The organism is Candidatus Kuenenia sp. (genome assembly GCF_027493735.1).
Lineage (GTDB): Bacteria > Planctomycetota > Brocadiia > Brocadiales > Brocadiaceae > Kuenenia > Kuenenia stuttgartiensis_A.
Window position 1 is genome coordinate 1 of the sequence record NZ_JAOSKF010000004.1, and the last position, 57,671, is coordinate 57,671.

The following is a 57,671-nucleotide window of genomic DNA, read 5'->3' on the forward strand; positions in this document are numbered from 1 at the left end:
GTACTGGAATAAATAATTTGTTATAAGAGAAGCGTTTTTGAAATTTTTAAGTTTTACCGCACTTCAAATAAAACGGAAAATATTATCAGAAGAAATTCGGGCAACGGACATAGTTAATATGTTGTTTGAACGGATTTTTAAGATCGATTCAAATATACAGTCATTTCTTACATTAGATGAAGAAAACGCATTTAAAAAGGCTAAGGAAATTGACAAGAAGGTTGCAAACCATGAGAGTGTAGGTTTGCTCGCGGGTATCCCCATTGCCGTTAAAGATAATATTTGTACAAAAGATTTAACTACTACGTGTGCCTCTAAGATTCTCAAAACTTTTATCCCACCGTACGATGCCTTTGTTGTTAAACGGTTAAAAGAAGAAGATTCCATTATAATTGGCAAAACCAATTTGGATGAATTCGCAATGGGTTCTTCAACCGAAAACTCCAGCTATAAAATTACTCGCAATCCTTATAATCAAAATTTTGTGCCAGGCGGATCAAGCGGTGGTTCCTCAGCAGCAGTGTCCGCAGATCTTGCATTTATGGCATTGGGTTCTGAAACTGGTGGTTCAATAAGACAGCCTGCGGCTTTGTGTGGAGTTGTTGGATTAAAACCAACTTACGGAAGGGTATCTCGATTTGGTTTAGTTGCATTTAGTTCTTCTCTTGATCAAATTGGCCCTATCACTAAGGATGTAAGTGATGCTGCATTGCTTTTGAGTGTAATTGCAGGTAAAGATAAGAATGATACTACGTGTGCTGATATAAATGTCCCTGATTATCTAAATGGAATTGGTGGTGGTGTAAAAGGCATTAAAATTGGCATTCCGCGTGAATATTTTGCAGAGGGTTTGGATGCTGATGTTCGTACGGCAGTAGATAACTCTTTAAAAATTTACGAAAGACTTGGGGCTAAGCTTGTAGAGGTATCTTTGCCCCATACTGAATATGCAGTTGCTGTTTATTATATAGTGGCAAATGCAGAGGCAAGCTCTAACTTATCGCGATTTGACGGTGTAAGGTATGGTTTTCGTGCAAACAATATAAAAGGCATTGATGAAATGTATTGCCGGTCCCGTTCGGAAGGATTTGGTAATGAAGTGAAACGGCGTGTTATGCTCGGCAACTATGCATTAAGTTCAGGTTATTATGAGGCTTATTATTTAAAAGCTTCAAAAGTGAGGAATTTAATAAAAAAAGATTTTGACACGGTCTTTGAAAAAGTTGATTGCATTGTTTGCCCCACCTCCCCTGTTCCTGCATTTAAGATCGCAGAACGTATTGACAATCCCTTAGAGATGTATCTTTCTGACATTTATACCATTCCCGCAAACTTGTCCGGCATTCCAAGCATTTCGATTCCTTGTGGATTTTCTAAAGAAGGTTTGCCGATTGGTTTGCAGATACTCACCAATTACTTCGAAGAAGCTAAAATGTTACAAATTGCATATTCTTTTGAAAGAGATACTGACTTTCATTTGATTGAACCCAAATTGTAATTTTACTGTATTAAAGGCAAAAATATTCAAATGGCTTACGAGGTTGTTATAGGACTAGAGACCCATGCTGAATTGTCTACAGTCACAAAATTGTTTTGTGGTTGTAATGCAAAGTTTGGCGCTGAGCCCAATACACAAATATGTCCAATTTGTTTAGGAATGCCTGGTGTTTTGCCGGTCGTAAACAAAAAAGCCTTTGAGTATGCATTAAAGGCTGCTATAGCACTGAATTGCACTATTAACCGATACACGAATTTTGATAGAAAGAGTTATTATTATCCGGACTTACCCAAAAACTATCAGATTTCACAAAATTATTATAATTTAGGTGTTGATGGATTTATCGTTATTGAAGTGAACAATGCCATTCAGAAAATCAGGGTACATAATGTTCATCTGGAAGAAGAAGCCGGTAAGCTTATACACCCTGAAGAAGCAGGTGCAGATTATAGCCTTATCGATTTTAACAGAGCTGGAGTTCCTTTGTTGGAAATTGTTTCATACCCGGACATGAGAAATATAGTTGAAGTAGAAAGCTATATGCAGACATTAAGAAAAATAATTTTTTATACAGGCATATCTGATTGTAAGATGCAGGAGGGATCACTTAGATTTGAGGCAAGCATTTCATTGAGAAAAAATGGTGAAAAAAAATTGGGTAATAGGGTGGAAATTAAAAACCTAAACTCAATGAAATCTGTATTAAAGGCGATTGAATATGAAACATCAAGGCAGCGCGAATTACTGAATCGTGGTGAAATGATAGAGCGGGAAACGCGATTATGGGACGAAATACGCGGGAGAAGCGTAAGAATGCGTTCAAAAGAAGAAGCGCAGGATTACCGCTATTTTCCCGAGCCGGATTTATTACCGTTTGTGATAGATGAAAAATGGATATGTTCGATAAAAGATACTATTCCGGAACTTCCTCTTGAAAGAAAACAGAGGTTTGTAGCGTCTTTTCAATTATCCAATTACGACGCTGATTTGTTGACTGAGGATAAAATGCTTTCAGATTTTTTCGAGGAATGTGTGAAGGTTGTAAATCTCCCTAAAGCATTATGTAATTGGATAATAAATGATTTGTTAAGGGAAGTAAAAGAGAAACGGTTGGATATTGCTTCGCTGAAAATGAAACCGGAGCAATTAGCATCTCTCGTGGGAATGATTGATGATGGCACAATAAGCAATACAATTGCCAAAGAAGTGTTTTCTGAAATGATTGACACGGGAAAAGAACCAAAAACAATTATCGAAGAAAAAAAACTGGCGCAAATTAGTGATGAGTGGCAGATAATTGAAATAGTAGATAAGGTTATTGTTTCTCATCCAAATGCGATAGAAGATTATAAAAAGGGTAAAAAGAATGCTATTGCCTTTATCATTGGACAAGTTATGAAAGAATCAAAGGGAATGGCAAACCCAAAAATAGTGAATGAAATCTTGAAGAATAAATTGAAAGGTTTGGACTAAACGACGCTGTCATTAACCTCAAATTTTGTCCGTTTTTAAAAACATTCATCATGTTACATCCGTGGAACCATAAGAAACTATGAAGCGCTACAATTATTTGAAGAAGTATTAATTAATTTTGAATTTTTGAGCCACTAAATTTGCAAAATAATAAATAGGCATAATTTTTATGTATGATTTGGCAAACCGATATAATATCGTAAAGATAAAAAGATTAAATCATAAAATAAGAGATTGTTAATGAAAATAGGTGAATTTTTAGTTAAGAATAATTATATTTCACAAGAAACATTAAATGAAGTGCTCAGTTTACAAAAGCATGATAACAATTTGCGTATAGGTGAATTACTGGTAAAAATGGAGGCTATTACAAAAAAGGATTTACTTCAGTATATTAATGAATATATAAAAGTTGCGACAAATATAGACATGGGAGAAGCAAAAGATTGGTTGAGCCAGGATCAGGTAGATAATATGTTTTCGAAATATTTTAATTCTCATAACTAATTCTTTCTTATCTATCTGTTTGGCTCCTTTCGATATCCTTTCTATATTTTTCCTCGCTACCGCTAAATATTTCTAGCACCTCTTTTCATTCCGCGTGTTGTTTGCTTATAGACGCATTGGTCCGAGATTTACTTCCATATTGACTCTGTTGATTAACTATCATTTCGACAACATGCCTGATTTGTAGTACTTTGCAATATAACTTTGATGTTGCCGTGGGTTTCCATATCCCACCTTAGATTGTTGATGTAGAGACGCATTGCATGTGTCTCTCTGTTGTTTCATTCAACATTTTCATTATGTGCAGCAGTTTCCGGACGCATGCAATGCGTCTCTACAAAAAAATTGAAATTCCTAAACGTTAAATTAGCGCAAGAACAATGATTGTAATATTTTTCGCTCTAAGCCGGGAAATTGTTTCTATAAAATCAAAAGTAAATATTTTGGGGAAAATACGTTTCGGACATATTACATTTTACCATGCCGAGCTGTATGGTTTTCCGGTAGCACTTATTCAGACGGGAATAGGGCAAAACGTTTCCTCTGTTCTCCAGCACTTATCTCAACAATTCAGAATACAGTTAGTAATTTCTTCTGGTTTTGCGGGGGCGCTGCGGCCGGAAATTGATGTGGGCGATTTGGTCATAGGGGAAAAAGTATTGTATGTAACAGATGAAACATTGGGAAAGAAAGCGCATAGCAGCCCGGTTATTTCCTGTGAATCTTCCATTTTGGATGTGGCGAGGGAATTGTCCGGCAGCCCTCGTTTTAAAGTACATTATGGAATAATTGCGACAACAAATAAAATAATCCACTTATCTTCATACAAAAAATTACTTGGAAATACTACTTATGCAATTGCCGTTGACATGGAATCTTTTCTGATTGCGGAACAGTCGCATAATCTAGGGATCCCATTTATTGTCGTGCGGGCAATTTCCGATAGGGCAGATGAAGATGTGGCTGTCTGTGAAAACCTTGTTAATGAAAAAGGGAACATAAATGTGCCTGCCGTATCATTGTACCTATTTAAGAAACCGTACAGCATTTTTACCTTAAAAAATCTCCGTAAACAGGCAAAGTTCGCATCACGCTCATTATCGGAGTTCCTGCCGGATTTTATTACACAAATATATAACACTCTGTTAAAATGATGGCGGCTGTTACCCCGGACGAAAAGCATTGTAGCACCTCACCCCCTTTAATTTTAGTTTGCGAAATGCAGAAATTCAAAATCCCAAATAGCATAACAATTAAGTTTATAGATGGTATGTATTATTACATAAGGAGATGGAAATGCCGTTACCAACCATAGAGTGGGAAGGGAATATAGAAGGCCGTGTTCGATTGATCGACCAGACCCTTTTGCCTGCTGAAATAAAGTATATATATTGTGAAGACTTAAAGAGTATTTGGCGCGCAATTAAAACACTCATGGTACGAGGAGCGCCGGCAATTGGCATCGCAGCGGTTACCGGCGTGTTATTAGGAATTAAAGATATTCGCACCGATGATACAGAGGCTTTTTTTAAAGAACTAAAGAATGTTACAAACTATCTTGGTTCCTCACGGCCTACGGCGGTAAATCTTTTCTGGGGGCTTTCCAGAATGGAACGTGTTGCATGGGAAAACCGTGATAAACCGGTCCATACAATCAAAGAAATCCTCTTGCGGGAAGCAATCAATGTTCAAAATGAAGACAAATCTATTTGCAGGCAAATAGGGGAAAACGGAGCGAAGTTTATTAAAGACGGTGATGGCGTTCTTACACATTGCAATGCGGGCGGACTTGCCACTGCGGATTACGGCACCGCGCTGGCAGTTATGTTTAAGGCAAAAGAAAACGGTAAAAAATTTAAGGTCTACGCCGACGAAACCCGTCCACTTTTGCAAGGCGCACGACTGACGACATGGGAACTCATGCATGCCGGCATAGACGTTACACTTATATGCGACAACATGGCGGCTCATGTAATGAAATTAGGCAAGATTCAGTGTGTTATTGTGGGCGCAGACAGGATTGCGGCAAATGGCGACGCCGCAAATAAGATTGGCACATATGGCGTATCAATCCTGGCAAAAGAACATGGCATTCCTTTCTATGTCGCAGCTCCGGTATCTACATTTGACCTGAATATCACATCTGGCGATGAAATTCCCATTGAAGAACGGTCATCAGAGGAAGTTACCTGCGGGTTTGGCAAAAGAACGGCACCGGAGGGAGTAAAGGTATTCAATCCCGCCTTTGATGTAACGCCGGCAAAAAATATTACTGCGATTATTACCGAGAAAGGCGTAATAGAAAAACCTTCCACGGAAAACGTGCAAAAAATTTTAGGTAAATAACATTTCATAGAGTGGTATAGCCGCCACCAAAAAGATTTTAACCACGAAGCACGAAATAAAAAATACGAAAGGTGCTCTTGTTTAAAATTTTAAATTATCTGTAACTATTGAGGGTAAACGATACATGGCTCGTTCCCAAACCTTGTACTGAACATAGTGAAGTATCTGTTTGGGAACGCAATTGCGCTCTGATCTCCGGTAGTTTAATAAATTACGCTGAATAGTCACAATCATTTTGTCATTAGAATTTGTTTCGTATTTCGCGTTGCGTATTTCGTATTTCACCATTAAATATTTTGCCAAAAGATGCGAAAAAATTACTGATAAGGTACTAAATATACTAGCCGCAAACCCTCCGTTTTAATATTTCATTAAAGGAATACTATGCATGAAACTACGAAATTATCTCTTACAGACAATACCAATCCTTGCTATTTTATTCGTTCTTCCAGGCTGCGGTGACGAAAGGGTATATATAAAATTTAAAACCTCAGAGCAATTTTTTATTGATGACTCGAAAACGGATGCGGATAAACTCAACCGTGAGCTTGAATATGACATAAGGCAGGCAGAAAAAAAACGGAAAGAAAAACAACAGAAAGAAGAAGCGGCTAAAGCCGAAGCCGAAGCCGAAGCCGAAGCAGAAGCAGAAAGATTACCTGCCGAATAAGGCTGGTTAATGGATGCTGGCATTAAGGCTTTGCATCAATGCAAACTTGAACCTCCATTTTATATTGTTCTTGCCTGCCGGTAGGGGGGGATTTCGCCATTAAACACCTGGTGTCGTCTTTGGCCGCAACCAAATTCGAAAATCCGAAGCGAATTCTAATATCAAGTGAAAAAAATTAAAAACGAGGTTTGGAATATTTGAATTTGTAGTTTTGAGTTTTGAGATTTTTTCGAATTTCGAATTTAGCGGTTTTTAATGAACAAAAACTTACAAAACGAGGATGGAGGAAATAAGTTGTACGTAAAGGCGTAATTAAGTTTCAATCATTTCCACATTTGTCCGGGGAACAACCGCAGATGTGCCATCTGCAAATGCTACTTCAAGCACGCGTACGGTGGCTTCTGTTTCGATGAGTTGTGGGGAAAAGGGCAGTGCCTTGATGTTTCCGATCCTGCCAAAATAGGGCGCACGAATGACCCTCACCGGATCTCCGATTTCCATACCTCTGTCTGCCATACCAGTATCTTTCTCTCCGGTTGTCTGAGTTGCAAGCGGTATTATAATTTCAGGACGCACCACCCCTGCACGTATCTGAGTCGCCCCGTTTATTGAAATCTTGGCGCCTGCGCGGGATTTGAGCAATTCGAACGTCCTTTGTGCCATTTGTATGCGCCCAAACCCTTCCGTAATGATAAGCGTTATGTCAATTTCTTCCGAACCGGTAATCGCCACGCCTAAATCATATCCCAGGAGTTTCTTAAGGTCATCATCATTAAAACCACCGACAATTATACCTTTAACGCCGATCTTTTTTGCCTTTTCAATGGTATCATATTCAACAAAAGCGCCGCCAACAATAATTTTGTCTTTGTATTCAGAATGAATTTTATCTGCGGTAATTATATCGTCAGGGCCGTCAACGGCGATTGCAAGTTCGCCAACCGTTTCCCCGCCAACGCCAAAAATCCCCTGTATGAAGGTGCCAACCGTTTCTACCACCACCCCCTCTTTTTCCATTACTTCTGTAACGATACCATCAACGTGGGAATATACCTCGATCGGCCTTGGAGGTTCGCGCAGAAGAATTTGTCCCGTTATCGTAGAGATTGTTTCAATAGTACCGGTAATGGGCGATAGCAAAACAGATTTCATCATCTTCAGCCATGGCCTTGTCTCCGCAATGGGTTCGTTTTTCTGTACGGAATCACCCTCTTTTTTCAACATGTAATCCTTAAGGTCTTTTGGTTGAATTCCCAGCCGGTTAACCGCATTAGTGACGTGCACTTTGCCGGGTAAATGGGTGACAGCTACAACATCCTCAGCCTTCAACGTAGCGCCTTTTTTAACAAGAACGTCACCCAGCAGGGGCAAGGATCTTCGGCTTGCGATTTTTGTTTTTTCAGATATGCGTAAACCAGGTGTATATGCGTGTGTCATGTTTTACAAAATCCTGTTTTTAATGTAGAGACGCATTGCATACGTCTGTAAACTGCTGTACGTAAAGAAAAATATTGACATAACAAAGAGACGCATGCAATGCGCCTTTAAAAAATATTGAAATTCCTAAGCTGGCATGGCCAGAACCAAACAAGCGCGAAAATAGTCCCCAATCTCCAGTCCTCGATCCTCAATCTGCAATTTGCCGATTGCTGATTGCTGATTGCTGATTGTAGATTGCCGACTACAGAAGTGGCCATTAAATATTTTCCAAAAAGCACGCACTGACGAATGGAAGTGTGCAAAGAAAGTAGTGATAAGTACTAAGCATAATTTAACGTCCTGGTAAAACTCCTATTGCGGATACGCATCAATGGCTTGCGTCCATTTCTTTAATTGCTCTACCCGCGAGGCTTTATCTTTCGCCAAAACAACAGGTCTTCCCCGGGTATCGATTACAACGCCGATAACCCCGCCATGTACATGTGCGGTGATAGCCTTTCCCCTTCCCTTGCCTACATCATAATTCTTCGACGGGGATATCTCCATTTCCGCAGTTTCATTAATATCAAGGGGTATCACGCGCAAATCTCCAAACGGCATTGATTCTTCCCTTGTTTTCCCACCGGGCAGGGTTATTTTATACGACAGACATGCCTCCCCTGCCTTGCCGGTGCGGCTTTTTGCAAGAGAAACGCAGGTTCCAAGATGAATCAGGCAATCTTTCATAAATACCTCCGTTGCCGCCTTTTCATTTATTGAGGAAAGGACTCCGAGATGCGGCATCATGAAAATACTGTCCACGGCAATCCTCGTTATCCCTTCCGGCTGAAAGGCGTCAATCATCATAAGCATTGATTGCACCCTTCGCGGCGCATGGGATAATACCCCTCCGCTGCCAACCAGAAGATCTAATTTTAGCATGTCAACAATCGTTTCTGCTGAAACATCCTGTTGTAACGCCTCGGAAATATCCCTCTCCCGCTGTACACCTCTTAACCCGACTGCCAATGATTTATGCTGATCAAAGGAAAGCCTGAGCGCTTCACGAGACAATGCCTGCTCTATTTTTAGTTCATCCAGAGTTTGCGGTATGGTCGTAGGGCGGATCATTTTATTCTTAATCCTGTTCCTTAAATCAGATTCCTCTATATCAAAAGGCATCCACCTCAAAATATTCGGAAGTCCCGCCTCTGCCAAAACATTTGACACGCTATAGCTCATTCCCAGATTTGCGCTAACCGTACGGTTGAAGACCTCTCCATAAACGGAAAAAACATCAGTTGTTGCACCACCAATATCAACCCCGACTACGTTAATATTGTCCCTCTTTGCTATCGTCTGCATAATGAGGCCGACTGCCGCCGGGGTAGGCATAATCGGGGCGCCTGTCCAGGTCATCAGTGTCTTGTAGCCTGGCGCTTGCGCCATGACATGTTCAAGAAAGAGTTTTTGAATCTCCTGGCGTGCAGGGAAAAGATTTTCCCGCTCCAGTGTGGGACGCAGGTTTTCAGTGATATGCAGCGAAGTTTTTTCCCCCAGTATTTCGGTGATTTTTTGACGAACGTCCTTGTTGCCTGCATACACAATGGGAAGTTGAAATGACATGCCGAGCCTTGGTCTTGGATTCGCTGCCGCGATATATTCTGCCAGTTCCACTACGTGGGTAACCGTCCCCCCGTCCGTACCTCCGGAAAGGAGTATCATATCGGGCCGCAGGTGTCTTATCCGGTCAATTTTTTCATGAGGGAGCCGTTTATCATTTGAGGCAATGACGTCCATGACGATTGCGCCTGCCCCCAATGCCGCTCTTTGGGCGCTTTCTGCTGTCATAGTCTTGACTGCCCCCGCAACCATCATTTGCAATCCCCCGCCTGCGCTGCTTGTGGAAACATAAATATCAACCCCCACATTGCCACTGGCAGGAGTTATAATTTTTTCTCCGTCTAAAATCTTCCTGCCTGAAAGCTCCTCCACCTCCGCAAATGCGTTGAGTACTCCACGGGTAACGTCTTCAAAAGGGGCTTCCACGGTTGTCGGTGATTCTCCCCTGAATGTTTGCCGGTAAACGCCGTCATTTTTCTCAATTAAAATAGCTTTTGTAGTGGTACTGCCACAATCTGTGGCAATGATAACATTCAAATCAGGATATTTTTGTTCCATAATCTATGTTCTATTTTAATGTGAATTATTGTAACATTTTAGTTTTTTGAAAAATTCCCGGGATTGAAAAAATACCATGTAGCCCCGTCAGGGGCGGTCTGTTTGTAGCGCAATAAAATTCAATAAGGTAAATAGCTCCGTAGGAGCGGCCTGTCCGTATTCAGGCAGACCTGTTTATATGGATTTACAAGAGACAGGTCGCCCCTAATTGCAGAGACAGGTTTCAAACCTGTCTCTACGATCTGTTATAATATCCTATTTTGCTGCAAACAGGCTGCTCCTACGGAGCTTATATGTAGTACACTTTTCAAAAAACTAAAGTGTTACGAATTATTACAATTTTTCTTCGTTTTTCTTTTTATCTTCTTGCTGATGTTGATGTGGCGCATTTTCTAATGCTTCAATTATCATCTTCATACCCTTTCTTCTTTCAAGAATGCCCTGAAGTATATCATATTCTTTGGGGGAAAAGAAAAAGGTTAAAAATGGCCTTAAGAATACCATTGCCTGACTTCCAATATAGTTAAGCGGCTGCATACACTCCAGAAACATTGTTGCCGGTATGGTAAGCCTTCTTTTGTGAATTATTGCCGCTAATCGGGCAGCGAGGGCATGTTCGTATTCTTTAAATACCTCGTATTCCTGCGCAGTGCCAACACTGAAGGCATGTTTCAGCCCACGTTTGAAAGTTTCTTTATCAAAATCTTTGAAGAATGGCAACATTATAAACACTTTCAAAATTTTTATGGTGGTCTGGCATTATACAATTTTGTCGATACAACGGCTTGTGAGAAGCTTATCAGAACAAGAGTGTTTTTGTCAAAACGAAAATAACCGTTCTGCGCGGGAAAGGCCTTTTTATTTTACTTGATAATCCAATGTATGTCTGCCTATAATGAGAAAAAATTTCACAGAAGTAATTGTAGAAAATATTTATTTTACGAGGGAAAAGGGAGAACGGCTTCATGCCATACAGAGCGTGGTTTCAATGCATTGCGGGCTGCGATGAAAAATACAAGCTAAACGAAATTATTTATCATTGCAAAAAATGCGGCAACCTTCTTGAGGTCGTGCATGACCTGGATCAATTGCGTAAGCACGACGCAAAATACTGGAAGGATTTGCTGGATGCACGCTATCTTCGCACGAAATGGCCATATGGCAGTTCTGTCTGGGGAAAGAAGGAATTTGTATGTCCGCAGGTGAAAAATGAAAATGTAGTCTCCTTGTATGAAGGCGGCAGTAACCTTTTCTGGGCTGAAAGGCTGGGAAAGGAACTCGGCATTGAAAATATCTGGATCAAGCAATGCGGAAATTCCCACACGGGATCTTTTAAAGATTTGGGAATGACCGTACTGGTTTCCATGGTAAAACAGATGATTTCAGAAGGGAAAAAAATTCCCGCGGTAGCCTGCGCCTCCACCGGGGATACATCTGCCGCCCTTGCCGCATATTGTGCAGCGGCCGGGATTCCTTCAATTGTATTTCTCCCAAAGGACAAGGTGTCCCTGGCACAGCTTATCCAGCCCATTGCAAACGGCGCCCTTACGCTCTCCATCGATACGGATTTTGACGGCTGCATGAAACTGGTCAGGGAGGTGTGTCTTAAAAACAATATCTATCTTGCCAATTCCATGAATTCTCTGCGCATCGAAGGACAGAAAACTATCAGCGTCGAAATTGTACAACAGTTTGACTGGGAAGTCCCCGATGTAATCGTCGTCCCCGGAGGGAATCTAGGTAACACTTCCGCCATAGGAAAGGGTTTTCTGATTATGGAAGCAATGGGTATTACAAACAAAAGGCCGCGCATTGTATGCGCTCAGGCAGCCAAGGCAAACCCTTTGTATCTTAGTTATTTGACAGGTTTTAAAGAATTTAAGCCAATAAAAGCACAAAAAACACTCGCCAGCGCCATTCAGATAGGGGATCCCGTAAGTTACCAAAAGGCGATCAATATATTGAAAAAGTTTGATGGGATTGTCGAACAGGCAACGGAAGACGAATTGGCAAATGCAGCGGCGCAAGCGGACAAAACGGGACTGTTTAGCTGTCCCCACACAGGCGTTGCGCTTGCCGTTCTGAAAAAATTGCTGGAAAAGAAAAAAATTAAAGCGCATGAAAAGGTCGTGGTTATTTCAACCGCACACGGGTTGAAGTTTACCGAGTTTAAGATAAATTATCACGAAAATAAACTGAAAGAAGTTACACCAAGGTTTGCAAATCTACCTGTATCAGTTCCGCCATCATACGAAGCAGTTAAAACCGCAATTTTAGAAAAATTTGAGGGTTTTTCTTTATAAATGAATTTCACTCTTTCCCGCCACATTACCATCGTACCGTTCGTGAACCACAAAACATACCAAAAGAGTTTTTTAGAAGCAAATACCATTTAACCCATACATGAAGATACGTTATGGATTGGATTATAATAGCAATAATGCTTTTGTTTAATAGTTTGTTTTCGTGTGTAGAAATGGCATTTGCATCCACCAACGTGCCGCTCATGCGCAGTATGGCGTCCAGGGGGAATAGCGCGGCAAAAATTTTCCTGCACTTAAAAAGCAGGCCGGAAAGGACATTCGCCGCTATTCAGGTAGGCATCACCCTTGTTGGCATACTATCTGCTGCTGTGGGTGGTGCGGAAGTCGAAAAAACGATACTCCCGTTTCTTCAAAAATTACTTAATGTTTCGGAAACAACCGCAAAAATTCTAGGCATTGCCCTCTTTGTTATTCCATTTACCTTTTTTTCCGTTGTTATTGGCGAATTGGTGCCAAAAGCAATTGCAATCCGTTACCCCGAAGAGGTGTCTTTAGTATCGGGACGTTTCCTGAGAATAATGATAAAGGTTGCCATGCCCGTTATTCATACCCTGGAAGAATCGACGATAAAACTCTTATCGCTGTTTGGTATTCGTACAACGGTTTCTGATAAAACCGTGACCCCCGAACTTTCCCTGGAATCATTGCCTCCGTTTCACAAAGACTACATTTTAAACCTATTTGCCTTGAGATTTAAAAAGGTTTCTGAAATAATGCTTCCATTTTCCAAAGCAGTAACCATACCCGTATCAATGAACAAAGAAGACATACTGAAGGTGGTAATTGCCTGCGGCCATACAAGGATTCCTGTTATTTCGGAAGAAGGAGAGTTAAAGGTTTTTGGCATTTTGCACACGAAAGAGTTCATTGCAATGATGGATACAAAAAGCCCTTTTTCATTGTCAAACCTGGTCCGTGAGCCTTATTTTGTAGAGGTAAATGACCCCATTTTGAAGATATTAAAAAATCTTCAGACATATCACCTCCAAATGGCAATAGTTTGTAAAAATTTAAAACCCGTTGGAATCGTAACCATGGAGGATATTCTGGAAGAGATTTTGGGTGAAATTTATGATGAAGACGATGACGGGATAGTAAAAAAAATATGGAGTCAACGTGTTGGCATGCGAAGGCACAAATAACGTAACAATTTAGTACCTTATTAGTAATTTCATTGCATTTTTGACAAAATATTAATTGTTGCTTCTGTGGTCGGCAATCGGCAGTCCTCAACCTGCGATTTTCCGACTGTAGACTACCGACTGCTGCAGCATAATAGAAAATTTCAAGTCCCTTAAATGTATTCATATCCTTTGAAAGGGTACAAATGATGGAAGTAATATTCCTGGGCACGGGAACATCGCACGGCGTACCGATGATTGCATGCAACTGCAAGGTGTGTACCTCCGATAATCCAAAGAATAAAAGGATGCGCACGTCAGTTCTTGTTTGTGAAAATGGCTGCGACATCCTTATCGACGCCACGCCGGAAATGAGGCTTCAATGTATAAAGAACAACGTTACCAGGCTGGATGCCGTCCTCATAACCCATATCCATGCAGACCATATTTTCGGGCTGGACGATCTCCGGCGGTTCAATATTGTACAGCGTAAAGACATCCCTATTTATGGCACACCAGATACCCTTGAGGGCATAAAAAGAATTTTCGCCTATGCGTTTGATATCCGGGCAAAAAACGATGGCTATGTACCCCGCTTTTCTCTTAACGCCATTGATGGCAATGTAAAAATAGGCGGTTTTTCCATTGTGCCGATTGACGCTATTCATGGGAATGGCCTCGTTACGGGCTATCGGTTCGAAAGATTCGCTTATATAACGGATGTGAGTGAAATACCCGATCACTCATTGGCAAAATTAATGAATCTCGACGTCCTTGTCCTGGGCGCACTCCGCTACACGCCTCACGCAAAGCATTTCAATATAGACCAGGCGCTGGATATTGTCTCTAAAGTCAGGCCCCAAAAGACCTATTTTACCCACATATGCCATGATATAGAGCATGAGTCAACAAATAGCAGGCTTCCTGAAAACGTGGAACTCGCTTATGATGGATTGCGTATAAAATTGTAATTACAATTCACGAGCTGCCTGTAATAATGCCCCCACCGTTTCCCCCTCCTGAACTTCAGACACTCATTTCCGCTCGATAAGGTGCGATAGTATGCCCCTTCAAATTCTATGCATCGCTTTGTCGTGTCATGGCAAATAAAGTAGCAAAATGCATTTTATTGTCTATAAATTAAGCATTAATCAAGGGGGGTACCTTATTTACTTCCCAGCCTAACTCCAAGTGGATTAAGGTTTGCAAACCATGAGTTTGTGTGGATAATGGAGCCATGTATTGCAATAAAATTCCAGTGCCCAAATCACAAAATTTGCAACATTTTAGTCTTTTGAAAAATTTCCGTGATAGAAAAAATACCATGCAGCCCTGTTAGGGGCGGTCTGTTTGTAGTAGCGCAATAAAATTCAATAGGGTAAATAGCTCCGTAGGAGCGGCCTGTCCGTATTCAGGTAGGCCTGTTTATATGGATTTACAAGAGACAGGTCGCTCCTAATTGTAGAGACAGGTTTCAAACCTGTCTCTAAGATCTGTTATAATATCCTATTTTGCGACAAACAGGCTGCTCCTACGGAGCTTATAGGTAGTACATTTTCCAAAAGACTAAAGTGTTACTTTGCTTTGGTCCAGGCTTTGTTGTGAGATCAACCGAACGGTTATAAACCTGCGAATGTAGTTTCCAGTGCCACTGCTGCCACTGCGTTACCAAACAGTCATCATGTTTCATTTGCAACACCCGGAAACGATGAAAATGGTTTTATAACCATATCGTGTTGTAGTATATGTACTCAAGCTGTTTTTTGTAGTCTTACTTTCGAGTCGGAAGCATCTGGCATTTCTGTTTCCGTACCGGTTCAAATGTATAGGGCCATCCAAAAGGTATCAGCTTGTCATTGCGAGGGTCTCTCCGCTTGTCATTGCGAGGGTTTTTTCCGAAGCAATCAGTATACTACGAGATATTTCGTGGCGTAAGAAACGCCATATCGCGGGAGAGGCAAATTAAGGGTGGCTCAAGGGCCAAAAAAATAGAATTAATTAATGAAATGAATGCAGGATGGAAGGATCTCTATGACGGTTTATGAGATTACTTCGGAAAAGACCCTCGCAATGACAGCTGACGCCCTCGCAATGACAAGCATGTGGTTTTGGTATGATGGATAGAGCATCGGATTTCTAATCCGCTTCCACTTGTAATGACAAAATAAGTTATCAGTCATCATGTTTCATTTGCAACACCCAAAAACGATGAAAATGGTTTAATAGCCATATTATATTGCGGTACCAGATTTATTATAAGGGGTAATAAAAAATGTCTAAAACCATCAATGCCATATTTGAAGATGGCGTATTTAAACCCTTAGAACCTGTTTCACTCAATGAGCATGAGCGGGTTAAACTTGATATTAATCTGGATGAACGTTTGTGTAATCAACTGAAAACACTAACTGAAACTATTTATAAAAGAACGGATAAACATTCATCGGAAGAAATAGAAATTGCTATTACAGAAGCTCATAGAGAAGTTGGGAAAATAAATGACTCAAAAAATAGTCCTCATTGATACCAATGTATGGGTTTCTGCTTTTATTAACAGAAAAGGCTATCCTGCCAAAATTATGGAAAAATTCCTCTGCCTGGAATTTGACATGGTCATATCAACACTATCTCCTCAAAGAATTGTAAGACGTTCTCAGACGTTCCAGGATAAAAAATCTCTCCAAAATAACCGATGACGAAATCGATATGTTTATTGAAATACTGGCAGGCGCAGGTCTCAGGGTATATTTGACAGATGATACAAATCTCTGCAGGGACAAAAAAGGACAATATGGTTCCGGAGGCTGCCATAACGAATAAAAGGCAGAATCGATTATCTTGTCACTCGCGACGATGATGTCAAAATAGATTTAGACTTAATAGACGAGATGAAAAAACATGGAATCATAATACTAACGGTCTCTAAATTTCTTAAAATAATTTCTCAATAGCATATTACAATATTATTTAAACAAATTCATTATCGTTTGCGGTGAAATATTGGCCTGGTCGTTTAATGACTTTAGAGCATTCAACGCTCCTATATTTGTATTAATTCTTGTCATTTAAACTTTACCTTTAAATTATTCAGTAATCATCCTGCTAAAAATTTCCACCATTATTCGAATCAATATTCATGCCAAATACGCCACAAAATATTCTTTATATTTCAAAGAAGTGTTAACCTTATATATATTATGAGGTTATAACTGGAATGATAATTGAAATGGCGGGGCATGGCAGGGAATTTATTGGTCTTTAACGGATGTTCACCCCAAGTCAAAAAACAAAAGTGCCGTAAAAGCCTTATATTTATTGACTTTTACGCCGAACAGCAAGCTTTTTTCTAGTGACTACCCGTATGTTCCGGCTTGGCAATACTTCTGGCAACTTTATCTGTAATGCCTCTAATAATTCATGTGATTGTTGCCGCGGACGCGGGATCTTCTGGCAACTAGCTTTTTGGCCTTTGATTGTTACTTCCATCGAACAAATGGTCGTCAATTGTGCGAGACCTTCCTCTACCGTCAAGTCAAAATTCTTCCACGCTCTGCGCAGCCTTCGAATTATCATGTACGCAAGCATTACCACAAACACATGTCCCCGTGTACTATCCTCCTTTCTTACATACACCGGACGAACCTCCAAATTCACCGTCTTACAGTCCCGAAACGCCTTCTCCACTTCCGTTAAATCCTTGTATCGTTCATGTACCAGATTGGTATCCGCCTCGTTCTCCTCAAGATCAGTCTTGATTGCGTAACAACCATCAAGGTATGATGCCTCCTTTAATGCTTCCTCATCTCTCTCTATCTTTAGCGTCCTATCCTCTTCTTTTATCTGCACCCACCCATCAAGTTTCAATCTCGTTAGCCTTTCCCTTGTTGTTTCCAGTGCCTTCGATACTGACGACTTAGGATGTTCCTTCAGATAACTGTTCTTCTTCACGATGTATTTCTCTATACTCTGTAATTTTGATACACGGGTCTTTGACATCTCTTCCGCCCTTACCGGATTGCGCCTCAGAATATATCGAACCTCATCATCCTTTATCTCGCAGAGCTTTTCTTCGAACAATCCTAATTGCAGTATCCCTTTATTTATCAACGACTCTATCTGCGGCTTGGTTATCGCCGTTATGTAATGAAACCCTTCCGGTAAACTTTCGATTTGCACCGTCTTGATCATCCCACGATCTCCTACAATCGTTACATCTTTGCATCCAAACCGCTCTAATACCTTCTTTACCTGAGATTCAAAGGTCTTCGGATCCTGGGTGTTGCCCCTAAATACTTCTGTTGATACCGGCTCCCCGGATTCATCACAAAGCATACCGATCACTATCTGTTTTTTCCTCTTTTTGCCGTCACGATTATACCCGTACTCACCAAAATGATTCGACTTCCCCTCTAAATAACTGCTCGTCACGTCATACAAAAACAACTTCGGCTTATTGCCTCCTCGTCTTAACTCAAACAGCTTTCGCTCTATCTTTGCCTGATTCTCTGACAACCATGACAAATTATCGTACAGATTGTTCTCGTCAAACCCACGCTTCATATCCAGGACGTCACCCGCAGCATGTATCTGCGCCAGCCTTACTGCAGACAGTCTTGACCCCTGGCCTATTACCCTTGCCATTACTTGCCAAAGCGCCAGCTTTCCTTCAAAGTCCTTTCCCAATGCCTCTTCTATCCCTAATTCCTTTGCCACTTGGTACACGCTCCACGCTGCTCCCACAGACAAACCCTCATGGAGTTTCACCGATTCTGACAATGCGCCCAATGCACAGAGATCGTCTTTATGTGCGAGTGCAAGTCTTATCGCTTCAATCTCCAGGGGAGTGCAATTCGACAGATTCGCAATGGTGCGTTTCTTGACCTTCCCATCCTCACGGTACGATTCCCGCAGAAGGGTAGATCGATAGATTTTTTTACCGGATTTTGACTTGTTCTCTACAATATGCATGTCCACCATTGTACAGATAACAACCATTATCCGTCAAGTATATTGTCGTATAATAACAATATATTAGTGACTACATATTTATTAAAAATACAGCCTTAACAAACTATGTATTAAGCACTTATGCGTTTTGGCAGGGGTGAACATCCGCTTTAAGTAAAAGAAATTTTCCTGTTGTGGGGAAATGTTTTCCCTGATTTTCTAAAGTGACCAAATCGTAAAAGTTTGTAACTCTTTGTAGCGCCTTAGTTTTTTGAAAAATCCGGGTGGACATAAAAAACAATGTGGCCCCGTTAGGGGTATGCTGTTTGTGGTACAATAAAATTCGATATCAAAAATGAAGATATAATATTTGGTGTGTTACGCTGAATAGATACTATTTATAGTCAAACAAAATTTATGCCGCTCATTTTTTGGCAAAATATTTAAGTGACACTTCTTCAGTCGGCAAATTGCAAATTGCCGACTGAGGACTGAGGATTGAGGATTGAGGATTGGGGACTGATGCATCTCTACATTTGTAAATGTTACCTGCATTTTGGTTGTGGCTTTGCTGCGTTAAGGATTTGCCGGATGTTTCTCACGCTGGTCTCCAGCCGCTATTTTCACTATTTTTCTCTTTTTGTAAATCAGCATGATGTTGCGTATGTAAATAATAAGCCCGGTGGATTGTCCCAGAATAAATACGGGGTCATGACGGTAGATAGCGTACATGAGCAACATAGCGCTTCCGCCCATACTCAGATACCAGAATATCTCGGGAATAATGCTCTCGCCGCGCTTTTCAGAAATAATCCACTGGACAAAGAACCTCGATCCAAAAAGAAGCTGGCCGGTAAAACCTATGACAACCCATGTATTTATGTGAGTTGTAAGGAGCGTCATTCTTCCACCTCATAATGAAGCGTCCGCTTTTTCATCCATCGTATAACTAACAGGTCAATAAATGCCCGAAAGGCCCTGTTTGATATCCCATATTTCGATTTCCCGAATTTCCTTGGGTAGTGTTTTACCACTACTTCTATGACGGTGAATCCTTCCATCTTAAACAGGGTAGGCAGAAACCGATGCATGCCGTTAAACAATTTGATGCGATTCAGACATTCCTTCCTGTATGCTTTAAGGGAACATCCTGTATCTTTAATATCTTCCCATGAAAGTTTGTTTCTGATGAAATTTGCCACCGTTGAGGAAATCCGCTTTATCCATGGATCATTTCTCTTTTGCCGCCACCCGCATACCATATCATATGTGTTTAACTTTTCAAGCAATGCAGGAATGTCCGCCGGATCATTTTGCAGGTCGGCATCCATTGAAACGACATATTCTCCCGCAGCAGATTTAAAGCCGGCATCCATGGCCGCCGTTTGGCCCGCATTTCTCCTGAAATGAATGGTGCGGAAGTTTGTATGTACCGCACACCATTCTTTTAGTTTTTTTGCACTACCGTCAGTGCTGCCATCGTTCACAAAGATCACCTCGTAGTTTTGTCCCTGCATGGCAAGGAGGATGGCATGTCCAAGAGGTTCAATATTATCCGCCTCGTTGTATAATGGAATAACAATGGAGATATCAGGTTTTTTCATCTATGATTCCCTTCTTCTTCGATGTCTTGCCATGCCGGGTGTGCTGCCGGGTTTGTCTGGCGCTCTCTTCTGAAAATAAGCGTTACCTTACGCTTTTTTGTACAAATATCCACGGTGTGTAACGTAGTATCCGCCAAATTGTTTTTTATGTCAAGAAAAGTATTTTTTTCAATAATGCAGACCGGCTGCAGGTGTTCTGACGTGTTTAAAAAGGTCTTTAACTCATCAGTATTTTTGATTAGGGAGATATTGGCGTTCAAACTTAGGTTTATAATAGTCCATAACGATTCACCTAATTTATACCCGCGTATATCACAGCCATTCAGGTCTCCCAGTTCTTTTTTTATTACATCGGTCAGTTTTGTACCAAAAGTTACTTCCTTCGAATGAACCGTAAGGCAATGAATGTATATTCCCCATCCTATGATTGCTGCAAACATACACATCGTAAAACTTGCATTGGCGAATCCGGTTTTTCGGCGGAGGGAGAGAAATACCCCTGATAAGACAAGGAGTGTGATAAGGGATGTGAATATTCCAATCCAGGAATACGTAACGAGATAGACAGGTACAGCAACAAGGAGAATTATTCCTGCTCCGGCCATTACAAAAATAATCCACCGCACCGATACCTGTAGCCACAAAAAGTTCATAACCGGCCTTTTCAATGTATTAGCAATGAGGCTTGCTATTATGATCGATAACGCAGGGTAGAGGGGGAGCATATATCTTGTATGCTTTGCCTTCGCTGTGCAGAGAAATACAAAAATGAGTATCGTCCAGCAGAAAGAAAAGGTAATGAAATCGTCTCCTTCCCGCCATTTTTTATAGGCAAAGATCACGGCAAACGGAATAAATAATGACCATGGCAGGAAATCCGTCCAAAGAGTAACTAAATAATAATAAAATGGTTCTCCGTGGTTTATAGGGCTATTTACCCGGGTTAAGAATTCCCTTTTTATTGTGGCGATAAATGGTTCAAATCCTACTTTTAGTATAAATGCAAAATATAATCCGGTCATTGTCAGAAGGAGGATTATACCCCATCGCCATTTCATTCCTTTCATAGCCCGTAAATTTCTTTGAAGGATGAGGAATACCGCAATAGTACCGAAGATAAAAATAATAGCCAGCGGACCTTTTGTTAAGATTGCAAGGAAGGTAAAAAAATGTAAGCCAATATAAAAAACCGGCTTTTGTTTGTATCCAAGATAGAAAGAATATAGGGCAAGCATGATAAAAGTAGTGAAGAGCATGTCGGGTAAGGAAGTTCGTCCATACCAGAAATATCTCTGGGTAGTGGCAAGGATTACACCAGCGATGAAAGCAGTGCGTTTGCTGGAAAATTTTCCGATAAAACAGAATGTTGCAAGAATGCTTGCAATGCCTGCAATAGCACTGGGCAAGCGGGCAGTAAGGGGAGTAACGTGGTGTCCGATAGAAGAAAAAAGAGCAATCAGCCACATGAACATGTGTGGCTTATTCATATAAATTTCGTCATGCTTGTAAAGTATAAGCCAGTTTCCACTTTGTAGCATCTCCAGTGCGATTTCCGCAAACCTACGGGTGTCCCTGACCTCAAAACTTCTACCGCCTAGTTCAAAGAAGAAAAGGAAAATAGTTATACCGGTAAGTATGCTAAACAGGTCGTGTTTTTTAATGAAGGCTCGCAACTGGATTATTCCCATGGGCGGTAGAGCAGAGATGCTGAAAGGGTTCTTTTTTTCTTCATAAATTGCCGGTCTCATCGGCGTTGCTTATCTTTCCCATTTCATAAGAAAGGGATATGTGGTTAACATTGCTTTCGTTGAGCAGGGAGGGCTACGTCTCAGTTTATTTGGTACAAAATATCACATTATTTGAATCTGGAATTTTTTGTTTGTTGTAAACATTACCCCGCCTTTAAAAGGGGGCATTTAATGTGAGAATATCAAATTCATCTATTGTGGGTCTTAGCACAGGGCATGTCAAGATAAATTATATGGCGTCCTACCGGCGCCGAAATTCCGGCAGACGGCGCTCCTGCCCTGCATGGCCAGGAACCCCCGGCTTTTAAGTAACTGTTTAAAATAGATAGCAATAGGAATGCCATGTGCTTTTAGAAATGCAAGAGGAAGATTATATATGCTTTATGTGTTTAATTATGTGTTGTTACAACTTAAAAAACCTTTTGCGCATATATCGCAAGGCTGGGTCCCTGGATACAAAACCGCGTAATATTTACATAGATATTGGTAATTTTTACAAAAATACCGGAGTGTCTGCCCCGGCTTTCGTAATTCGCCCCTACTTTTTAAAAACTAAATTACTGCTAAATTTCTAAACCTGGATTTGTTTGACTATCACAATCAATTTGTAATGTTAACAAGTTAGAACTATGGTTTGAGAATTTTGTATGCCAATATTTATGACAATTATTCATTGACTAATGCTATACTATATCGTACTCCGCATACATTTCAAACCGGCGGAATTGTTACTATGATTGCAACACACATACCCGACCGGAGCCGGGATTTACATTATTCGTTATACCTTTAACCGTTTAGGAGGAATTCGCATGAAACCGATACCACTAAAAGAAGGAATTTATTGGGTTGGAGAAGTTGACTGGGATTTAAGAAATTTCCATGGTTATTCAACCAACCGGGGGTCTACATACAATTCCTATTTGGTAATTGATGAAAAAATAACATTAATTGATGGCGTCAGGCCGTATCTCTTCGACAAAATGATGCAGCGCCTTTCCTCTCTTATTGATCCCGCAAGTATTCAGTATGTTATTGCAAACCACGTCGAAATGGACCATTCCGGCAGTTTACCGCTTATTATGGATATTGCAAAAAATGCCACTATTGTAACCTCCCTTAACGGACAGAAAGGGCTGCTGGCGCATTATAAGGGGAACGACTGGAATATGAAGGTGGTGCAAACGGATGAGGAAGTCAATATTGGCAAAAGGACCTTCAGGTTTTTTCTGACCCCAATGGTTCATTGGCCGGATAACATGGCAAGTTATCTGGTTGAGGATAAAATCCTTTTCTCGAATGACGCCTTTGGACAGCATATCGCTTCTCATGAAAGATTTGATGATGAACTTTACCTTGGAGCCGTTATTGAAGAGGCGAAAAAATACTATGCGAATATCGTCCTGCCCTATTCCATGCTAGTGAAAAAAACCATTGAAAAACTTTCTCATATCCCGATTGACATGATTGCTCCAGGTCATGGAATTGTATGGCGCTCACATATAAAAAATATTATAGATGAGTACAATAAATGGGCGGCCAACCAGACAAAGAATAAATGCCTTATTATTTATGATACCATGTGGAAATCCACGGAAAAAATTGCACATGCTTTACAAAACGCCTTCAATCACGGCGGTATTAGTACAAAGATGATTAATCTCCGTTATAATCACCTGTCGGATGTTGTTACGGACGTATTAGACGCAAGATTTATTTGTGTGGGATCTCCTACATTAAACAGTAATTTGCTTCCTACCGTGTCGGCATTTCTCACTTATTTAAAAGGGCTTTCGCCGAAAGACAGGATTGGCCTGGCATTTGGTTCTTATGGATGGGGAGGGCAGTCTGTTAGCCACGTGGAAGACGCACTTAAGGAGTGTGGTTTTGATTTGCTGGAAAGCATAAAAATCCAATACATTCCCGACGAAACGCAACTTCAGGAAATCTATGAAAAAACAAAACAGGAAATTGCAAAGAGAGGATAAATCAGGCCGGGTTTTAAAAGACAAATGCCCCAACGACTTTTTACCCATCCCCGCATGGTAAACCCAGACAGGGTTCCGAACCCTGTCTGGGTTGTGCATCGAATTTTACCATTAAATATTTCGCCAGAAAGCACGCGCTGACGAATGGAAGTGTGCAAAATAAATTACGGATAAGGTACTAATACATGAAAATATATTCGTTACAGGACTTTCTTAAATACTTAGAAAAAAACGGTGAACTGATACGGATCAAAACTGAGGTAGATGCAAAACTTGAAGCCGCCGAAATCTCTATTCGTGCCCTGCAGCAAGGGCTTCCCGCCTTACTCTTTGAAAACATAAAAGATTCCCGGTTTCCCCTTGCAATGAACGTACTTGCAAGCGATAAACGGATAGAACTGGCATTGGGAAAACATCCCGATCAACTGGGTGAAGAACTCATCACATTCATGGAAGACGCAATGCCGCCTAAACCGAAAGTGTTTTTTAAGCATCCTGGAATTACAAAACGTCTCATCAGCACCCTTCCCAAAACAACGTTTTGGACAACATCGCAGGAGGTAATTCAGGGAACGGACCTCAATGGACTTCCCGTAATCACCTGTTGGCCGGAGGATGGAGGCCCGTTTATCACGCTACCACAGGTTTTCACCTACGACCCCCGCAACGGAAAACGGAATGTCGGTATGTATCGCATGCAGGTTTTCGATGGGAAAACAACGGGCATGCACTGGCAGATACAAAAAGGCGGTGGCTTTCATTATTTCCAATCCCAAAAATCAGGGAAACCATTTGAAATCGCCGTAGCATTGGGAACTGACCCCGCCCTCCTGCTGGCAACGGTTGCAGCCCTGCCGGAGGGAATTGACGAGGTAATGTTCAGCGGTTTTTTACGCGGAAGAAGAACACGAATGGCAAAGGGAAAGACTATTTCAATACCTGTTCCCGCTGATGCCGAGTTTATTCTGGAAGGTACTGTCCATCTCACTGAATTGAGGATGGAAGGCCCCTTTGGTGACCATTTCGGGCATTATTCAAACGCTTCTGAATTTCCTGTTTTTCATATTAGCGCCATTACACACCGCAAAAACCCTGTTTATCCCGCAACCGTTGTCGGCAGGCCGCCAATGGAAGATAAATATCTGGGGAACGCAACGCAGCAAGTGCTTGGTCCCCTCATTCGCCTCATCCATCCTGAAATCAAAAACCTCTGGGCATATTACGAAGCGGGATTTCATAATCTGCTGGTAGTGTCCGTTGAAGAACGCTACAGGAAAGAGGCAATGAAAACAGCGCTCTCTATAATGGGCGAGGGACAACTCTCTCTGACGAAGTGTGTTGTAACTGTATCAGAAGAAGTTAACCCGCGTGATTTTCATGCAGTCCTCAGGGCAATCCACGAACATTTTGACCCTGCGTATGATTTTATCATGATTCCAAAGGTTCCGCTGGATACCCTTGATTTCACCAGTTACAAAATGAACCTTGGCAGTAAAATGATTATCGATGCGACAAGGGATGACACTGCAAAAAAACAGGTAGACCGAAAAACATCCCAAAATTTCGAAACGCTGCTAAAAGATATTGACAACAGGATAATCCATTGGAATCTACTGGGAGAGGCACTTCTCGTAGTTTCCGTAAAGGAGAATGGAAGAGAGGTGGTGCGTAATCTCACAAAATCGACGGGAATTACAGGCCCTGCCATTATCGCTGCGGTAAGCACTGACGTCGATATCTGCAATCTTGAACAAACGATCTGGGGCATATTTACCCGATTCGACGCCGAAAGGGATATTGTATTCACGGAAGAAAAACTGGTGGGCATAAGCCCCGTTTTCAGGGGGAAAATGGGCATTGACGCTACATGGAAGACAGGCTACCCCTCACCGCTTGTCATGCCGGATGAGGTTGTTGACCGGGTAAATAAAAATTGGGATGCTTACTGGAAATAATCGATTACGTCTCTATATTTCCAGGCTTTTCCCCGAAGTCTTAAACAACAACCCTTTTTTGTGCAGTCGTTTGAATTTCAAAACCATAAGCAATGTTTTCAATAGTACTTTATAATTCAGTTTTGTTTCACCGTGGATTCGGTCTTCAAATTCTATAGGTATTTCCCTGATGGAAAACCCTTTCACATGAGCTTTGTAGAATACTTCAGATACAATGGAAGGGCCTGTCGAAATCATGGAATCCAACTGAATATCCTCCAAGACCTTTCTCCTGAAACATCGATAACCGGAAGAAACATCGTTTATTTTTAGTCCCAGTAAAATCCTGACATAGACTCCGGCGAGGAATGTTACCAGCCTGCGAACAATCCCTCTGTTTACATCCCTGCCTCCGCTCACAAACCTTGACCCGATTACCAGGTCAGCGTTCTGTATGGCATTAAGCATATCAGGAATATATCTCGGATGGTGTGAAAAATCAGCGTCCATTTCCACTACACACTCTGCCCCGTGATCCAGTGTATATTGAAAGCCGGCAACGCCCGCTGAACCTCTCCCCCTATTTGTTGTTCTCAGGAGCAATTCAACCTCCGGATGCATCGTTGCATATTTTTTCACTTCGCCGGCGGTGCCGTCAGGAGAGTTATCGTCAACCACTACAACATGCAAATCAGGAATCTCCAGATGCAATATTTCCAGAATTAATTTCCCGATGTTTTCTCTTTCGTTATAAGTTGGTATCATTACGTATGTTTTCATGGTCGTATTATAAAAATATTATTGTAACTATTCAGTTGCCTGAACGGGCCTCGATTGTGCTTTACGTCAAAATATCCCATGAAATAAGTGCCATAATCTTTGCGAAATCGATTAATTCCTGAATACTTATCGACTCATTTGCGGCATGGGCCTCGTCATGGTCACCAGGCCCGAACCCCACGGCAGTAATACCCTTTTGTATAAGCTGTTTCGTCACCGTAGAGCCTGATTGCCCCATAGGCTTCGGTTTTGTCCCTAAGATTGCCTCCGTATGTTTTGTAATTATTTCTATAAGCGGGTTATCGACAGGAATGTTTGTAGAGGGCTGGTCAGACGTGATTTTTAATTCAAATCTTGCGGAATGCTGATCTTCGACCTCCTTCATAATGCTCCTTATGTCATTGATAATATCAGTAGGCGAATCTCCCGGCAAATAGCGCAGGTCTATTTGCGCCTTGCAGATGGCAGGCACCGTATTTGCTACCGTTCCGCCATGGATCGATCCCAGATTCATTGTTGGAGGGGAATGCAATGGATGAAAGGCATGTCTGAATTTGTAATGCCTGATTTGGTTTAAGAAGGCGATCATATTCCATACCGCATTTATACCCCTCTCCGGAGTGGAACCGTGTGCCTGCTTGCCAAATGAAGTTATTTCCAGAAACAATGCCCCCTTCTCCGTCACGTCAATCATTTGCATATTATTCGCCACGTCGGGGATAATGGCATAATCGGCATGTATGCCGCATTCATCAAGCAAATACTCCATGCCTAATGCTGAACCCCTTTCTTCGTCGGCAACACCTGCCAGCAAAAACAGGCCTTTTAGCCCGGATTCATTTTCCTTGAGATACTTTGCCACTGCCATCATAGAAGCCATTTGGCCTTTATTGTCAGAAGAACCCCTGCCAAAAATCCTCCCGTTTTTAACATGTGCGCAAAAGGGGTCGCTCTGCCAGCCATCGCCTGCAGGCACAACGTCCAAATGGCATGCTGCCAGCAATGAAGGGCGCTCCCTCGATCTTTCTCTTTCGCCAATATATCCAATAATATTTGTCCTGCTCTTCGTTTTTTCAAATATTTCGTAAGGAATCTTCAGCCGCTTGAAATATTTCTCCACTACCGAAACGGCCAAAATTTCATTGCCCGGAGGATTTTCGGTTTTTGTATTTATTAGTTTACACGCAAAATTTATAATTTCATTTGCTTCATTTTGCATGTATTTTTCAATGTCTTTTACCATATTATTCATTTAAAGTACTCCCTGTATAACAAAAGCCGTTCAAATTCATCTCTTGTCAAAACGAGACGGCAAGATACCACCAGGTAAAAAAACACTTATTCCTGAATCAGTTTGGTATCTTGAAAAAGGAGAAATAATTACAGATTATATGCAAAAAACATATTAAAATTCAATGTAATTGCTGGTAAACTATAGTGAGATTATTTTGCGAAATATATAAAGACACCAGGTTCATTGTTAGATATTTATTATTCATTACACGGTTAAATTAATCCGTAATTTTAACTTAGCGCTTATGTGTAAAATACCCTCGTTGGGTGAATAATTGCGAAAATTAAATGGTTGACAATATCACATATTCAGATAACATATAGTCTTATGAAAAAAGACCAGAAAACGAAATCTTTTACGCCGTCTCCGCAATGGAAAGTACTCATCATCTTCGCACTGTTTTTTATCGCCATATATATGCTTCAGCGATATTCCATTTCCACCTCAGTGCCTGTTCGTCATACCATTGCTTATAGTCAATTCCTGGAACAACTGGACGCGGGCAATATCTCTTCCGTTACCATAAAAAAATTACACATTGCAGGTCAATTCTATAACGAAGCGCTTATTCCGCTGCACAAAGACCAGGAACCAACTTCCGTAAAAGACTTTAAAACGCAACTGCCCACTTTCCAGGGAGAGGGATTGATAGAAAAACTCAGGAGCAGGCGTGTGGAAATACGCGTCGAATCTTCCGAAGAAGGCTCATTTTTCTGGCAGTTTCTTATTGGCATTCTTCCGTGGGTAATCATCATAGGCGTTTGGATGCTTGTAATGAGAGGTGCAAGGCAGGTGGGAGGCGGAGCGGGGGGACTCTTTACTTTTGGGCAGAGTAAGGCGACTCTTTTTGATGTAAAAAAGCCAAAGGTCACATACTGTGAAGTGGCCGGCATGGATAATGTGAAAAAGGAATTGACAGAGGTGATAGAATTCCTTAAAGATCCTGGCAAATTTGAAAAGATCGGGGCAAAAGTGCCAAAGGGCGTACTGCTTATAGGCCCGCCTGGAACGGGGAAAACACTCCTCGCCAGGGCAACTGCAGGAGAGGCAGGTGTGCCATTTTACAGCATCAGCGCATCGGAATTTATCGAGATGTTTGTAGGTGTGGGGGCAGCACGCGTCAGGGATATGTTTAAAAAGGCAAAAGACGCGCATCCGAGCATTATCTTTATTGACGAAATCGATGCCGTGGGGAGAACCCGCGGAGCAGGGTTTGGGGGTGGACACGACGAACGGGAACAGACATTAAACCAGCTTTTGTCAGAAATGGACGGCTTTGACCCTCACACGGAAGTAATTGTAATGGCCGCTACAAACCGGCCAGACGTGCTTGATCCGGCGCTTCTCAGGCCGGGCAGATTCGACAGGCAGTTGGTAATTGATAAGCCTGGATGGAAGGAACGTAGAAAAATCCTTGAAGTTCACGTCAGAAACAAGAAACTTGCCGATAAGGTTGATCTTGAGAAGATCGCCAGAGGAACCCCGGGTATGACGGGTGCAGACCTCGAAAATCTTGCAAATGAAGCCGCCCTTATCGCTGTGCGTAAAAAGAAAAAAACCATCAACAACGAAGACTTCGATGACGCGAGAGACAAGATACTTATGGGTACTGTCAGGGAAGAAATAATCAACGATTTGGAAAAACGTATTACCGCGTATCATGAGGCAGGGCACACGCTTGTATCAATCAAGCTGCCCGGAACAGATCCCATACATAAAGTAAGCATCGTCCCAAGAGGATTGGCAATGGGGGTAACGCAAATACTACCGGAAGAAGACCGTCACTATTATCCGAAACAATACCTGGTGAACAAACTCACCGTTGCACTTGCCGGACGATGTGCGGAAAAGTTGATTTTTAACGACGTAAGCACCGGCGCACAAAATGATCTCAAAGAGGCTACCGCACTTGCCGAGAAAATGGTTGCGCAATGGGGCATGAGCGACAAAATAGGCCCCCTTAGCCTTGGGCGGGGAGAAGATCATCCATTTTTAGGAAGGGAGCTCGCATTTCAAAAGCGTTACAGCGAGGATATGGCATGGCTTATGGATCAGGAAATACAAAAGATAATACTGGAAGCAGAGGCAAGGGCATCAGAAATTCTAAAAAACAACCAATCCTCTCTTGAAAAACTGGCAGAAGCACTCATTAAAGAAGAAACCCTTGAAAAAGAAGATGTGGAAAAAATACTTAATAATGCATAGCATAGCTACGCACTGCATGGAAAATCCCGACTAATTTTATGGTAATTTAAGACATACATTTTCTTTTACTTACAGTGCAGATGAAAAATATTATTTTTATAAAATCTTATTAAATTTCGAAAGGAGACAACTATTATGGTTACAGACGTTATTATGGCAAAGGATGTTATGAGGAAAACAATCACTGCGGCTAAAAAAGAAACACTTGGAAGATCTTTGGCCGAAAAATTATTGACCGGCAATTTTAGCGGAATGCCTGTCGTAAATAATAATAATGAGGTTGTTGGAATAATAACTGAATTTGATCTTATAAAAGCAATGGATCAGGGAAAAAGTCTGGAACAGGTAACGGCAGAGGATATCATGACCAAAAAGCCTATTTGTGTAGAAGAAGATACTACAATTGAAAAGGTGATTCATATAATGGCAAAGGAAGCGATTATTCGTATTCCCGTTGTCAAAGATATGGTCCCTGTGGGAGTAATCTCGAGGGGAGACGTTTTAAGATGTGTTTATGGTGTACTACGTCCGGAATTTGTCAGGATTAGCACCGAACATGGCAAAATGGAAGTTTTCACAGAATTCAAACAAACTCAATATAAAAGCGAAGACATTATCCATTCAGAGTCGTAGTGAATTTCACCGGTAATTTTCATTTCAATCAAAACGATGTTTTTTACATTGAAATTCCTAAATAGGCATCGTTAGAACCAGACAAGCATGAGATAAAAAATATGAAATACGAAACACGAAATCCGAAACAAATCCTAATGACAAAATGATTTGAAATTCTAAACAAATCCCAAAAAAACAAAATTTGAAATGACCAAAACCATAATAGTTGAGTGGTTTTGAACGTTTGTATTTTGAGTTTCTGTATTGTTTCGAATTTCGATATTCGAATTTAGATGCTTTGGTATATCGACAAAAAATTGTCGATATTTAGGCGCTAAGGCGCTGTAAATAAATTAACGTCTCACTTTGAAGCCTTGATTGCATGTTTCCAGAGCATGAAATTGATCTACTTGATACCTTTATTTATTTACAGTGCCTAAGTGCCTAATGAAGATACGTCAAATGCTTCGCCCCTATGTTTTCAAAAAACGACAGAGTACTTCTATCTCCTGAAAAACAACCCCTTTACTCTTTTTGCCATAGACTACAGACTACTTTTGTTTTTACAAGGCTTTATTGAAGGATAATATACGTATGGTAGTTTCAAAGAGAATAAAAATCCCCAGGAACGGCGTTGACTGCACGCAACTGCTTGAATACCTTCAGGAGCATTTCAATAATACACTAACAGGTGAAGTACTGAGATTTGCCATTGTAGAGGTAATCGGGGAAGACCTGATCGTTGACGCCGCAATTATGGTGAATGATACCGTGACGAAAAGAAAAACCGGCGGGGGTATACATGGCTAACCAGTTTGTTGTGGCGCACATTATCCCTACAGGCGTGGGGGCGGATATTGGCGGATACGTTGGAGATGCCACGCCCGCAACCAACATGATTGCGTCGATTGCCGATAAGGTGATTTCTCATCCGAACGTCGTCAACGGAGTTGTGCTTAACCTTGCGGGAAGAAACGTTCTCTACGTTGAAGGATATTCCCTGGATAGATTTTTCAAGGGTGAAGCGGAACTGAAGGAAGTGGAAAAGAATAAGATCGGGGTTGTGTTAGACAAGGGAATAGAAACAGAGGGATATGATCTGGCGGTAAATACAATCAACGCTTTGAGGACTGTCGGGGGAGTGGAAATAGTCTGCGTGCTTAAAACAAAAAAGGAGACGATGACGCAGGCGGTAAAAACAAAAAGTAATTCTTTCGTGGGAGAAATTGAACACGAACAGACGCTTATTGAGGCTTGCAGGGAAGCAATAAAGCAGGGCGCTCAGGCGCTGGCGATTTCGCTCAATATTAAAATTGATATGAAGGATTTAAAGGCATACTTTGATGGAAAAGGGGCAAATCCCTATGGAGGAGCAGAAGCCGTGGTTTCTCATCTGGTCTCTGCCACGTTTGGGTTGCCCGCAGCGCACGCCCCGTTATTGAGCAAATATGAAATTTACCGGGAAACGCATAGCGGAACGGTTGATCCAAGGGCGGCAGCAGAAGCAATAGGCCCTGCATATCTTGGAAGCGTTTTGCGCGGACTGGACAGGGCGCCCAGACTCGTTACACAGGGTGGGGATGTGAGAGTTAATGATGTCGATGCAATTATTCTTCCCTATACCTGCATGGGCGGTATTCCTGCCCTTGCCGCACAAAAATGGGGGATACCTATAATTGCGGTAAAGGAAAACACGACGGTGATGAAAGCCACTCCGGATATTTTACGAATGAAGAATGTGATCGTTGCAGAAAATTACTGGGAAACAGGCGGTCTCCTTGCTGCAATGAAGGAGGGCATTGACCCCCTGGAGTTAAGAAGACCCGTGAAAAAACTGACTATCGCCTAAGCTGGCATAGCCAGAATCAAATAAGCGAGAAATAAAAAATACGAAATACGAAATACGAAATACGAAACAAATCCGAATAATAAAGCATAAAATTTAAAACAAATCCAAAACATACAACAATTATGAAGCACGAAATGCAAGATACAAAAGAGGCATTTGATTAGAATTTCAAATCATTTTGTCATTAGAATTTGTTTCGTATTTCTGGTTTCGTATTTCGGATTTCACCAGTAAATATTTTGCCAAAAAGTGCAAAGAAATTACTGCGAAGGTAGTAACTGTGGACTGTAGAAAAACTTATTGCGCACCACATACGTCTCTATGAATAACACATCGCTTTCATGAAAAAAATAGTATTTATTATATTTGTTTGCTTTTCGTTAATCATTGCAGGCGCCGGCATTGCCGGATATATTTTCATTAGCAAACTAACTTCGGACGAGGCTATAAAAGGCAGGATATTAGACGCCTTTCAAAATCTTGGCGATATACATATTGAAAGGGCGCACTTTAATTTTGCAGAAGGTATTCTCCTCGAAGATATCTTCCTCTCCGGCAAATCCGGAATAATGCAGAACAAGTTTTTTAAATGCCAGAAGGTAGTAATCGAATATGATCTGAAACGTTTGCTTAAGAAAGAATTCAATGTTGTTAAAATTATTGCTATCAACCCGGAATTAACTGTAGAAAAACCCGCCGGCATTTGGGAACTTTTGGATGGTATAAAAGAAGGTTTTGAAAATGCGAATCTGCCCCTTTTTTCTGATGTATTACACAATGGAATTGAAGCCCGCGGTTTAAAAGTTCACATCAAGGAAAACCCTGAATTACGCAACCCGGAAATTAAACTCTCGGGAATCAATATTTCGTTTATGCCGTTTGCCGGTTCCTTCGAAAATATCACTGCCAGAGGAACCATCGCCGATGAACATATGGGGAATTATTCTTTCTCTATGAAAATGTGCCCGGACATACCAGCCCTGAGCATTACATTAGACGCGCATAATATGACCCTGAACGAAGAATTTCTCTGCCTGTTCCCTTTTTATGGAAAACATATATGGGATGAGTATCAACCGGAGGGAAAGGTCAATTTCTCCTGCATTGCCAGCTTTAACAATAAAAATAACCAGGAGAAAATTGACTATGACGTTACGATTCACCTCAACGCGCTGAATGCAATATATAAAGATTTGTCTCTCCCCGCTTCTAATGTGAACGGTGTCCTGAAGATGAGCAACAATACACTATACATCAGTAATATCACAGCATACATCAAAAACGGTGACTATACGTCACAGGTTGATCTGAAAGGAACCGTCAATCTTTCCGGTAAAGAAAAAATAATTGTGGCAAATGTTCCCAACCTTTTCATAAATAAACATTTTCTTGAAAATATCCCTCGTTTTGGTAAAGAAGTGTGGTCGAAACTCCAACCTACCGGCTTTGCAGACATAACATTTCAATACAGTGAAGGAGAGGATACAAATGGCAACATTTTTTTAGTGGCCGATTGCAAGGATGTTGCTGTCAATTCTCCGGAAATGCCATTTCCCCTGTCGTATATAAATGGCCCCATTAAATTCTGCAATAATATTATTCTATTAAAAAATACCAGTGGTTTTCTTAAATACGACAACCAGCACATCTTTATGGAAATAAATGGCATATATAACATAGAAACTGAAAGGAAAATGTTGAATGTTAACATCCCTAACGTAGTTGTTACAGAAAATTTTTTGAATATATTAAGCGAAAAAACCGCCATTAAGCAAAAGTTATGGGATATCCTTAACCCTCGTGGTAAAGCAAACCTTACGGTTGTTTTCCAGGGATTTAAGGAAGCAGAAAGAAACGATTATACGGTGGAAGTTAACTTAAAAGACTTTGAAATCAGAAACGATACGTATAAATTTGCCTTATGGGGAATTGACGGGAGGTTGGATATCAACAAAGAACAACTTTACAGCAAGCACATCAACGCTAATTGCTGGGGCGGGAACGTAGATGGCTCCATTTCCATTAAAACAAACACTGAGCCTTACAAATATGAAGGCGAATTGACATTTTCAAGAATCGTATTGGAAGAATTCGTAAAAAAATTTAATCTTGAAGGAAAACAGCTTTCAGGTATTCTCGACGGAAGGGTTAAGTACCATGGGTACGGCAGCGACCTGAAGGATTTTTATGCTGAAGGACAAATTAACATCACCAATGGATATCTTTCAGACATTCCTATAATTCTTAACATTTTCAAATTTTTCAATTTAAGACTACCCCAAAAGGAAACCTTTGATACCGCAAAACTCAATTTTTCCGTCAAAGACAATGTTGTTAATATTATCGAGGGCATTATTTCCAGCGATACGGTAGATCTTGTGGGAAAAGGCGACATTGGTCTTAATGGAACACTTGGCGTAACTGTTGTCACAGGTTTTGAGAAGGGCTTCTTTTCTCAACTCCCCTTAATTGGAAATTTATTCGATTTTGTTGTAGGCGGCGTACGAAAACAATTGACTGTTGTGGAGATTAAAGGCACTATCTCTGATCCTGAAATCCACCCGGTTCCATTTAAACCATTTCGGAAATCCATTAAAAACATGTTTGAAGTAATGCCCAATACAGAGAATAGTGCAAATAACACAACAATAAAAAACAGAACTTCTCAATAAGTTGGGGGAAACTACCCCTTGCTTACCTTATTAATGGGGAATACTGTACAGTCGGCAGTCGGCAATCTACAGTCCACAATCTGCAATCTGCAATTTGCAATTTGCCGGCTGTAGACTGTAGAAATTATTATAAAAACCTCAACTTATTTTCACTCTCGTTCCCAAGCCAGCGCTTGAAAACGAGCGTTTTAAATGCTGCATTATTCTATGGGACTATGACTATGACCACACTGAAACATTTTTTTTCTCCTAAAACGGTAGCCGTCATTGGCGCCTCGCGCGAAAAGGGCAAGGTTGGCCACGATATAGTAAAAAATCTGGTACAATACGGGTATCAGGGAACAATATACCCGGTAAACCCAAAGGCGGAAGATATTGTTGGTCTAAGAACATATGCAAACCTTAAAGATATCAGGGACACCATAGATATGGCGATTATCGTCGTACCCGCCCGATATGTGGTAAAGATTGTAGACGAATGCGCTGAAAAGAAAATCGATTCAATTGTAGTTATCAGCGCCGGTTTTAAAGAAAGCGGCATTGAAGGCGCTATCAGAGAAAAAGAACTTTGCCAGAAAATAACACGCCATGCTATACGGCTGCTGGGGCCGAATTGTCTTGGATTAATAGATACACAATCGTGCCTCAACGCCTCATTTGCCGCCGATATGCCGGAAAGGGGAAATATTGCCTTTTTTTCACAATCCGGCGCTTTGTGTACCGCAATTTTGGATTGGGCTGTAGTTGAATGTGTGGGATTTTCAAAGTTTGTCAGCATGGGAAACAAAGCAGATATTAACGAAGTAGACCTCATTAACGCAATGTATGAAGATGAAAACACGAAGGTGATTCTCGGTTATCTGGAAGGTGTTAAAAACGGCAAAGATTTTATTGCCACCACCGGAAAAATAACGAAAAAGAAACCTTTAATCGTAGTAAAATCTGGCGGTACTGCCGCCGGGTCCAAAGCGGCTTCTTCCCATACCGGCACATTGGCAGGATCGGAAAGGGCGTTTGATGCGGCATTCAAGCAATCGGGAGTGATTCGCGCTAATACGATCGAGCAGCTTTTTGATTATGCCAGAATGTTTAGTTTTCAACAATTGCCAAAAGGCGCGCGGGTAGCCCTGATTACCAATGCGGGAGGACCAGGCATTATTGCGACGGATGCAATAGAGCGGTCCGCATTAAAGATGGCTGAATTTTCCAAAGATACCATAGAAATATTGCGCCATTTCCTGCCGCCAATGGCAAATGTATATAATCCCATAGATGTGCTGGGTGACGCAAAATCAGACCGTTACCGGCTTGTTATAGAAAACGTCATAAAAGATCCGAATGTAGACGCCATTCTTGCAATACTCACTCCTCAGGCAATGACCGAAATAGAAAAAACTGCAGAAGCAATCTGTGAAATTGCAGGTTATGCGGACAAAACCATTGCAACTTCCTTTATGGGCGGCAAAAGAATTGAAAGTGCTCTAAAAATCATGTGTCAGAGGAAAGTGCCTAATTACCCTTTCCCCGAACGTGCAATCTACGCCATCGAGGCAATGTACCAATACACTTTATGGCAAAGCAAACCTGCGCCGGAAACAAAGAATTTTATTGTCAGAAAGGAACGTGTCAGTGCAATTTTTACACAAATGAAACAGAAGGAGGCTGCCTATCTAAGCGAAGAAGACGCCAAACAGGTGATTTCCACCTATGGCTTTACCATTCCTAAAAGCATTATCGCTACCTCTGAGACGGGCGCAGTAAAGGCGGCAGAAGAAATGGGATATCCGGTGGTGATGAAAATTTCATCCCCCGATATACTTCACAAATCGGACATTGGGGGTGTAATTATTGGGGTCAAAAACGAACAGGAGGTAAGAATCTGCTTTAGTGACATCATGCAAAAAGCAAGACGCCATATGCCGGAAGCCGATCTAAAAGGCATTATGGTACAGCAGATGATTACCGGCGGCAGGGAACTCGTCCTTGGCGTCTCACATGAACCACAGTTTGGCCATTTGATAATGTTTGGGCTTGGCGGCATTTACGTTGAAGCGCTTAAAGATGTAACCTTCAGAATTGCGCCGGTTGGCATAAACGAAGCGAGAGAGATGATACAGGAAATCCGTGCATTTCCGCTTCTTAAAGGCGTGCGCGGTGAAAAATCCGTTGACATCGATGCAATAGTAGAAAATATACTGCGGCTCTCCCAACTGGTGAAGGATTTCCCGGAAATAATCGAAATGGATATTAATCCGCTGGTGGTGTTCCCCAAAGGCGACGGCGCCATTGCAATAGATGTACGTATTGCCGTAAATGCTTCGGCAGCGAAAAGGGGAAATTGAAAAATTGCGATATGGTGGATTAGGGCGTTGGTTTTTACGCCGAATCCACCAATAATATTTACAGTGGATTTTCTATCGCTTAACGCATCCTGCATAAACATATTTGTTTGACTATACAATCATTCTTATTTTTCCAACATTTTTATACTTTCAGGTGAGGAGGGTATATGATACCTCTATTTATTGCATCTTTATCGCCCCTTTCCGGGAAAAATCTCATTTGCGCCGGCCTGGGTCTCAAGTTGAAAAAAGACGGGTATAACATCGGCTATTTTAAACCTGTCGGATTTTCGCCGGTTTTTGTGGATGATGTGCTTACCGACGAGGATGCCGTTTTCCTCTCCCGGGCGCTTGATGTAAACGAACCGCTACAGTCCATAAGCCCCGTTATATTTACGGAAGATATGTTACAACGCCTGGTGAAAGGCGAAAATCTTAATATTCGCGAAAAAACAATGGAGGCATTTCACATAGCCTCGTCCGGCAAAGACATCATGATTATCAGGGGCATCGGCAGGTTAACCTGCGGCACATGCCTTGGTTTTTCCGAATTGGATTTTATCACCGAAGTAAACGCAAAGGTAATATTTGTTGATAAATTCGAATCATACATTGAAATGCTTGACGGCTTCCTCTATGCTTCAAATGTATTGAAAGAGAAACTGCTTGGTGTTATTTTTAACCTGGTTCCGTCCGCCAAACTGGAATATATGAAAAACACCATCCAGCCTTTTTTAACAAAACATGGCGTAGATACTCTGGGAATTATCCGAAGAGACCCCTTGCTGAGAGCGACTTCAATTCGGGACATTGTGACCGCGCTTAATGGAAAAATCCTTTGTTGCGAAGAAAAAGCCGACGAGCTGATCGAACATTTTGTAATAGGGGCAATGAACCTTGAAAGCGCCATACAGCACTTCAAAAAGATATCGGACAAGGCGGTTATAACGGGAGGCGACCGCAGTGATATTCATGCCGCTGCCCTTGAAACTTCCACGAAATGCCTAATCCTTACAGGGGACCTCTATCCGAGCTATTCTATTTTAGGCCGCGCTCACGAAGCAAACATACCCGTAATCGTGGTACGCGCCGACACCGCAACTACCATCGAAACATGCGAAAAACTTGCAGACACCACGCAATTAAACAATATGTCTAAAATACAGCATGCATCGGGAATAATAGAGAAAGAAGTTGATTTTGAAACTATTTACAGAAAATTGGGGCTAACGAAATAACTATTCAGGCATACGTGTAAACAAAGAAACCACAGATTTCTTGGCGCGGCCTTTGGCCGCAACCAAATTCGAAATACGAATATCTAAATACAAAACAATTTCAAATGACAAAAACTCAATACTCCAAACTTTACGTAGGCATCATTTAATTAATGCCTTACGTTTGTGCAGCTTGAAAAACGAGCATAAAAAACAAGAAGTTGATGGATTGTAGTACAGATTAAAAAAGGGGGATTTGGTGAGTCCTCTCTATCAAGAGGAGATTAAGAGGTGTGTTATAAATTACGCTGAATAGTTACAATTTATTTATCATTTGCTCTGCTAACAGGAGGCGGGATTGAAGGTATAAAACGTTTGGTTCTGGTTACAAACCTGAACCTGCAAAGTACAAAGTACGATTTAAGAAGTACGATTTAAAATCCCAAATCCCAAATCCCAAATCGTACTTCGTAAATCCCTACGCATCTCCCAGTTTAAATACGCAATATTCCGCACACATAGAACACACATCTTCGTTTTTTGGTCTGCCTTTTTCCCGGATCTTTTTGGCTATGACAGGATCGATACAGGTATTAAACTGGCCTTCCCAATCTCTGTTTTTTCTATAGTGCGACATTTTTTTGTCCCACTCCCAGGCAGATTTAACCCCTTTTACCAGGTCTGCCGCATGGGCGGCTATCCGCGCAGCCATTACGCCGGTTCTGACGTCTTCCGGGCCGGGAAGGCTTAAATGTTCCGTCGGTGTTACATAACAGAGAAAATCAGCGCCTGCAGAAGCGGCTATAGCGCCTCCAATGGCGGAAGTAATGTGGTCGTAACCGGGAGCAATATCTGTGACAATGGGACCCAGCACGTAAAATGGCGCTCCCTTGCAAAGTTCTTTCTGTAATTGAACATGCGCCGTTATTTGATTCAGCGGCACATGGCCTGGTCCCTCAACGATTACCTGCACGTCTGCCTCCAATGTTCTTTGCGTAAGCTCGGCGAGTACGTTCAACTCATATACCTGCGCACGGTCAAAGGCGTCAGCCAATGCACCGGGCCTCAAGGCGTCCCCCAGGCTTATGGTTACGTCATATTCTTTTGCGATAGCCAATATTTCATCAAATTCTTCATAGAATGGATTTTCCTTTTTATTGTGTATCATCCATTCTACCAAAAAGGCTCCTCCTCTGCTTACGACGCCGCAAATACGTTTATCTTCGCGCAAATGTTTTAATACCCCCATTGTTGCGCCACAATGTACGGTTATAAAGTCAACGCCATCCTCGCAATGCAATTGTATGGCTTCGATCATATCCCGTGCGGTCATATCGTAAATCGCCTGCTTTCTTTTAATGGAATTTACAGCCGCCTCATATATTGGCACGCTGCCTATGGAAACAGAAGCAGATTCTATGATTGCTTTTCGAATGGTTCTTAATTCCCCGCCGGTGCTCAGGTCCATTACCGCATCGGCGCCCGCTTCTTCAGCGGCACGTAATTTTTCTAATTCTTTGTCGATGTCCGCATAGTCTGCCGAGGTGCCTATATTGGCATTTACCTTGGTTTTAAGGCCTGCGCCAATGCCGCATAATTTACGGGAATTCCGTTTATGGTTTACGGGGATGACGATCTTCCCTTCGGCAATACGCCCTCTTATATATTCAGGGTCGAGTCCCTCAATTCTTGCCACCTCAGCCATTTCTTTTGTTATATTATTTTTTCTTGCTTGCTGTAACTGTGTCATATCGTTGTTTTCCACTTTTTTTTTCAATAGGTTTTTTTTCCGTCATTGAGTAAAGACTTTTTATCTCCTGCTCAGTTAATTTCCTGTATTTGCCTACTTTTAAGTCCGGGTCGCATAAGGAGCCGATTTTTATTCTTCTCAGGGTTCTTACTTTGTGCCCGTGATCTGCGAGCATTCTTCGTATTTCTCTGTTTTTCCCTTCACAGAGGATCATTTCAAACCTGCTTTTTTTAAAACTGCGATGCATTTTTTTTATTCTGACGGGTTGTGTTTTACCAAAAGCCAGCCAAACCCCGGATTGTAATGCCGTAATAGTTTCATTTGATAAATATCCGTCAATCTCAATAAAATATGTTTTGTTCACCTCATATTTTGGATGAGACAGCTTATTGGAGAGTTCTCCGTCATTTGTGATGATAATCAGCCCTTCGCTTTGCTTGTCAAGCCTGCCAATGGTATAGAGTCTTTGTTTGACATTCTTTATTATATCAATTGCCCTTAGGCGGTTTAACTCATCGTAATTTGTGCACAAACAATCTTTTGGTTTATTTAACAGATAATAAATTTTAGCTTCAGGTCTGATCGGCATCCCGTCACAATAAATCACGCTTTTCCCGGCGTCTACCGTAGCGCCTAAAGCAGTAACTCTTTCACCATCGACAGTTACCCTGCCCGCTAAAATAACATTTTCGCATTCACGGCGTGACCCAATGCCCGCACTTGCCAATACTTTTTGTAAACGTTCCTGCATTTCAGAATTTCTTATAAATGATGCCTTAAATAATTAATCATAGTACTGTATTTTTTTATGCGTTAATAGTACCGTATGAACCGGGGAATCAGAAGTCAGAAGTCAGAAGCCTGCCCGCAAACCACTGATATTAATTTCCTGCCTTATTTTTTTTCTTTGCATCGCGCAGCATTTCCCTTGCCTGTTTTCTGGTGATGTCCGTTTTCTCCGCTCCTCTTATCATATCGGCAATCTCTTCTATACGGTGTTCGCCGGCCATGTTTTCAATGGTGGAGTATGTTTTCCCCGTTTTTACAAATTTACTTACTTTCCAGTGTTCGTCAGCGTAACATGCAATTTGTGGGAGGTGCGTAATGCAGATTACCTGATGTGATTTGGCAATGCTGCTTAATTTTTCTCCAATTACTTCGCCCATCCTTCCCCCGATATTTGCGTCAATTTCGTCAAAAACCAGGACGGGTGTTTTATCGACCCTGGCAAGCTGGTGTTTTAATGCCAGCATCACCCTGGAAATTTCTCCGCCAGAGGCTATTTTTCTTAGCGGTTTTAAATTCTCGCCAGGATTTGGAGAAATAAGAAACTCTATGTTCGATATCCCGGAACTGTTTGTTTCTAAAATAGAGACCCCTTCGTTGTCATCCAGGAAGGGAGATTTGATTTCTACCTGAAACCTGCCGTGCGGAATACCTAGATCCCCCAATTCCTTGTCGATCAAAGGTGCAAGTTTTTCCGCCACAGAGATGCGTTTTTTGTTTAATTCGCAGCCCTTTTGTTTCAGCAATGCTGTTGTAGCCGTCAGCTCCTCATCCAGGCTCTCAATGCTTGACCCTTCCTCTGACAGTTGTTTTAGTTTTGCCTCTATTTCATTTCGGTATGATAAAACATCGTCTATCGTGTTCCCGTATTTTGCTGTTAGTTTTCTGATGGTATCCAGTCGTTCTTCCAGAGAAGAGAGTTTTTGTGGATCATAACTGAAGTTTTCCTTGTATTTCCCCAGGGAAAAGGCAATGTCTTCAATCTGGTAAAGCGATTGGTTGTATGATTCGGAGACCTTTACAAGGTCTTCGTCAAATTTTGCAACCGATTGTAATTCGCGGGCAATCGATTTTAGCGTACCATACATGGCATCTGATGTTTCATAGAGTTGGGAATAACATGATGAGACGGCATTGTATATCTTTTCGGCGTTGATGAGAAGGCATCTTTCTTTTTCAAGTGCCTCCTTTTCTCCAACCCCGAGTTGCGCCTTATCTATTTCGTCTGCCTGGAAGGCATATAATTCGGTTTTTTCTATTCTTTCGCGCTGGTTTTTTTTAAGTCCTTCAAGCAATGCGGTCTTTTCTTTTATCTGTTTATGTAGGGATGAAAACTTTTCCCGGAGAGGGGAGATGCAGCCAAAATCATCAAGGATCTGCAACTGGTTCATTCCCTGCAATAATGTTTCATGTTCATGCTGACCGTGTATGTTTATTAATGATTGTCCAATCTCTTTGAGTATGGACAATGTGATAGGCGCATTGTTTAATCGGCATTTGTTACGTCCGTTGGAATCGATGCTTCTTTGGAGGAGAAGTTCTTCATCAATGTTTGTGTTATCCAAAGTCTTCCTGAAATACTCCAGCAAAGAGTCGTCCTTCAGGTAAAATTTGCCAACCACCACTGCCTCATCTTTGCCGTTTCGCACAATGTCCTGCGTAAAACGACCGCCAAGAATAAAATGTAAAGCGCCAATTACAAGAGATTTCCCCACCCCTGTCGCCCCGCTGAATACATTTAATCTTTCACTGAGCGTAATGGTTGCTTTATCAATTAATACAAAATTGGAAATATATAATTCTTGCAGCACAGAACACTATACCATATTTCTGCAAAATAGGATTTTAGGATTTATTGTTGCGATTTATTGGATTCCTGAACCGGGTTGAACGTTTTTTTCTGTCGTTAAGATTGCTAATTTTTCTGCATCTTTTGCGGCAAGCAGCATACCCTGGCTTTCAACGCCCCGAATGACAGAGGGAGCAAGGTTGTTTACGATAACAATTTGTTTTCCGATAAGTTCTTCCGGGGTGTAATAGTTTTTTATCCCGGCAACAATCTGCCTTTCCTGGTTTCCATCGCCGGCGTCAATCTTTAATACTAACAATTTGTCCGCATTTGGGTGCGGCTCCGCATGTTTTATTACCGCAACTCGTAACTCTACCCGTAAAAAATCTTCAATTGATATCATCTGCAAGTCCTTTCAAAAATCTACATAACTATAGCCAATTTTAAAATTTATGTCAACGTAACATTTTACGAATTACGAATTACGATTTAAATCGTAATTCGCGTACTTCGTACCTCATTTATTCGGGTCAGACGCTACATATTAATATTTTACTTCTTTCATGCATAATCCTTTCGCAGGGGCCGTTGGGCCGGCGTCATCTCTGTTCCCGGTCTCTAAGAGTTTTCTTATAAGATAGACGTCCATTTTTCCACGTCCTATTTCCAGGAGTGTACCGACAATCGTTCTTACCATTTTGTATAAAAAGCCGTTTGCTTCAACTACAAAATAAATATATTTCCCCTCTTTCTGAATCTCCAGGTTCTTGATTGTCCGTATCCTGTCCTTATTATCCAAGGCCTTTGTGGTAAATGAAGTAAAATCATGGGTGCCGATAAGGTATTGCGCCGCTGTCATCATTTTAGAAAGATCTAATGGGAAGCCATACACATAACAAAAATTACGATTCAGGGAGGTTCTTAACCAGTCATTCAACACGGTGTACCGGTACACCTTAGACGTCGCACTGTATCGTGCATGAAAACCTTCTTCCATGTCGGCAACATCTTTTATTGTAATATCTTGTGGCAAGTGAAAATTTATTGCCCGTAATAGCTGTTTTGCAGGAATGGCAGAATACGTTTTAAAATTGGCAACCTGGCCAAGGGCATGTACTCCGGCGTCAGTCCTGCCTGCACCATGTATTTCCACCTCTTCCCGGATAACGGTCCTTACTGCATGGGTAAGGGTCTCCTGTACCGAAATGGCGTTTTTTTGCCATTGCCAGCCCGCATAATTAGTACCTTCGTATTCAATAGTAAGGCGTACGTTACGCATGAATATTTAATTAAAAAACCTTAATTGTGAGATAAAAGGAAATAAACAATCACATTTGCAGAAAAAATACTTTTACCGGTGCATGATAAAAAGATATACTTATTAAAAATTTGGAAAAATCGTAATGAAATATACACGAGCCTTCTGCGCACAAAGTTTATGTAAGTTATAAGGTTGGGTTGAGGCACAAAACCTAACCTTACCGGGCTAAATTCAGCAGAAGACACAAACCGGGAAGGATTGAAGCAAAAAAGACGTGTGTAATCAATGAAAAAACCGTGTTGTTTGCAAATCTATTTGAATAAAAAGGGCTTCCCATCTCCCCGATTTTAACATCTTCGCAGAGTGTACATCTTTCATTAATTAAGAGAGTAAATAAATGAAAAAAATGGTAATCTCAACAAAGGCTGCGCCTGCGGCAATTGGTCCATATTCCCAGGCTATTAAGGCCGGCAATCTGGTATTTGTTTCCGGACAAATTCCTATAATACCCGAAACAGGTGAAACATTACATGGCGATGCTGCGGTACAAACACGACAGGTTTTAAATAATTTGAGAAATATATTGGATGCGGCAGGTGCTTCTTTGGATAAGGTGGTAAAGACGACTATTTTTATGAAGGATTTAAATGATTATGCGGCGGTGAATGACGTCTATAAGGAATTTTTTCAAAATGAACCGCCAGCCAGAGCTGCGGTGCAGGTGTCCAGGCTGCCGAAGGACGTTGCTATCGAGATCGAAGCCATTGCAACTGCCGGCTGAAAAGAAATTGACTTGCATTGCTAAAATTGATAACATCAACCTTCGCAACAATTAACGCAAAGGTATTCCTTAATAACCATTTTTCACTTTACAGTATTTGATCCAATCTATGTTAAACATCACATCAAAGACACAGCGAAGAGATATCTATCCGGAAATAGTAAATTTGCTGGATAATTCAAAAAAATTCTTCGAAAGAATTGGTATTACAGAGATGGAGAAACGAGTAGAGGAAATGCGTTCTCAATTGGAAGAACCTTTCTATTTGCTGGTTGCAGGAGAATATAATTCCGGCAAATCCAGTTTTATCAATGCCTTGTGTGGTGAACGTGTCTTAGTGGATGGCCCGACCCCCACCACTAACAGAATTACTTTGCTGACCTATGGGGATAAAGTGGAAGTAAAGGAGGTAGGAGACCATTTATGCCGGGCAACATACCCGATGGAGGTTTTGAAAGATATTACCCTGGTAGACACGCCGGGAACAAATTCAATTATTTTAGAACACTCCGCACTAACGGAAGGTTTTGTACACAGGGCTGAACTCGTACTCTTCATTACCTCTGCCGATCATCCTTTTACCGAAAGCGAACGGCAGTTTTTGCAATTCTTAAAGGGTAAATGGGGACGTAAGGTACTTTTTATACTGAATAAAATTGATTTAAAGACGCCGAAAGAGCTTATTGATATTATATCGTTTGTGGAAAAAAATTGTTACCGGCTGCTGGGTTTTGAGCCAAAGGTTTTATCCGTTTCCGCAAAAGAGGCATACAAAGCACGAAGCGAAAATAATGAAGCGCTGCTGAAACAGAGCGGTATTGAAGAAGTTGAGGCGTTTATGTTTGAAAAACTTGACCTTGATACAAAAATAGATTTCAAACTCGTAAGCCCTTTAAAATATCTGTTTAATGTATTCACCGAACTACAACAAAGGCTTGGGGAAAAGGTGAATAAATGCAACACGGATATTAAAAATATTGAAAGATTTGAAACGCGCCTGAAAAACAAAAAACAGGATATGCAGGAGTACACGTTAAAATATAAAGATGAGATCAGGCTGGTATTCTCGCGATTAAAAGAAAAACTAGAAAATTTTTTAAACACTTATGTTACTGCCAGATCGGTTCTTATGTCAAAAATAGGAAGAGAAAAACTGAATGACCGATTTAAAAGAGAGGTGTATGGGCTTTTAAATCCGCAAACAGACCTCGACCGAATTATTGATGATGTAGTTGATTATGTGGCACGAAATAACCGTGCATTATGGGATATGGCCAGAGATCATGTTGAGAAGGAAGTTGGGTATGACCGCATGGCGGGGAATATAGTTAACGGGCATATTGAACGCCATTATGATGACCGCAAACATGAAATTGAAGTTGCATTAAAGACCCGTTCCAAAGAGTTTCGGGAATTGGATACGGAACGGGAATCTGAAAAACTTAATGGATTAGTGCAAGCAGGTTTTATCAGTTTTCTGCTCATCGAAACATTTGCTATAGGAATTGGCGTTGTGGGAATAATGATGTTTTCCTGGATCGCGCCTCCACCGGTAACGATAGGTATTTCTGTAGCACTGGCTTTTATAGGGTTAGCTATTTTCCCTCAAAAGCGTAAAACCTTCAGAAATGAATTTTTAAGGCGGGCAGACGCTATCTGTGAACGTTTTGTGGAGTTTATGAAGTTTGAGGTGAATAAGGCTATCGATCGTGTAATTGAAGATATAAGCAACAACATTTCATCTTATCGTGATCTCAGATGGACGGAAAGGGAAGAAACGACACGGCAAATTTCAGAAGTAAATGCATTGTTGGAAAGTGTTAAAAACCTTATGCGGAAGAGCGGTCTTAGCTAAACAAAAAGTAAGTTAATGGGGAACTATTTTGTATGCTCTTTGGGATTGGATATGATATTCATCGTCTGGTCGAAAACCGGAAGCTTATTTTAGGTGGGGTTTCGTTTGATTACCATCTCGGCTTACTGGGTCATTCCGATGCGGATGTGGTTATTCATGCTATCTGTGACGCATTGTTAGGGGCTGCAGCTCTTGGCGATATTGGAGAACACTTCCCCGATACCGACGAAAAATGGAAAGATGTTTCCAGTTCGGTTATTCTTTTAAAAGTTGTTGATCTTTTAAAAGAAGGCAATTTTAAAATCAATAATATAGACGTCATCATACTAGCGCAAAAACCAAAAATAGGCTTGAGAAAACAGGAAATGAGACAGTATATAGCACAATTGTTACATTTAAATACAAACAGGGTAAACATAAAGGCAACAACAATGGAAGGTGTAGATGCAATTGGCCGCGGGGAAGCGATCGCAGCACAAGCAATAGCGGGTTTACACGAAAATACTTAATAAAATAATAAGGTTACAGTACTATGGCAATTTGGAAAAGAAAGAAAAAAGAAACAGAAAAAGACACTGCCGGTTCTGAAATCCAAAGGGAAGGCATTGAAGAAGACAACCCTACCCTTACCGATCCTGTTGCGGGAAGCGCAACCCCAGAAGAAGTTGCACTGAAGGAAACAGGCATTGAAGAACCATCTGAAGCAGAGGTTATGCAGAAAGAAGAAAACGCTGACCTTTCGGTAATGAAAAGTGAGGGTGTGGAAGAATCAGACTACACCCTTGCCGTTCCTGTTGCAGGAAGCACAACTTCAGAAGAAGTTACGCTGGAAGAAACAGGCATTGAAGACCTCCCCGAAATTCCATTTTTGCCCCGGGAAGATTTAAAAAACGGGGTTATTTTGCGTGATAAACAAATCTCCGGCAAGTTCGGAAAGGTATTTTGGGGATTAATCTCCATCTTTGTCCTGCCTCCTGCTTTAATGTTTGCGTTTGGAATCCTTATCATCGTATTTATGTTGATCTTCCCTATACTGGCGGTAATCCTTGTTACCTCTGTGCCTGTAATTTTTGTGACACTTTCTGTCCTGATAATTGCCTTTCCGGTAGTATTTCCTTTACTCGTATTGTTCTTGCTTATTACCGGTAAGGGACGGTTATTGGTTGCTTCTGAGGGAAGATGGATTGGGATAGAAATGTTTGGAAAGAGCTATTCCTTGAAATAAAGCTATGAAGGGTTCTGGGCTCCGGGGCATAAACGCTAAGTTAAAATTACGGATTAATTTATCCGTGTAATAAAATCTCCATATTCGCGTTTATTAGCGGCTATTTGCGGTTAATAAAGGAACCGCCAATGAACGCTAATAAACGCGAATAGATGCTAAAGAATAACGAATATTTTTTAGCCTATTGGACTCCGCGTAAAAAATATAAAAAACAACTTAGCGCTTATTAGGTTTGGAATTCACAGGTTTTCAACCGTGAACCTCACGAGGTTATACCGCGTTACGATTGATTTGCAATGATCCTGGTTTCTTTCATATAGGGCTGAAGGACGTCCGGAATCAGGATTGAACCGTCTTCCTGCTGATACGTTTCAAGGATTGCTATTACCGTCCTCGGCAACGCTAATCCGGAACCGTTTAAAGTATGTACATATTGTAGCTTGCCGTCTTCGTTGCGAAAACGCAAGTTAATGCGCCGTGCCTGAAAGTCTTCAAAATTGCTGCAGGAAGAAACTTCAAGATATTTATCTACTCCTGGCGCCCAGACTTCAATATCATAACACTTAGCGGCGGCAAAGCTCATATCCCCCGTACACAATTTCACCACCCTGTATTCCAGTCCAAGCAATTGCAGTATCTTTTCCGCATTAGCGAGCAGTGTTTCCAATTCACCATACGAGGTTTCGGGCCGCACCAGTTTTACCAATTCCACCTTATTGAATTGATGCACCCGCATGATGCCCCGAGTGTCCTTTCCATAAGAACCTGCCTCCCTCCGAAAACAGGGAGTATACGCGGTATAATAAATGGGGAGGTTTTTATACAGAAGGATTTCGTCCCTGTGAATGTTGGTTACGGGCACTTCCGCAGTTGGAACAAGAAAGAGATCTTCAGCAACGGCTTTTTTTTCAGACGCATGCGCGGTGTACATTTGTAATGTCCGATACATGTCGTCTTCCAGTTTCGGCAATTGCCCGGTGCCCGTCATGGACTTCCTGTTTACGAGAAAGGGGGGAAAGATTTCTGTATATCCGTGGTCACGGGTATGTATATCCAGCATAAAATTAAAGAGCGCCCGCTCAAGTTTTGCGCCAGCACCCTTTAATAAAATAAAACCAGAACCGGTAATTTTAGCTGCCCGTTCAAGGTCGAGAATATCCAGCGTCCTTTCCCAGCTCCCAGTGCGGCTGCGGCGTAAAATGAAATGTTTTCCGCTCTCCCCAGTGTCTCACTATTTCGTTGCCAGAGGCGTCTTTGCCAACAGGTACATCCGCTGCCGGTATGTTGGGGATTCCAAGCAACAGGTCGTTAAGTTGGGATTCCATATCCCGTAATTCCCCATCAATGGATTTTATATCATCGCCAATCTTTTTGTTTCCTCAATGATAGCGGAAGCGTCTTGTCCGTTCTTTTTTAGTTCACTCACCGCCCTTGACTTTTCATTCCGTTGATTTTTCAACTGTTCGCAGATCTGAATCTTTTTCCTGCGTTGGGCGTCTATTTCTAAAATAGCATCAATGTTTACGGCAATTTCCTGTTTATTGGCAATTGCCTCTTTCACTGCGTTCACATTATTTCTTATGAAATGTATATCAAGCATATGTTTTGTCTCTCCTCTGGCGAATTGCTAAATTGAGAAGTGGATTATATGCCATCGCCTGGGAAAAATCCAAGGGTTTTCTGAACGAATGTAATAGAAGGATACTTCCCACATTAATTTTTGAAATATGGGAAGTGTCCCTCTTTTTTCGGTGTTCAAACTGATTTCGATCTAATTCAAAATACCCTGCTATTATTGCTACAATCGGGGCTTCCCGTTTTGTACCGTTTGTGTGTTAACACGGCAAGGATAAATTGATGTTGTGTTAAGCATTGACTGTATTTATGTTACGTTGTTCATGCCTTATTTTGTGATAAACTCACCTAGTCCACCTGCACGAGCGGGGAATAGTTTGAAAAAGGAGATTGATTTTTGTAAATTTTATCACATTGTATAAAGATTTGTTGGTTCAGAATTTTTCAAAGTTGTAGAAGAAGGATTGTTGTTCGAGCGAAGTGATTGTTAATAACGAAAAGTGAAAGGCTAACTTGTGAATGTAAGGTATAGTAGATGGAGGGCATTCTGATTTTTGGATTCGCTGGTTTCGGTGAAAGTTGAGAGATTAACCTGACAGGGTTTGAAACCCTGTCAGGGTTGTTTAGTCCTGACCTCATGAGCGGTTACAAAAAATCGGGAATGCTCCCCCCGGCTACGTCATTATTGCATACGAATAAATCTGCAGAAGCGCAGGCGCACACTATCCATTAACCCAAAAGAAGACACCCATTTGTATATACCCCAAATAGGTAGGTATTTACAGAGTTATTATTTTTAATATGATATGTGATATGGATTTTTCTTTAAGAAAGGACACTTCCCACAGTAATTTTGAAATACGGGAAGTGTCCCTCTATTTTTCGATGTTCAAACCGATTTCGTTCTAATTCAAAATACCCGGTTACTTCATTATTGCATACGAATAAATCTGCATAAGTGCAGGCGCACGCGCACGCTATCCATTAACTCAAAAGAAGACACCCATTTGTATATACCCCAAATAGGGTATTTACAGAGTTATTATTTTTAATATGATATGTGGTATGGGTTTTTCTTTAAGATTAGTTTTTTTGAAAAATTCTAATAATTGCAAAGTAGTGGCTAAGCATTTGCTGTAAATTGTCATAAATGCGTTCATACCCAGACGGGCAAATGTATCGCCACTACTTTTTCAAAAAACTAAAGTGTTACGGTTTTTTGTTTTTAAGGATATTTTCAAAAAGTGTTGTGAGACCAAAAGTAGGCGGTGTCTCCGGATTGTCTGGGTTATGTTTTAAAAATCTGCTCAATCATAATAAAAAGAGTCTACTTAAAACTTAAAAAGGAAATCTCACATTGGTGACAGCAGGAAGAGCTATAAATAAATTATTCTATCCCTACCTATTTTAAGCGTACGATGTTCTTTTGTGCGTGTGATGTAGTTATCATTGCATTTTCCCTTTTTGTATCCTTTCTTTTTCGCTTTGATTTTGAGATTTCCCCGCAATATAGATGGATGATTTTGAGGGCATTGCCCCTGTTTTTGCTTGTCAAAATGGGCATGCTTGCTCTTTTTAAAATATATAAAATCACATGGCAATATGTAAGCATCCCTGATTTCATCTATATCACATTATCACAGTTTGTAGCATTAACTGTTCTTGGGGCGATAATCTGGAATCCATATATATCAAATAACATTATAAATATTTCCGGCCTTTATTCTTTATTTCCAGTTCAGGGTTTTCCTCGAAGTATCATTTTTATTGAATGCCTGATTTCTCTCACATTATTTTGCGGATTAAGGATTTCAAAAAGAGTATTTTCAAAATACATTTACGGAAGAATCAACGCAAAGCATGGGAAGAGAACCATTATCATCGGCGCCGGGAACACAGGAAGCATGGTCCTCAGGGATCTGAAAGAAGGGGGTTATAAAGATTATTGCCCCGTTGGATTGCTTGATGACGATGTTGGCAAAGTGGGAAAAAGCATACACGGTATTCCGGTGTTTGGCAAAACCGACATATTGGAAGATATTATAAAAGAAAAGAGGGTCAAGGCAATGGTTGTTGCCATTCCATCATTAAACTACAAATCATTGAGGAGATTATACAATATCGCAAACAGGTATGACGTGGAGATAAAGATTATTCCACGCATATACGATAACTGTGAACCTGCAATAAATATTCACAATCTTGAAAATATCAGTATTGAAGATCTTTTAGGCAGGCAGGCGGTAGAGATTGACCATAAAGGGATAGAGCGGTTTATACATAACAAGGTTGTTCTTATTACCGGCGCCGGCGGCTCTATCGGTTCTGAAATAGCTGTGCAGGTTTGTTCCTTTCATCCCGAAAAAGTAATACTTTTCGATACAGATGAAACAGAATTACATTCTTTGAAACTTCATTTGGAAAAACGATTTCCGCATCTGCTTCATAACCAGCGCGTCAATTCGCAAATGCTGCAAAAAGTATTATTTATTACCGGCGATATAAGGGACGAAGAGTCCGTTACCAGTGTTTTTAAACATATGAAACCGCAGATTGTCTTCCATGCCGCTGCTTACAAACATGTGCCCATGATGGAATATAACTCCAAAGAAGCGGTCAAAGTGAATATGTTTGGGACGTACAAAGTAGCAAAGGTGTCGATGGAGAATAAGGTGGAAAAGTTTGTTTTAATCTCTACGGATAAAGCGGTTAGGCCGACTAGTATTATGGGCGCGACAAAGAGGATGGCGGAACATATTTGCAGGGCGTTTGAAGGGATGTCAAATACAGAGTTTTTATCGGTGCGATTTGGAAATGTCTTAGGCAGCCGCGGGAGTGTTTTACCGTTGTTTTTGCAGCAGCTAAAGGAGGAAGGGCCCCTTACTGTGACCCATAAAGATGTCGAAAGATATTTCATGACGATTCCGGAGGCGGTGTCACTGGTTCTTCAGGCGGCAATTTTAGGGAAAGGCGGCGATATCCTTGTTCTGGACATGGGAGAACCTGTAAAGCTTTTGGCGTTAGCGGAAGACTTAATAAAGATCCATGGCTTGAAACCCTATCAGGACATAGACATAAAGATTACCGGTTTGAGGCCTGGTGAAAAGCTTTACGAAGAAATACTTACCGCAGAAGAAGACACAACCGCAAGCAGGCATGAGAAGGTATTTTTCGCGAAGAATAGCGGGATGTTCTCTTTGCACGAAATAAATAAAATACTCAGTGAGTTTGAAACACTCCTGAAGAATCTTTCCGCAATGGATCATTATGAAAAAGTCAGGGACATGCTGAAAAAATATGTATTGCCTCTTGAACGGCGTGGATACCAAAGGCCTGTCGGGAATAATGGCGGATTAACATTGAACATTGGGAAAATGTGTTTAGCCTTTTCATTTTTGAACAAAGAACTCGAGGAAGAAGCGCAAAAATATTTCCATTTCTCTGAAATGAATGGTCAAAATGACTGCCGGTTTATATTCGGATATCAGGAGAGCAACAGATTGTATAATGATGGGGAAGAAATAAATTATAAGCAGGAAAAATATTATTGTATAAATTCCTCTGAAGCGGAAAAAAGGGTATTTATCCCCACTGCCGGGAAGCTATCTGTTGTGGAGTATATGTGTCGTTGCATTTATGAGGGATTTTTTAAGAAAGGCATACACAACGGAAAGGGTGCAAATGATTTTTTCATCCCTGCGGCAGGCGTAGTGACGGATGGAAGAGGATTTCTTCTTGTAGAGAAATCCGGCGATAATAAAACGATTCTATCAAGCCTGTTTACTCACGAGGCGGAAATCCTTTCGGATGAATTAATCGTAGCTACGGAAGAAAAAGGCTCATATTACATTTCTCAGTTTCCCGTGAAAACAGAGATTACAAAACAAAATAGTAAGATTGCACCGTTAGAGGCAGTTATTTTATTAGGTACGGATGCAAATAATTCATTTAAAAAATTAAGCGGCAAGGAGGTTGCAGTTGCCCTTATGAACAATATCTATCCATGTGATTTAAACGGTATTGATAATAAAAACCTTTTCTCGGAAAAATTAAGAATAATAAGCAGTATAGTGGATTGTACTGCGGTGTATGAAATTAAGTATAGGAATATTAAATACGCCCGGAACAAAATCTTTCAATTGGAATATGCCGGCACAACGGATACCACGCAGTATTCACAAACGAGGTAATCCGTTAGAATGGTTTGTTGATAATAAGGCTTATGGCGAAACACATGCGCATCATTTTGGACAATAAAAATAAGGTTCCTTACCGAAACGAAAATAAGTGCTTTTGGAGGAAGGTAGGTGGTGATACTGTCCTTTTTTCTGAGGATGGCCAATGGCTTCATCAACTGAATGATGTAGGAGCTGAAATATGGAATATGTGTAATGGCGTATTTACGGTCAGAGAAATAGCGGAAAAACTATGTAATGAGTATCAGGTGGATGCAAATGCTGCGTGTTTTGATGTGTTATGTTTTCTGGAAGACCTTTCTGTTAAAAACTTAATCGTTTATAAATAAGTTTTGCCTTAATAAGTACCAACATGGACAAAACAAAAAAAACAAAAAAAGTATACAAAAAACCCGTAGTAAAATCTGAACAGGCGAATTTGAAATGCAATGTTGATATATTTCAACTATTGCCGGTTCCACAAAAAACAGTTCCGGCAAGTAAGAGTCTTTAATAGATAGAAAATAGTTATTAAGCGAAAGGAATAACCATATATGTGTGGAATTGTAGGATATATTGGAAACAAAGAAGCCGGAAAGGTGCTTTTGGATGGCATTAAACGACTCGAATATCGCGGATACGATTCTTCCGGTATCGCATGTATTGAAAACGGCACATTGCGATACGAGAAGGCCATAGGAGAGGTTGTCGAACTTGAACATAAACTGAATACGAATCCTATCATTGCAAATATGGGTATTGTCCATACCAGATGGGCAACCCATGGTGCGCCTACGGTTGAAAACGCGCACCCACACATGGATTGCCGTTGTGAAATTGCTGTTGTGCACAATGGCATTATTGAAAATTACGACTATTTAACCTCTTATTTAGAACAAAGAGGGCACATATTTAAAAGTCAGACAGATACAGAAGTGCTGGCGCATTTAATTGAAGAAAATCTAACCGACAACCTGGAAGAAGCCGTAATGAGCGCCGTCAAGATGATTGAGGGAACGTACGGCATTGCCGTTATATCCACGAAGGATCCGGGGAAAATAGTGGCTGCGAGAAAAGGTTCTCCATTGATTATTGGAATCGGCGATAATGAATATTTCATCACGTCGGACGTCTCGGCTACGCTGGAACATACGAGAAATGTTATCTATCTGGACGATCTTGAGGTTGCGATTATCACCCCTGATAACTACGAGACAAAGACCATCGAAAACATCACGTCGTTGAAAAAGATCGAAGAAGTGCTCTGGAACATGGATATGATTGAAAAATCCGGTTTCCAACACTTTATGCTGAAGGAGATTCACGAACAACCGCAGGCGCTTCAAAATCTTATGAGGGGAAGGGTAGATGGTGGCAAAGCCCCTATAAAACTGGGCGGACTTTCCCATTGTGAAAAAGACCTTCTTGCAGTTAAACGCATTGTGGTCATTGCCTGCGGCACATCATGGCATGCAGGTCTGGTAGGAGAATACATGCTGGAAGAGCTTGCACGAATACCGGTTGAAGTGGAATATGCCTCTGAATTCAGATATCGCAATCCTATAATCGAAAAAGATACACTGGTAATGGCAATAAGCCAGTCGGGAGAAACCGCCGATACCCTGGCGGCTATGAGGGAGGCAAAAAATAAAGGTGCAAAAGTACTTGCTATTTGTAATGTCGTCGGGAGTAGCATTGCCAGAGAGGCCGATGCCGGCATATATCTACACATAGGCCCTGAAATCGGAGTTGCCTCTACAAAGGCATTTACTGCTCAGGTAGCCGCCTTCTATTTGTTTGCCCTCCATATACTATTGTTAAGGCACAAGACGGACCCAAAAGTTCCGGAAATGATAACTGCAATTAATTCCATTCCAGGCAAGATTCAAAAGATCCTTGATAGAGAAGAGGAAATCCGTGAGATGGCGGATGCCTACAAAGATAAAAATCATGCGTTGTATCTGGGGCGTGGGTTCAACTATCCCGTAGCGCTTGAAGGCGCTTTAAAGCTGAAGGAGATATCATATATTCACGCGCAGGGATATCCGGCAGCGGAGATGAAACACGGGCCTATTGCGTTAATAGACGAAAACATGCCGGTAATAGTTATTGCTACAAAGGACGCCACATATGGGAAAATACTCAACAATATCGAAGAGGTAAAGTCAAGAAAAGGGAGGGTCATTGCTATCGCGACAGAAGGCGACGAGCAGATACAGGGGAAAGCGGATCACGTAGTGTATATCCCGGATGCACCGGCAGTACTAACCCCTTTGCTTTCTGTCATCCCCCTTCAATTACTGGCATACCACATGGCAGTTATGCGAGGGTGCAATGTGGATAAACCAAGAAACCTGGCAAAGAGCGTAACGGTTGAATAATATAAGCTGGCATAGCCAGAACCAGACAAGCAAGAAAGAAAACAGTCCTCAGTCCTCAGTCCTCAGTCCTCAATCTGCAATTTGCCGACTGCCGACTGGACAATTAAATATTTTGCCCAAAAAAGCAAAGAAATTACTGATAAGGTACCAATGAATAATGAATAATGACTAATAACAACTATTTACTTAAAAGAAAGGAGCCTGATATGAGAAAAAAACAGTCGAAAACTACATTACAAATAATATGCATTTTTATAGGATTACTGTGCACGACATCCTTTGCCTTCTCAGCCGACAACATTTCAAATAATGAATATGTGGTCGGGCCTGAAGATATCCTTGATATCCGTGTGTGGGACAACGAAGACATGGACAGAATGGTTGAAGTATCACAAAACGGAGCCTTTACCTTTCCCTTAATTGGCAAGGTGGATGCCGACGGCCTGTCAGTCTTTGATCTGGAAATACTTATGGAGAAGAAATTATTGGAGGGAGGATATTTTGTCTCTCCGCAAGTAACGATAAGGGTAAAAAAGTATCGGAGTAAAAAAGTGTATGTGGTTGGGGAAGTAACAACCCCCGGTGAATACTACTGGAAAAACAGTATGACCGTCCGCCAGGCAATTGCGCAGGCGGGTGGGGTAACGGAAAAAGCATCTCCTCGCCGCGTAATCGTAGTGAGGACGAAAGATGGAAAAGAAGAGGAGTATAAAGCAAAACTTGATGCACTGGTAAAGCCAAACGATATTATCAGAGTGCCTGTAAGGTATTTTTAAAAATCGGCTTGAAGTGTGAATTTTTGTAACACGTTAGTTTTTTGAAAAAGACTAAAGTGTTTCAAGGTTTTTCATTATGCCGTCAACCCACTCATTATTCCCTTCCCAAGAGGGGAATAATGGGTGGGTAAAAAAACCGCTCGTTCCCAAGCTCCGGCTTGGGAACGGGATTGTTTGAGAAGCTCCAGCTTCGAATGGAAAAGGGAATGAACCCAGGATGTCAGCTTGGAGGCTTTTCAGTATGTTACCCAAGATATTTGGAAACCTCTTTTGAATCGAATAATACATGAAGCTTCGCTTGCCGGCTAAATGGAAGCTAGAGCTTCCAACGCAATTACGTTCCCAAGCCGGAGCTTGGGAACGAGCATTTTTGTTTTTCCAAAAATCTAAACTGTTACAAAAAATCAGGAATGCTCCCAGCCAGAACCAAAACCAAACAAGCGCTAGGAAACACGAAAACGAAACAATAAAATCTAAACTGTTACAAAAATCAGGAATGCTCCCACCAAGCAAGCGCGAAGCATGAAAATATGAAACATATTCTAAAATCCTCCCCCTTGCCCCCTACAAAGGGGGAGAATGT

At 41.2% G+C, this 57,671-nt stretch carries 44 protein-coding genes; 27 read left to right on the plus strand and 17 right to left on the minus strand.

Annotation, left to right across the window (positions count from 1 at the left end; translation table 11 throughout):
• Positions 1–37: 37 nt before the first annotated feature.
• From gatA to M5U24_RS03315, 6 genes are all read left to right on the plus strand, one after another.
• Positions 38–1,498 carry an Asp-tRNA(Asn)/Glu-tRNA(Gln) amidotransferase subunit GatA gene (gatA, locus tag M5U24_RS03290; protein WP_099324325.1) on the plus strand — a complete coding sequence of 487 codons (1,461 nt, stop codon included), beginning with the start codon at positions 38–40 and terminating at the stop codon, positions 1,496–1,498.
• 30 nt (positions 1,499–1,528) lie between these two features.
• Positions 1,529–2,971: an Asp-tRNA(Asn)/Glu-tRNA(Gln) amidotransferase subunit GatB gene (gatB, locus tag M5U24_RS03295; protein ID WP_099324324.1), complete on the plus strand. Its 1,443-nt coding sequence runs from the start codon at positions 1,529–1,531 to the stop codon at positions 2,969–2,971.
• 240 nt (positions 2,972–3,211) lie between these two features.
• On the plus strand, positions 3,212–3,478 hold the full coding sequence (locus M5U24_RS03300; RefSeq protein WP_099324323.1) for a hypothetical protein: 267 nt from the start codon (positions 3,212–3,214) through the stop codon (positions 3,476–3,478).
• 380 nt (positions 3,479–3,858) lie between these two features.
• The gene (locus M5U24_RS03305) at positions 3,859–4,632 is read left to right on the plus strand and encodes a hypothetical protein (RefSeq protein WP_099324322.1); all 774 of its coding nucleotides are present in this window, start codon (positions 3,859–3,861) and stop codon (positions 4,630–4,632) included.
• Positions 4,633–4,774: 142 nt separating this feature from the next.
• Positions 4,775–5,824, plus strand: a complete 1,050-nt coding sequence (gene mtnA / locus M5U24_RS03310) for an S-methyl-5-thioribose-1-phosphate isomerase (protein ID WP_099324321.1) — start codon at positions 4,775–4,777, stop codon at positions 5,822–5,824.
• Between the two features lie 388 nt (positions 5,825–6,212).
• Positions 6,213–6,494 carry a hypothetical protein gene (locus M5U24_RS03315; protein WP_099324320.1) on the plus strand — a complete coding sequence of 94 codons (282 nt, stop codon included), beginning with the start codon at positions 6,213–6,215 and terminating at the stop codon, positions 6,492–6,494.
• Positions 6,495–6,806: 312 nt separating this feature from the next.
• Here the strand turns inward: M5U24_RS03315 and M5U24_RS03320 are convergent, their stop codons facing one another.
• The 3 genes from M5U24_RS03320 to M5U24_RS03330 form a co-directional block, all read right to left on the minus strand.
• The gene (locus tag M5U24_RS03320) at positions 6,807–7,931 is read right to left on the minus strand and encodes a hypothetical protein (RefSeq protein WP_099324319.1); all 1,125 of its coding nucleotides are present in this window, start codon (positions 7,929–7,931) and stop codon (positions 6,807–6,809) included.
• 354 nt (positions 7,932–8,285) lie between these two features.
• Positions 8,286–10,094, minus strand: a complete 1,809-nt coding sequence (locus M5U24_RS03325) for a glutamate mutase L (protein ID WP_099324318.1) — start codon at positions 10,092–10,094, stop codon at positions 8,286–8,288.
• A 333-nt stretch (positions 10,095–10,427) separates the two neighbouring features.
• Positions 10,428–10,817, minus strand: coding sequence for a hypothetical protein (locus M5U24_RS03330; RefSeq protein ID WP_099324317.1), 390 nt, complete (start codon positions 10,815–10,817; stop codon positions 10,428–10,430).
• Positions 10,818–11,059: 242 nt separating this feature from the next.
• On the opposite strand from M5U24_RS03330, the gene thrC reads away from it, so the two are divergent.
• The 4 genes from thrC to M5U24_RS03350 all read left to right on the plus strand — a co-directional run bounded on the left by thrC (position 11,060) and on the right by M5U24_RS03350 (position 16,063).
• On the plus strand, positions 11,060–12,397 hold the full coding sequence (gene thrC, locus M5U24_RS03335) for a threonine synthase (protein ID WP_099324316.1): 1,338 nt from the start codon (positions 11,060–11,062) through the stop codon (positions 12,395–12,397).
• 113 nt (positions 12,398–12,510) lie between these two features.
• Complete coding sequence (locus M5U24_RS03340; protein ID WP_099324315.1) at positions 12,511–13,560, plus strand: hemolysin family protein; 1,050 nt, start codon at positions 12,511–12,513, stop codon at positions 13,558–13,560.
• Between the two features lie 185 nt (positions 13,561–13,745).
• Positions 13,746–14,510, plus strand: a complete 765-nt coding sequence (locus tag M5U24_RS03345) for an MBL fold metallo-hydrolase (protein ID WP_197705346.1) — start codon at positions 13,746–13,748, stop codon at positions 14,508–14,510.
• Positions 14,511–15,811: 1,301 nt separating this feature from the next.
• Complete coding sequence (locus M5U24_RS03350; protein ID WP_099324314.1) at positions 15,812–16,063, plus strand: antitoxin family protein; 252 nt, start codon at positions 15,812–15,814, stop codon at positions 16,061–16,063.
• A gap of 788 nt (positions 16,064–16,851) precedes the next feature.
• Here M5U24_RS03350 and M5U24_RS03355 read toward each other — a convergent pair.
• The 4 genes from M5U24_RS03355 to M5U24_RS03370 all read right to left on the minus strand — a co-directional run bounded on the left by M5U24_RS03355 (position 16,852) and on the right by M5U24_RS03370 (position 21,838).
• Complete coding sequence (locus M5U24_RS03355) at positions 16,852–18,534, minus strand: IS1634 family transposase (protein ID WP_205713364.1); 1,683 nt, start codon at positions 18,532–18,534, stop codon at positions 16,852–16,854.
• Positions 18,535–19,062: 528 nt separating this feature from the next.
• Entirely contained in the window at positions 19,063–19,389 is a 327-nt protein-coding gene (locus tag M5U24_RS03360; protein ID WP_099324312.1) for a lipid-A-disaccharide synthase N-terminal domain-containing protein, read from the minus strand.
• Positions 19,386–20,090, minus strand: coding sequence for a glycosyltransferase family 2 protein (locus tag M5U24_RS03365; protein ID WP_099324311.1), 705 nt, complete (start codon positions 20,088–20,090; stop codon positions 19,386–19,388). The genes M5U24_RS03360 and M5U24_RS03365 overlap by 4 nt, the downstream gene beginning before the upstream one ends.
• Positions 20,087–21,838 (minus strand): glycosyltransferase family 39 protein, encoded by a 1,752-nt coding sequence (locus M5U24_RS03370; RefSeq protein WP_099324310.1) that lies wholly within the window; start codon positions 21,836–21,838, stop codon positions 20,087–20,089. The genes M5U24_RS03365 and M5U24_RS03370 overlap by 4 nt, the downstream gene beginning before the upstream one ends.
• An 812-nt stretch (positions 21,839–22,650) precedes the next feature.
• On the opposite strand from M5U24_RS03370, the gene M5U24_RS03375 reads away from it, so the two are divergent.
• Positions 22,651–23,826 (plus strand): FprA family A-type flavoprotein, encoded by a 1,176-nt coding sequence (locus M5U24_RS03375; protein WP_099324309.1) that lies wholly within the window; start codon positions 22,651–22,653, stop codon positions 23,824–23,826.
• Positions 23,827–24,011: 185 nt separating this feature from the next.
• Entirely contained in the window at positions 24,012–25,781 is a 1,770-nt protein-coding gene (locus M5U24_RS03380) for a menaquinone biosynthesis decarboxylase (protein ID WP_099324308.1), read from the plus strand.
• Positions 25,782–25,793: 12 nt separating this feature from the next.
• Here the strand turns inward: M5U24_RS03380 and M5U24_RS03385 are convergent, their stop codons facing one another.
• Together M5U24_RS03385 and M5U24_RS03390 are read right to left on the minus strand one after the other, a co-directional pair.
• A complete protein-coding gene (locus M5U24_RS03385; protein WP_157820394.1) occupies positions 25,794–26,525 on the minus strand; it encodes a polyprenol monophosphomannose synthase in 732 nt (243 codons plus the stop codon).
• A 76-nt stretch (positions 26,526–26,601) separates the two neighbouring features.
• On the minus strand, positions 26,602–27,792 hold the full coding sequence (locus M5U24_RS03390; protein WP_099324306.1) for an ArgE/DapE family deacylase: 1,191 nt from the start codon (positions 27,790–27,792) through the stop codon (positions 26,602–26,604).
• A gap of 369 nt (positions 27,793–28,161) precedes the next feature.
• On the opposite strand from M5U24_RS03390, the gene ftsH reads away from it, so the two are divergent.
• From ftsH to M5U24_RS03425, 7 genes are all read left to right on the plus strand, one after another.
• Entirely contained in the window at positions 28,162–30,039 is a 1,878-nt protein-coding gene (ftsH, locus tag M5U24_RS03395; RefSeq protein ID WP_099324305.1) for an ATP-dependent zinc metalloprotease FtsH, read from the plus strand.
• Positions 30,040–30,174: 135 nt separating this feature from the next.
• On the plus strand, positions 30,175–30,672 hold the full coding sequence (locus M5U24_RS03400; RefSeq protein WP_230405760.1) for a CBS domain-containing protein: 498 nt from the start codon (positions 30,175–30,177) through the stop codon (positions 30,670–30,672).
• A gap of 576 nt (positions 30,673–31,248) precedes the next feature.
• Complete coding sequence (locus tag M5U24_RS03405) at positions 31,249–31,464, plus strand: hypothetical protein (RefSeq protein WP_099324304.1); 216 nt, start codon at positions 31,249–31,251, stop codon at positions 31,462–31,464.
• Positions 31,457–32,503 (plus strand): DUF3326 domain-containing protein, encoded by a 1,047-nt coding sequence (locus tag M5U24_RS03410; RefSeq protein ID WP_099324303.1) that lies wholly within the window; start codon positions 31,457–31,459, stop codon positions 32,501–32,503. Before M5U24_RS03405 ends, M5U24_RS03410 begins: the two co-directional genes overlap by 8 nt.
• A 341-nt stretch (positions 32,504–32,844) precedes the next feature.
• Entirely contained in the window at positions 32,845–35,175 is a 2,331-nt protein-coding gene (locus M5U24_RS03415) for a hypothetical protein (RefSeq protein ID WP_099324302.1), read from the plus strand.
• A gap of 221 nt (positions 35,176–35,396) precedes the next feature.
• Entirely contained in the window at positions 35,397–37,517 is a 2,121-nt protein-coding gene (gene acs, locus M5U24_RS03420) for an acetate--CoA ligase alpha subunit (protein ID WP_164994670.1), read from the plus strand.
• Between the two features lie 167 nt (positions 37,518–37,684).
• Entirely contained in the window at positions 37,685–38,755 is a 1,071-nt protein-coding gene (locus M5U24_RS03425) for a phosphotransacetylase family protein (RefSeq protein WP_164994671.1), read from the plus strand.
• Positions 38,756–39,212: 457 nt separating this feature from the next.
• Here M5U24_RS03425 and thiC read toward each other — a convergent pair whose 3' ends face one another.
• From thiC to truA, 5 genes are all read right to left on the minus strand, one after another.
• Positions 39,213–40,484, minus strand: coding sequence for a phosphomethylpyrimidine synthase ThiC (thiC, locus tag M5U24_RS03430; RefSeq protein ID WP_164994672.1), 1,272 nt, complete (start codon positions 40,482–40,484; stop codon positions 39,213–39,215).
• Positions 40,453–41,235 carry a pseudouridine synthase gene (locus M5U24_RS03435; protein ID WP_164994673.1) on the minus strand — a complete coding sequence of 261 codons (783 nt, stop codon included), beginning with the start codon at positions 41,233–41,235 and terminating at the stop codon, positions 40,453–40,455. The genes thiC and M5U24_RS03435 overlap by 32 nt, the downstream gene beginning before the upstream one ends.
• A gap of 130 nt (positions 41,236–41,365) precedes the next feature.
• Positions 41,366–43,081 (minus strand): DNA repair protein RecN, encoded by a 1,716-nt coding sequence (recN, locus tag M5U24_RS03440; RefSeq protein WP_164994674.1) that lies wholly within the window; start codon positions 43,079–43,081, stop codon positions 41,366–41,368.
• Between the two features lie 54 nt (positions 43,082–43,135).
• Positions 43,136–43,462: a methionine--tRNA ligase subunit beta gene (gene metG / locus M5U24_RS03445; protein ID WP_099324290.1), complete on the minus strand. Its 327-nt coding sequence runs from the start codon at positions 43,460–43,462 to the stop codon at positions 43,136–43,138.
• A 141-nt stretch (positions 43,463–43,603) separates the two neighbouring features.
• Positions 43,604–44,338, minus strand: a complete 735-nt coding sequence (gene truA / locus M5U24_RS03450) for a tRNA pseudouridine(38-40) synthase TruA (protein ID WP_099324289.1) — start codon at positions 44,336–44,338, stop codon at positions 43,604–43,606.
• A gap of 379 nt (positions 44,339–44,717) precedes the next feature.
• Here truA and M5U24_RS03455 point away from each other — a divergent pair, with 379 nt between their 5' ends.
• The 4 genes from M5U24_RS03455 (at position 44,718) to M5U24_RS03470 (ending at position 48,181) form a co-directional block, all read left to right on the plus strand.
• Positions 44,718–45,101, plus strand: coding sequence for a RidA family protein (locus M5U24_RS03455; RefSeq protein WP_099324288.1), 384 nt, complete (start codon positions 44,718–44,720; stop codon positions 45,099–45,101).
• Positions 45,102–45,210: 109 nt separating this feature from the next.
• Complete coding sequence (locus M5U24_RS03460) at positions 45,211–46,956, plus strand: dynamin family protein (protein ID WP_099324287.1); 1,746 nt, start codon at positions 45,211–45,213, stop codon at positions 46,954–46,956.
• A 32-nt stretch (positions 46,957–46,988) separates the two neighbouring features.
• A complete protein-coding gene (gene ispF, locus M5U24_RS03465; RefSeq protein ID WP_099324286.1) occupies positions 46,989–47,465 on the plus strand; it encodes a 2-C-methyl-D-erythritol 2,4-cyclodiphosphate synthase in 477 nt (158 codons plus the stop codon).
• Positions 47,466–47,488: 23 nt separating this feature from the next.
• Positions 47,489–48,181, plus strand: a complete 693-nt coding sequence (locus M5U24_RS03470) for a hypothetical protein (RefSeq protein ID WP_099324285.1) — start codon at positions 47,489–47,491, stop codon at positions 48,179–48,181.
• Positions 48,182–48,461: 280 nt separating this feature from the next.
• Here M5U24_RS03470 and serS read toward each other — a convergent pair whose 3' ends face one another.
• Genes serS through M5U24_RS03485 form a run of 3 tightly spaced genes read right to left on the minus strand, consistent with a single transcriptional unit; the run spans position 48,462 to position 49,781 of the window.
• On the minus strand, positions 48,462–49,382 hold the full coding sequence (gene serS, locus M5U24_RS03475; RefSeq protein WP_320414766.1) for a serine--tRNA ligase: 921 nt from the start codon (positions 49,380–49,382) through the stop codon (positions 48,462–48,464).
• A complete protein-coding gene (locus tag M5U24_RS03480) occupies positions 49,324–49,506 on the minus strand; it encodes a hypothetical protein (protein WP_298201560.1) in 183 nt (60 codons plus the stop codon). Before M5U24_RS03480 ends, serS begins: the two co-directional genes overlap by 59 nt.
• Before the next feature lie 26 nt (positions 49,507–49,532).
• On the minus strand, positions 49,533–49,781 hold the full coding sequence (locus M5U24_RS03485) for a hypothetical protein (protein WP_298201561.1): 249 nt from the start codon (positions 49,779–49,781) through the stop codon (positions 49,533–49,535).
• A 1,519-nt stretch (positions 49,782–51,300) separates the two neighbouring features.
• On the opposite strand from M5U24_RS03485, the gene M5U24_RS03490 reads away from it, so the two are divergent.
• From M5U24_RS03490 to M5U24_RS03505, 4 genes are all read left to right on the plus strand, one after another.
• Positions 51,301–53,946 (plus strand): nucleoside-diphosphate sugar epimerase/dehydratase, encoded by a 2,646-nt coding sequence (locus M5U24_RS03490; protein ID WP_298201562.1) that lies wholly within the window; start codon positions 51,301–51,303, stop codon positions 53,944–53,946.
• Between the two features lie 44 nt (positions 53,947–53,990).
• The gene (locus M5U24_RS03495; protein WP_298201564.1) at positions 53,991–54,281 is read left to right on the plus strand and encodes a PqqD family protein; all 291 of its coding nucleotides are present in this window, start codon (positions 53,991–53,993) and stop codon (positions 54,279–54,281) included.
• A gap of 204 nt (positions 54,282–54,485) precedes the next feature.
• The gene (gene glmS, locus M5U24_RS03500) at positions 54,486–56,312 is read left to right on the plus strand and encodes a glutamine--fructose-6-phosphate transaminase (isomerizing) (protein ID WP_298201566.1); all 1,827 of its coding nucleotides are present in this window, start codon (positions 54,486–54,488) and stop codon (positions 56,310–56,312) included.
• Between the two features lie 206 nt (positions 56,313–56,518).
• On the plus strand, positions 56,519–57,088 hold the full coding sequence (locus M5U24_RS03505) for a polysaccharide biosynthesis/export family protein (protein ID WP_169703435.1): 570 nt from the start codon (positions 56,519–56,521) through the stop codon (positions 57,086–57,088).
• Positions 57,089–57,671: the final 583 nt, after the last annotated feature.

What these genes read in the sequence shown, in the direction of transcription:
- M5U24_RS03435 (WP_164994673.1), bottom strand. Translation starts at nt 41,235, where the DNA reads ATGCAGGAACGTTTACAAAAAGTATTGGCAAGTGCGGGCATTGGGTCA.
- M5U24_RS03505 (WP_169703435.1), top strand. Translation starts at nt 56,519, where the DNA reads ATGAGAAAAAAACAGTCGAAAACTACATTACAAATAATATGCATTTTT.
- metG (WP_099324290.1), bottom strand. Translation starts at nt 43,462, where the DNA reads ATGATATCAATTGAAGATTTTTTACGGGTAGAGTTACGAGTTGCGGTA.
- ispF (WP_099324286.1), top strand. Translation starts at nt 46,989, where the DNA reads ATGCTCTTTGGGATTGGATATGATATTCATCGTCTGGTCGAAAACCGG.
- M5U24_RS03425 (WP_164994671.1), top strand. Translation starts at nt 37,685, where the DNA reads ATGATACCTCTATTTATTGCATCTTTATCGCCCCTTTCCGGGAAAAAT.
- M5U24_RS03315 (WP_099324320.1), top strand. Translation starts at nt 6,213, where the DNA reads ATGAAACTACGAAATTATCTCTTACAGACAATACCAATCCTTGCTATT.
- gatB (WP_099324324.1), top strand. Translation starts at nt 1,529, where the DNA reads ATGGCTTACGAGGTTGTTATAGGACTAGAGACCCATGCTGAATTGTCT.
- M5U24_RS03300 (WP_099324323.1), top strand. Translation starts at nt 3,212, where the DNA reads ATGAAAATAGGTGAATTTTTAGTTAAGAATAATTATATTTCACAAGAA.
- M5U24_RS03410 (WP_099324303.1), top strand. Translation starts at nt 31,457, where the DNA reads ATGGCTAACCAGTTTGTTGTGGCGCACATTATCCCTACAGGCGTGGGG.
- ftsH (WP_099324305.1), top strand. Translation starts at nt 28,162, where the DNA reads ATGAAAAAAGACCAGAAAACGAAATCTTTTACGCCGTCTCCGCAATGG.
- M5U24_RS03415 (WP_099324302.1), top strand. Translation starts at nt 32,845, where the DNA reads ATGAAAAAAATAGTATTTATTATATTTGTTTGCTTTTCGTTAATCATT.
- M5U24_RS03325 (WP_099324318.1), bottom strand. Translation starts at nt 10,094, where the DNA reads ATGGAACAAAAATATCCTGATTTGAATGTTATCATTGCCACAGATTGT.
- M5U24_RS03345 (WP_197705346.1), top strand. Translation starts at nt 13,746, where the DNA reads ATGATGGAAGTAATATTCCTGGGCACGGGAACATCGCACGGCGTACCG.
- acs (WP_164994670.1), top strand. Translation starts at nt 35,397, where the DNA reads ATGACCACACTGAAACATTTTTTTTCTCCTAAAACGGTAGCCGTCATT.
- thrC (WP_099324316.1), top strand. Translation starts at nt 11,060, where the DNA reads ATGCCATACAGAGCGTGGTTTCAATGCATTGCGGGCTGCGATGAAAAA.
- M5U24_RS03390 (WP_099324306.1), bottom strand. Translation starts at nt 27,792, where the DNA reads ATGAATAATATGGTAAAAGACATTGAAAAATACATGCAAAATGAAGCA.
- M5U24_RS03375 (WP_099324309.1), top strand. Translation starts at nt 22,651, where the DNA reads ATGAAACCGATACCACTAAAAGAAGGAATTTATTGGGTTGGAGAAGTT.
- M5U24_RS03385 (WP_157820394.1), bottom strand. Translation starts at nt 26,525, where the DNA reads ATGATACCAACTTATAACGAAAGAGAAAACATCGGGAAATTAATTCTG.
- M5U24_RS03400 (WP_230405760.1), top strand. Translation starts at nt 30,175, where the DNA reads ATGGTTACAGACGTTATTATGGCAAAGGATGTTATGAGGAAAACAATC.
- M5U24_RS03360 (WP_099324312.1), bottom strand. Translation starts at nt 19,389, where the DNA reads ATGACGCTCCTTACAACTCACATAAATACATGGGTTGTCATAGGTTTT.
- M5U24_RS03485 (WP_298201561.1), bottom strand. Translation starts at nt 49,781, where the DNA reads ATGCTTGATATACATTTCATAAGAAATAATGTGAACGCAGTGAAAGAG.
- M5U24_RS03330 (WP_099324317.1), bottom strand. Translation starts at nt 10,817, where the DNA reads ATGTTGCCATTCTTCAAAGATTTTGATAAAGAAACTTTCAAACGTGGG.
- M5U24_RS03480 (WP_298201560.1), bottom strand. Translation starts at nt 49,506, where the DNA reads ATGGAATCCCAACTTAACGACCTGTTGCTTGGAATCCCCAACATACCG.
- M5U24_RS03455 (WP_099324288.1), top strand. Translation starts at nt 44,718, where the DNA reads ATGAAAAAAATGGTAATCTCAACAAAGGCTGCGCCTGCGGCAATTGGT.
- M5U24_RS03380 (WP_099324308.1), top strand. Translation starts at nt 24,012, where the DNA reads ATGAAAATATATTCGTTACAGGACTTTCTTAAATACTTAGAAAAAAAC.
- M5U24_RS03470 (WP_099324285.1), top strand. Translation starts at nt 47,489, where the DNA reads ATGGCAATTTGGAAAAGAAAGAAAAAAGAAACAGAAAAAGACACTGCC.
- M5U24_RS03350 (WP_099324314.1), top strand. Translation starts at nt 15,812, where the DNA reads ATGTCTAAAACCATCAATGCCATATTTGAAGATGGCGTATTTAAACCC.
- M5U24_RS03340 (WP_099324315.1), top strand. Translation starts at nt 12,511, where the DNA reads ATGGATTGGATTATAATAGCAATAATGCTTTTGTTTAATAGTTTGTTT.
- mtnA (WP_099324321.1), top strand. Translation starts at nt 4,775, where the DNA reads ATGCCGTTACCAACCATAGAGTGGGAAGGGAATATAGAAGGCCGTGTT.
- thiC (WP_164994672.1), bottom strand. Translation starts at nt 40,484, where the DNA reads ATGACACAGTTACAGCAAGCAAGAAAAAATAATATAACAAAAGAAATG.
- M5U24_RS03370 (WP_099324310.1), bottom strand. Translation starts at nt 21,838, where the DNA reads ATGAGACCGGCAATTTATGAAGAAAAAAAGAACCCTTTCAGCATCTCT.
- truA (WP_099324289.1), bottom strand. Translation starts at nt 44,338, where the DNA reads ATGCGTAACGTACGCCTTACTATTGAATACGAAGGTACTAATTATGCG.
- M5U24_RS03320 (WP_099324319.1), bottom strand. Translation starts at nt 7,931, where the DNA reads ATGACACACGCATATACACCTGGTTTACGCATATCTGAAAAAACAAAA.
- M5U24_RS03460 (WP_099324287.1), top strand. Translation starts at nt 45,211, where the DNA reads ATGTTAAACATCACATCAAAGACACAGCGAAGAGATATCTATCCGGAA.
- M5U24_RS03355 (WP_205713364.1), bottom strand. Translation starts at nt 18,534, where the DNA reads ATGGTTGTTATCTGTACAATGGTGGACATGCATATTGTAGAGAACAAG.
- glmS (WP_298201566.1), top strand. Translation starts at nt 54,486, where the DNA reads ATGTGTGGAATTGTAGGATATATTGGAAACAAAGAAGCCGGAAAGGTG.
- M5U24_RS03365 (WP_099324311.1), bottom strand. Translation starts at nt 20,090, where the DNA reads ATGAAAAAACCTGATATCTCCATTGTTATTCCATTATACAACGAGGCG.
- M5U24_RS03305 (WP_099324322.1), top strand. Translation starts at nt 3,859, where the DNA reads ATGATTGTAATATTTTTCGCTCTAAGCCGGGAAATTGTTTCTATAAAA.
- M5U24_RS03405 (WP_099324304.1), top strand. Translation starts at nt 31,249, where the DNA reads ATGGTAGTTTCAAAGAGAATAAAAATCCCCAGGAACGGCGTTGACTGC.
- M5U24_RS03495 (WP_298201564.1), top strand. Translation starts at nt 53,991, where the DNA reads ATGCGCATCATTTTGGACAATAAAAATAAGGTTCCTTACCGAAACGAA.